54 protein-coding genes (1 of these 54 running past the window's edge) are annotated in these 56570 nt (G+C 64.5%); 19 read left to right on the top strand and 35 right to left on the bottom strand.

From position 1 onward, the window contains the following. Positions 1–774 carry the 3' portion of a TauD/TfdA dioxygenase family protein gene (locus tag IQ16_RS00275; RefSeq protein ID WP_018646662.1) on the top strand. Its footprint begins 114 nt before the window's first position, so only the last 774 of its 888 coding nucleotides appear in the window; the start codon falls outside the window, past its left edge; it ends in the stop codon at positions 772–774. A 187-nt stretch (positions 775–961) separates the two neighbouring features. Here IQ16_RS00275 and IQ16_RS00270 read toward each other — a convergent pair whose 3' ends face one another. After that, a complete protein-coding gene (locus IQ16_RS00270; RefSeq protein ID WP_018646661.1) occupies positions 962–1606 on the bottom strand; it encodes a YqgE/AlgH family protein in 645 nt (214 codons plus the stop codon). Between the two features lie 142 nt (positions 1607–1748). Between IQ16_RS00270 and IQ16_RS00265 the strand changes: the two genes are divergently transcribed. The 4 genes from IQ16_RS00265 to IQ16_RS00250 all read left to right on the top strand — a co-directional run bounded on the left by IQ16_RS00265 (position 1749) and on the right by IQ16_RS00250 (position 5909). Further along, positions 1749–2582 (top strand): protein-disulfide reductase DsbD domain-containing protein, encoded by an 834-nt coding sequence (locus tag IQ16_RS00265; RefSeq protein ID WP_018646660.1) that lies wholly within the window; start codon positions 1749–1751, stop codon positions 2580–2582. A gap of 242 nt (positions 2583–2824) precedes the next feature. Then, positions 2825–3223 carry a hypothetical protein gene (locus tag IQ16_RS00260; RefSeq protein ID WP_018646659.1) on the top strand — a complete coding sequence of 133 codons (399 nt, stop codon included), beginning with the start codon at positions 2825–2827 and terminating at the stop codon, positions 3221–3223. A 304-nt stretch (positions 3224–3527) separates the two neighbouring features. Then, positions 3528–4895, top strand: coding sequence for a flippase (locus IQ16_RS00255; protein ID WP_018646658.1), 1368 nt, complete (start codon positions 3528–3530; stop codon positions 4893–4895). Positions 4896–5084: 189 nt separating this feature from the next. Further along, positions 5085–5909, top strand: a complete 825-nt coding sequence (locus IQ16_RS00250) for a sulfite exporter TauE/SafE family protein (RefSeq protein WP_018646657.1) — start codon at positions 5085–5087, stop codon at positions 5907–5909. Positions 5910–6041: 132 nt separating this feature from the next. Here IQ16_RS00250 and IQ16_RS00245 read toward each other — a convergent pair whose 3' ends face one another. From IQ16_RS00245 to cysG, 12 genes are all read right to left on the bottom strand, one after another. Next, positions 6042–6830 carry a 3-hydroxybutyrate dehydrogenase gene (locus IQ16_RS00245; protein WP_018646656.1) on the bottom strand — a complete coding sequence of 263 codons (789 nt, stop codon included), beginning with the start codon at positions 6828–6830 and terminating at the stop codon, positions 6042–6044. 1 nt (position 6831) lies between these two features. Further along, positions 6832–8007: a DUF3734 domain-containing protein gene (locus IQ16_RS00240; protein WP_018646655.1), complete on the bottom strand. Its 1176-nt coding sequence runs from the start codon at positions 8005–8007 to the stop codon at positions 6832–6834. A gap of 94 nt (positions 8008–8101) precedes the next feature. After that, positions 8102–8605 carry a CAP domain-containing protein gene (locus tag IQ16_RS00235; protein ID WP_018646654.1) on the bottom strand — a complete coding sequence of 168 codons (504 nt, stop codon included), beginning with the start codon at positions 8603–8605 and terminating at the stop codon, positions 8102–8104. A 178-nt stretch (positions 8606–8783) separates the two neighbouring features. After that, the gene (locus IQ16_RS00230) at positions 8784–9818 is read right to left on the bottom strand and encodes a sulfate/molybdate ABC transporter ATP-binding protein (protein ID WP_018646653.1); all 1035 of its coding nucleotides are present in this window, start codon (positions 9816–9818) and stop codon (positions 8784–8786) included. Continuing rightward, on the bottom strand, positions 9808–10731 hold the full coding sequence (cysW, locus tag IQ16_RS00225; RefSeq protein ID WP_018646652.1) for a sulfate ABC transporter permease subunit CysW: 924 nt from the start codon (positions 10729–10731) through the stop codon (positions 9808–9810). Before cysW ends, IQ16_RS00230 begins: the two co-directional genes overlap by 11 nt. A gap of 10 nt (positions 10732–10741) precedes the next feature. Next, on the bottom strand, positions 10742–11578 hold the full coding sequence (cysT, locus tag IQ16_RS00220; protein WP_080648153.1) for a sulfate ABC transporter permease subunit CysT: 837 nt from the start codon (positions 11576–11578) through the stop codon (positions 10742–10744). A gap of 37 nt (positions 11579–11615) precedes the next feature. Beyond that, positions 11616–12617 (bottom strand): sulfate ABC transporter substrate-binding protein, encoded by a 1002-nt coding sequence (locus IQ16_RS00215; protein WP_018646650.1) that lies wholly within the window; start codon positions 12615–12617, stop codon positions 11616–11618. A gap of 108 nt (positions 12618–12725) precedes the next feature. Then, entirely contained in the window at positions 12726–13451 is a 726-nt protein-coding gene (locus IQ16_RS00210; protein ID WP_018646649.1) for a phosphoadenylyl-sulfate reductase, read from the bottom strand. Then, the gene (locus IQ16_RS00205; protein ID WP_018646648.1) at positions 13448–13963 is read right to left on the bottom strand and encodes a DUF934 domain-containing protein; all 516 of its coding nucleotides are present in this window, start codon (positions 13961–13963) and stop codon (positions 13448–13450) included. The genes IQ16_RS00210 and IQ16_RS00205 overlap by 4 nt, the downstream gene beginning before the upstream one ends. Further along, positions 13950–15605 (bottom strand): nitrite/sulfite reductase, encoded by a 1656-nt coding sequence (locus tag IQ16_RS00200; protein WP_018646647.1) that lies wholly within the window; start codon positions 15603–15605, stop codon positions 13950–13952. The genes IQ16_RS00205 and IQ16_RS00200 overlap by 14 nt, the downstream gene beginning before the upstream one ends. 11 nt (positions 15606–15616) lie before the next feature. Then, complete coding sequence (locus tag IQ16_RS00195) at positions 15617–15934, bottom strand: DUF2849 domain-containing protein (RefSeq protein ID WP_018646646.1); 318 nt, start codon at positions 15932–15934, stop codon at positions 15617–15619. After that, positions 15931–17355: a siroheme synthase CysG gene (gene cysG / locus IQ16_RS00190; RefSeq protein ID WP_018646645.1), complete on the bottom strand. Its 1425-nt coding sequence runs from the start codon at positions 17353–17355 to the stop codon at positions 15931–15933. Before cysG ends, IQ16_RS00195 begins: the two co-directional genes overlap by 4 nt. A 245-nt stretch (positions 17356–17600) precedes the next feature. Between cysG and cysD the strand changes: the two genes are divergently transcribed. From cysD to IQ16_RS00165, 4 genes are all read left to right on the top strand, one after another. Continuing rightward, entirely contained in the window at positions 17601–18395 is a 795-nt protein-coding gene (gene cysD, locus IQ16_RS00185) for a sulfate adenylyltransferase subunit CysD (protein WP_020608061.1), read from the top strand. A 20-nt stretch (positions 18396–18415) separates the two neighbouring features. Next, the gene (gene cysC / locus IQ16_RS00180; RefSeq protein ID WP_018646642.1) at positions 18416–20332 is read left to right on the top strand and encodes an adenylyl-sulfate kinase; all 1917 of its coding nucleotides are present in this window, start codon (positions 18416–18418) and stop codon (positions 20330–20332) included. A gap of 380 nt (positions 20333–20712) precedes the next feature. Next, positions 20713–22878, top strand: coding sequence for a malate synthase G (locus IQ16_RS00170; RefSeq protein WP_018646640.1), 2166 nt, complete (start codon positions 20713–20715; stop codon positions 22876–22878). Between the two features lie 253 nt (positions 22879–23131). After that, a complete protein-coding gene (locus tag IQ16_RS00165) occupies positions 23132–23332 on the top strand; it encodes a CsbD family protein (protein ID WP_026312563.1) in 201 nt (66 codons plus the stop codon). Positions 23333–23470: 138 nt separating this feature from the next. Here the strand turns inward: IQ16_RS00165 and IQ16_RS00160 are convergent, their stop codons facing one another. Next, positions 23471–23626, bottom strand: coding sequence for a Thivi_2564 family membrane protein (locus IQ16_RS00160; protein WP_018646636.1), 156 nt, complete (start codon positions 23624–23626; stop codon positions 23471–23473). A gap of 273 nt (positions 23627–23899) precedes the next feature. Between IQ16_RS00160 and IQ16_RS00155 the strand changes: the two genes are divergently transcribed. Together IQ16_RS00155 and IQ16_RS00150 are read left to right on the top strand one after the other, a co-directional pair. Beyond that, positions 23900–25993, top strand: a complete 2094-nt coding sequence (locus IQ16_RS00155; RefSeq protein WP_018646635.1) for a methyl-accepting chemotaxis protein — start codon at positions 23900–23902, stop codon at positions 25991–25993. Between the two features lie 414 nt (positions 25994–26407). After that, positions 26408–28501 (top strand): methyl-accepting chemotaxis protein, encoded by a 2094-nt coding sequence (locus IQ16_RS00150; protein ID WP_018646634.1) that lies wholly within the window; start codon positions 26408–26410, stop codon positions 28499–28501. 327 nt (positions 28502–28828) lie between these two features. On the opposite strand, the gene IQ16_RS00145 is transcribed toward IQ16_RS00150, so the two are convergent. After that, complete coding sequence (locus IQ16_RS00145) at positions 28829–29476, bottom strand: DUF2865 domain-containing protein (RefSeq protein WP_018646632.1); 648 nt, start codon at positions 29474–29476, stop codon at positions 28829–28831. A 19-nt stretch (positions 29477–29495) separates the two neighbouring features. Further along, the gene (locus tag IQ16_RS00140; protein ID WP_018646630.1) at positions 29496–30278 is read right to left on the bottom strand and encodes a L,D-transpeptidase; all 783 of its coding nucleotides are present in this window, start codon (positions 30276–30278) and stop codon (positions 29496–29498) included. Positions 30279–30486: 208 nt separating this feature from the next. On the opposite strand from IQ16_RS00140, the gene IQ16_RS00135 reads away from it, so the two are divergent. The 3 genes from IQ16_RS00135 (at position 30487) to IQ16_RS00125 (ending at position 32595) form a co-directional block, all read left to right on the top strand. Beyond that, complete coding sequence (locus IQ16_RS00135) at positions 30487–31599, top strand: AI-2E family transporter (protein ID WP_018646627.1); 1113 nt, start codon at positions 30487–30489, stop codon at positions 31597–31599. A 79-nt stretch (positions 31600–31678) separates the two neighbouring features. Further along, the gene (locus IQ16_RS00130) at positions 31679–32050 is read left to right on the top strand and encodes an ElaB/YgaM/YqjD family protein (protein WP_018646626.1); all 372 of its coding nucleotides are present in this window, start codon (positions 31679–31681) and stop codon (positions 32048–32050) included. 89 nt (positions 32051–32139) lie between these two features. Then, positions 32140–32595, top strand: coding sequence for a hypothetical protein (locus IQ16_RS00125; protein WP_018646625.1), 456 nt, complete (start codon positions 32140–32142; stop codon positions 32593–32595). A gap of 11 nt (positions 32596–32606) precedes the next feature. Here the strand turns inward: IQ16_RS00125 and IQ16_RS00120 are convergent, their stop codons facing one another. Genes IQ16_RS00120 through IQ16_RS00110 form a run of 3 tightly spaced genes read right to left on the bottom strand, consistent with a single transcriptional unit; the run spans position 32607 to position 36343 of the window. Beyond that, positions 32607–32789 carry a hypothetical protein gene (locus tag IQ16_RS00120; protein WP_018646624.1) on the bottom strand — a complete coding sequence of 61 codons (183 nt, stop codon included), beginning with the start codon at positions 32787–32789 and terminating at the stop codon, positions 32607–32609. Continuing rightward, a complete protein-coding gene (locus tag IQ16_RS00115) occupies positions 32786–34000 on the bottom strand; it encodes a PepSY-associated TM helix domain-containing protein (RefSeq protein ID WP_018646623.1) in 1215 nt (404 codons plus the stop codon). The genes IQ16_RS00120 and IQ16_RS00115 overlap by 4 nt, the downstream gene beginning before the upstream one ends. Before the next feature lie 9 nt (positions 34001–34009). Beyond that, entirely contained in the window at positions 34010–36343 is a 2334-nt protein-coding gene (locus IQ16_RS00110; protein WP_244635495.1) for a TonB-dependent siderophore receptor, read from the bottom strand. A gap of 376 nt (positions 36344–36719) precedes the next feature. On the opposite strand from IQ16_RS00110, the gene IQ16_RS00105 reads away from it, so the two are divergent. Then, positions 36720–37862 carry an OpgC domain-containing protein gene (locus IQ16_RS00105; RefSeq protein ID WP_018646621.1) on the top strand — a complete coding sequence of 381 codons (1143 nt, stop codon included), beginning with the start codon at positions 36720–36722 and terminating at the stop codon, positions 37860–37862. Positions 37863–37959: 97 nt separating this feature from the next. Further along, positions 37960–38568 carry a TetR/AcrR family transcriptional regulator gene (locus IQ16_RS00100; protein WP_026312561.1) on the top strand — a complete coding sequence of 203 codons (609 nt, stop codon included), beginning with the start codon at positions 37960–37962 and terminating at the stop codon, positions 38566–38568. Position 38569: 1 nt separating this feature from the next. Here the strand turns inward: IQ16_RS00100 and IQ16_RS00095 are convergent, their stop codons facing one another. The 15 genes from IQ16_RS00095 to urtA form a co-directional block, all read right to left on the bottom strand. Further along, positions 38570–40225, bottom strand: a complete 1656-nt coding sequence (locus tag IQ16_RS00095) for a CHASE domain-containing protein (RefSeq protein WP_018646619.1) — start codon at positions 40223–40225, stop codon at positions 38570–38572. 300 nt (positions 40226–40525) lie between these two features. Further along, positions 40526–41149, bottom strand: coding sequence for an urease accessory protein UreG (gene ureG, locus IQ16_RS00090; protein WP_018646618.1), 624 nt, complete (start codon positions 41147–41149; stop codon positions 40526–40528). 153 nt (positions 41150–41302) lie between these two features. Further along, positions 41303–42031, bottom strand: a complete 729-nt coding sequence (locus IQ16_RS00085) for an urease accessory protein UreF (RefSeq protein WP_018646617.1) — start codon at positions 42029–42031, stop codon at positions 41303–41305. Then, the gene (locus tag IQ16_RS00080) at positions 42012–42671 is read right to left on the bottom strand and encodes an urease accessory protein UreE (protein ID WP_018646616.1); all 660 of its coding nucleotides are present in this window, start codon (positions 42669–42671) and stop codon (positions 42012–42014) included. Before IQ16_RS00080 ends, IQ16_RS00085 begins: the two co-directional genes overlap by 20 nt. Before the next feature lie 13 nt (positions 42672–42684). Further along, positions 42685–42984: a putative quinol monooxygenase gene (locus IQ16_RS00075; protein WP_018646615.1), complete on the bottom strand. Its 300-nt coding sequence runs from the start codon at positions 42982–42984 to the stop codon at positions 42685–42687. Positions 42985–43125: 141 nt separating this feature from the next. Beyond that, the gene (gene ureC, locus IQ16_RS00070; RefSeq protein ID WP_026312558.1) at positions 43126–44841 is read right to left on the bottom strand and encodes an urease subunit alpha; all 1716 of its coding nucleotides are present in this window, start codon (positions 44839–44841) and stop codon (positions 43126–43128) included. Between the two features lie 34 nt (positions 44842–44875). After that, on the bottom strand, positions 44876–45415 hold the full coding sequence (locus tag IQ16_RS00065) for an HD domain-containing protein (RefSeq protein ID WP_018646613.1): 540 nt from the start codon (positions 45413–45415) through the stop codon (positions 44876–44878). 57 nt (positions 45416–45472) lie between these two features. Beyond that, on the bottom strand, positions 45473–45778 hold the full coding sequence (locus tag IQ16_RS00060; protein ID WP_018646612.1) for an urease subunit beta: 306 nt from the start codon (positions 45776–45778) through the stop codon (positions 45473–45475). Between the two features lie 10 nt (positions 45779–45788). Next, positions 45789–46091: an urease subunit gamma gene (locus tag IQ16_RS00055; protein WP_018646611.1), complete on the bottom strand. Its 303-nt coding sequence runs from the start codon at positions 46089–46091 to the stop codon at positions 45789–45791. A 40-nt stretch (positions 46092–46131) separates the two neighbouring features. After that, a complete protein-coding gene (locus IQ16_RS00050; RefSeq protein WP_018646610.1) occupies positions 46132–46962 on the bottom strand; it encodes an urease accessory protein UreD in 831 nt (276 codons plus the stop codon). Between the two features lie 36 nt (positions 46963–46998). Continuing rightward, a complete protein-coding gene (gene urtE / locus IQ16_RS00045; RefSeq protein ID WP_018646609.1) occupies positions 46999–47694 on the bottom strand; it encodes an urea ABC transporter ATP-binding subunit UrtE in 696 nt (231 codons plus the stop codon). Between the two features lie 3 nt (positions 47695–47697). Then, entirely contained in the window at positions 47698–48459 is a 762-nt protein-coding gene (gene urtD, locus IQ16_RS00040; RefSeq protein ID WP_018646608.1) for an urea ABC transporter ATP-binding protein UrtD, read from the bottom strand. A 6-nt stretch (positions 48460–48465) separates the two neighbouring features. Further along, positions 48466–49635, bottom strand: coding sequence for an urea ABC transporter permease subunit UrtC (urtC, locus tag IQ16_RS00035; protein WP_018646607.1), 1170 nt, complete (start codon positions 49633–49635; stop codon positions 48466–48468). Continuing rightward, positions 49632–51239: an urea ABC transporter permease subunit UrtB gene (gene urtB / locus IQ16_RS00030; RefSeq protein WP_018646606.1), complete on the bottom strand. Its 1608-nt coding sequence runs from the start codon at positions 51237–51239 to the stop codon at positions 49632–49634. Before urtB ends, urtC begins: the two co-directional genes overlap by 4 nt. An 82-nt stretch (positions 51240–51321) precedes the next feature. After that, positions 51322–52650, bottom strand: a complete 1329-nt coding sequence (gene urtA / locus IQ16_RS00025) for an urea ABC transporter substrate-binding protein (protein ID WP_026312557.1) — start codon at positions 52648–52650, stop codon at positions 51322–51324. Positions 52651–53132: 482 nt separating this feature from the next. Here urtA and IQ16_RS00020 point away from each other — a divergent pair, with 482 nt between their 5' ends. From IQ16_RS00020 to IQ16_RS00010, 3 genes are all read left to right on the top strand, one after another. Then, positions 53133–54722, top strand: coding sequence for a DEAD/DEAH box helicase (locus tag IQ16_RS00020; protein ID WP_018646604.1), 1590 nt, complete (start codon positions 53133–53135; stop codon positions 54720–54722). Positions 54723–54745: 23 nt separating this feature from the next. Continuing rightward, positions 54746–55033 carry a translation initiation factor IF-1 gene (infA, locus tag IQ16_RS00015; RefSeq protein ID WP_018646603.1) on the top strand — a complete coding sequence of 96 codons (288 nt, stop codon included), beginning with the start codon at positions 54746–54748 and terminating at the stop codon, positions 55031–55033. A gap of 267 nt (positions 55034–55300) precedes the next feature. After that, a complete protein-coding gene (locus IQ16_RS00010) occupies positions 55301–55513 on the top strand; it encodes a cold-shock protein (protein ID WP_008131892.1) in 213 nt (70 codons plus the stop codon). Positions 55514–55619: 106 nt separating this feature from the next. On the opposite strand, the gene IQ16_RS00005 is transcribed toward IQ16_RS00010, so the two are convergent. Beyond that, on the bottom strand, positions 55620–56198 hold the full coding sequence (locus IQ16_RS00005) for a TadE/TadG family type IV pilus assembly protein (RefSeq protein ID WP_018646602.1): 579 nt from the start codon (positions 56196–56198) through the stop codon (positions 55620–55622). Positions 56199–56570 lie beyond the last annotated feature (372 nt).

Here is a 56570-nt window from a genome sequence, read left to right as displayed (position 1 = left end):
AAATACGCGGTGCTGGTCTTCCACGACCAGGACATCAACGACGAGCAGCAGATGGCCTTCGCGCTGAATTTCGGCCAGCGCGAGGATGCGCGCGGCGGCACCGTGACCAAGGAGAAGGATTACCGGCTGCAGTCGGGCCTCAACGACGTCTCCAATCTCGGCAAGGACGGCAAGCCGCTGGCGAAGGACAGCCGCGCGCATCTGTTCAATCTCGGCAACTGCCTGTGGCATTCCGACAGCTCGTTCCGCCCCATCCCGGCAAAATTCTCGCTGCTGTCGGCGCGGGTGGTCAACCCGAAGGGCGGCAACACCGAGTTCGCCGACATGCGCGCGGCCTACGACGCGCTGGACGAGGAGACCAAGGCGGAGATCGAGGACCTCGTCTGCGAGCACTCGCTGATGTATTCGCGGGGATCGCTCGGCTTCACCGAGTACACCGACGAAGAGAAGGAGATGTTCAAGCCGGTGCTGCAGCGGCTGGTGCGGACGCATCCCGTGCATCGCCGCAAATCGCTGTATCTCTCATCGCATGCCGGCAAGGTGGTCGGCATGAGCATGCCGGAGGGACGCCTCCTGCTGCGCGATCTGAATGAACACGCGACGCAAGCAGATTTCGTCTACGTCCACAAATGGAAGCTGCATGATCTCGTGATGTGGGACAACCGCCAGACCATGCACCGCGTCCGCCGCTACGACCAGTCCCAGCCCCGCGACATGCGCAGGGCGACGGTCGCAGGGACCGAGCCGACGGTGCAGCAGCAGGCGGCGGAGTAGGCGCGGCAGTCGTGGTGAAGGCAGCGACGGCAGAGATGCCGACGACAGGGCGCGGGCGCTTCAACACACTCCGTCATTGCGAGCGAAGCGAAGCAATCCAGAATCCCTCCGCGTCGGGATTCTGGATTGCTTCGTCGCTTCGCTCCTCGCAATGACGTGGTGGGAGTTGAGCTACACTCAACGCCAGCTACGCGTGCCCAGCCTCGTTCGAGAGCATGCCGGGGTCGATGCCGATCTTGCGCAGGGCGCGGCCGTATTTCTCGTCGACGTCGTCGCCGAAGATCAGGTCGGCGTCCGCATCGCAATGCAGCCAGCCATTGCTCTGGATCTCGGTCTCGAGCTGGCCCGGTGCCCAGCCGGCATAGCCGAGCGCGAGGATGGCGTGCTTGGGGCCGGAGCCATTGGCGATCGCGCGCAGGATGTCGACGGTCGCGGTGAGGCAGACACCGTCGTCGATCCGCAGCGTAGCCTTCTCGATGTAGAAGTCGCTGGAATGCAGCACGAAGCCGCGGCCGGTGTCGACGGGACCGCCTTGCAGCACCTTCATGCTCTCGGCGTTCCCCGGCAGCTTGATGTGCTCGCCCTTCTTGATGATGCCGAGCTGCTGCAACAGCTCGGGGAAATCGATGCTGCCGGCCGGGTGGTTGACGATGATGCCCATGGCGCCTTCGGCCGAGTGGGCACAGAGATAGATCACCGAGCGCTCGAAACGGGGATCGCCCATCACGGGCATCGCGATCAGGAGTCGGCCGTCGAGATAACCGGCCGAATTGGGGAGCCCGGCGCCCGCGCCTCGGGTGCTTTCGCCCGTCCTCTTGCCAGTGGGAGCCATCGCTGAAGCACTCCGGTTTCAATTCCTATCCTGATGTCGGACCTAGCCGCTGTCAAATCAAGGCTTGCAGAGATTTGATTCGAGTGCATGCATCACAAGCAATTCAATGGTTTGCCTAGGTGTGACCCTGTAAAGACGTGCCATGCTGACAAGAGTTCCCCTGCGTGCGGCGATTGGCATCGCGACAACCCTGCTTGCGTCGGCGCTTGCCGCGCACGCCGACGACGCCTCGCCCTGGCAGCGCGACGGACATTCCGCAGTGCGGCTGCTGGCGGGATCGCGTAGCGGCGCCGTGCTGCTCGGCGGTATCGCCTTCCAGCTCCAGCCCGGCTGGAAGACCTACTGGCGCATGCCCGGCGATTCCGGCGTTCCGCCGCGGTTCGACTTCTCGAAATCAGAAAATGTCGAAGCGGTGACGGTGATGTGGCCGGCGCCGCTGAAATTCGACGACGGCGCGGGCGGCCATTCGATCGGCTATCACGACCAGATCGTGCTGCCGCTGCGCATCGTCGCCAAGTCCGCCGACAAGCCGGTGACGCTGCGTGCCGAGATCAACTACGCGGTGTGCGAGAAACTTTGCATTCCTGTCGAGGCCAATGCCGAGCTCGGCTTCAACAGCGTCGCCTCGACCGAGGACGCGAACTTGCGTGCCGCGCTCGACACCGTGCCCAAGCCCGCCACGATCGGTGATCCCAATCCGCTCACCATCCGCGACATCAAGCGCGACGGGGCCAAGAATGTGGTGGTCGACGTGATTGTGCCTGATGGCCGCAACGTCAATCTGTTCGTCGAAGGGCCGACGCCCGACTGGTCGTTGCCGATCCCCGCGCCGATCGCGCCCAGCCCGCCCGGCGTGAAGCGCTTCTCATTTGAGCTCGACGGGCTGCCGCCGGGCGCCAAGGCCGAGGGCGCAGCGCTGAAGTTCACGCTGGTTGGGCCGGAGAAGTCGTACGAGTTCAATACGAACCTGGAATGAAGTTTGCCGATCGTCCCCGCTCCCGTGCATAATTGCACACGAGAACGTGTACTCGAGAAGGCGCAGACGTCGGCCTCTAACGCTCAAGCGGAAATCTTACGATCAGTCAGAGCATTACTGTCCTGGACCCAGAGCAGTCCCAATTTTGGCGATGCCGAAGCAACATGGTCAGTCTCGCAAGCGTCGTATAGGCTCTGTCAAGCGTGGCATTCAGCGCCACGTCAAACCACAAGGAGCAAGCCATGATGAATCCGAGGATTCTTGGCGCGGCCGTGGTTGCGGCATCCGCCTTGTTCAGTTCTGCTGCACCAGCGCAGTGGGCCCAATCCAATCCGGACCTCTGCCAAGCTGAATTCGCCAACTGCACCGGTCTTGGAACCGGCAGTCCCCCCACCGCCCCTCGGTATCGGCAAGCAGCTCGTCGAGCGGCGTATCAACAGCCGGCGCCAGTAGGCGCTCCCGCCGCCGGCAGCTGGGGCAATCCCGGCGGCTGGGGCAATTCCTACGCCATGTATGGCGGCGGCGACGGCGGTTACGGCTGGAACGGCAGCTGGTCTCAATATGCCGCCCGCAACGGCATCGTCTGCAGGCCTGGCACCCTTTACAAGGGTGCTGACGGTCGCCAGCATCTCTGCCAATAACCCATCTGCACCCAGGCTAGGTCAGGCGGCCCAAAGGGCCGCCTGTTTCATGCCGGACCGTGGTTCTCGTTCTGAGTGGGTCAACGTGGAGGCGGCCAGACTCTTGTCTTCCAGCTGATGGTCGCTGGCCCCTTTCGGCACAGCACTGACCTCATACGCGGCCTGACCACCGCGCCAGTTCATGCGTACGCGCCTAGGCCGGGACAATATCGTTGACCCAACCGTATCTTAACGAATGGTTGCTAGGTCAAAGGCTGCCGCAGCATGCGGAACGCTTGGTGCGGGACGTTTGGGGACCCTCGAATTGGCCGTGATGGATGCAGAGCCAGCAACGACCGGACCGGCCGGACTGATCGCGCGACTGCGCGGCAAGCTGACGGGCGGATCGAGCGAGGCGTCGCTGACGCGGCGGCTGGCGGGCACGATCTTCATCATCCGCGTCATCAGCGCGGGCCTTGCCTATGTCTCGCAGGTGCTGCTCGCACGCTGGATGGGCACGTCCGACTACGGCATCTATGTCTATGTCTGGACCTGGGTGCTGCTGCTCGGCAGCATGATGGATTTCGGCATCTCGGCCTCCGCGCAAAAAATCATCCCGGAGTACCGCACGAGCGGCGAGCATGCGCTGCTGCGCGGCTTCCTCTTCGGTAGCCGCTGGCTGACCTTTGCCGTCTCCACGCTGGTGTCGCTCGGCCTTGCCGGCATCGTCAGGCTGCTGTCGCCCTGGATCGATCCGGCCGAGGTGCTGCCGCTCTATATCGGCTGCATGACGCTGCCGGCCTTCGTCGTCGCCAACACCCAGGACGGCATCGCGCGCTCGCACGACTGGATGCAGCTCGGCCTGATGCCGCAATTCATCATCCGCCAAGCGCTGATCATCGGCATCACGGGCGCCGCCTTCCTGCTCGGCTATCATCTCGGCGCGGTCGCCGCGATGGTCGCGAGCCTGGGTGCGGTGTGGATCGCGATGACCGGCCAGATGGTGGTGCTGAACCGCAAGCTCGCCGACCACATCGAGCCGGGCCCGAAGGCCTACGATGTCAGTGGCTGGCTCGCCATATCGCTACCGATCCTGCTGGTGGAGAGCTTCTACCTGCTCTTGTCCTATACCGACGTGCTCGTGCTGCAACAGTTTCGGCCATCCGACGAGGTCGGCGTCTATTTCGCCGTGGTGAAGACGCTGGCGCTGGTCTCGTTCATCCACTACGCGATGTCGGCGACAACGGCGCATCGCTTCGCGGAATACAACGCCAGCGGCGACAAGGCGCGGCTGTCGGCTTACGTCGCGCACGCCATCAACTGGACGTTCTGGCCGTCGCTGTCGGCGACCATCGTGCTGCTCGCGCTCGGCAGGCCGCTGCTCTGGCTGTTCGGGCCGCAATTCGTGGTCGGCTACGACATCATGTTCGTCTCAGCGATCGGCCTCGTGGTGCGCGCCGCGATCGGCCCGGTCGAGCGCCTGCTCAACATGCTCGGCGAGCAGAAGATCTGCGCGCTGGCCTACGCGCTGGCCTTCGTGATGAACCTGGTGCTCTGCATCGCGCTGGTGCCGCGCTACGGCGGCCATGGCGCGGCCGCGGCGACCTCGATCTCGCTGAGCTTCGAGACGGTGCTGCTGTTCTGGATCGTGCGGCAGCGGCTGGGACTGCATGTGCTGGCGTTCGGCAAGTAGACGCTGCGCGCCTTGCCGGTGCGGTGGAACGGCTGTTTCGCGGCATGGCGCGGAATGAGGCGAAACTCCTACCCATTCAGAACCAGCAGCATGATTTTTCTTATTCCTCCTAAGTAGTTGCCACTCGGGGAAAGTTTATTCTACGTCGTATTGCCCAACGGACGAGATAAACCTAACATTCCCCAGACCATGATCGATCCACTCTACGTCGCCTCCGGATTTGGCGTCGGCCTGCTTGTCGGGATGACCGGCGTGGGTGGCGGCTCGTTGATGACGCCGCTGCTGATCCTGCTGTTCGGCGTCCATCCTTCCACCGCCGTCGGCACCGACCTGCTCTATGCCGCCGCCACCAAGACCGGCGGCAGCATCGTGCATGGCTGGTCGCGCAGCGTACACTGGCCGGCGGTGCTGCGGCTCGCCTGCGGCAGCATTCCGGCGAGCGCGCTGACGCTGCTGGTGCTGTGGAAGCTCGATCTCAAAAGCGATACCGAGCGCAGCCTGGTCAATTTGGTGCTGTGCTTCGCACTGCTGCTGACCGCGACGTCGCTGATCTTCCGCAAGGCGATCATGGAGCGCTATCGCAGGAGACTGGAGCAGGTCGACGATCGCACCACGGCGGTTGCGACCGTCATCACGGGCATCGTGCTTGGCGTGCTCGTCTCGATTTCGTCGGTCGGCGCCGGCGCCGTCGGCGTGACCGTGCTGCTGCTGCTCTACCCGCGCCTGCCGATGGCAACCATCGTCGGCTCCGACATCGCCCATGCCGTGCCGCTGACGCTGGTGGCCGGCATCGGGCACTGGGCGCTTGGCGATGTCGACTGGGCGCTGATGGGCGTGCTGCTGCTGGGCTCGCTGCCCGGCATCATCGTCGGCAGCTACAGCGCGACACGCGTCCCCGAGACGGTGCTGCGCCTGACCCTTGCCAGCGTGTTGTTCGTGGTCGCCGGCAAGATCATGTTCGCGGAGCTGAACCTGTCGTCGGCCATCGTGACGGCGCTGGCCTGGACGCATTGAGCGAGAGCGGCCGCCTCGTTCTCACTCTCGTAGGGTGGGCAAAGCGAAGCGTGCCCACCGCTCTTTCTCAACCGCGGACAAATGGTGGGCACGGCGCTGGCGCGCCTTTGCCCACCCTACGGCATCGAGCGCTTACTCCGCGGTCCAGCCGCCATCGATCGACAGGTTGGTGCCGGTGATCTGCGCGGCATCGTCGCTGCACAGGAACAGCGCGAGCGCCGCGACCTGCTCGGAGGTGACGAACTCCTTGGTCGGCTGCGCGTCGAGCAGCACATCGTTGATGACCTGCTCACGCGTCAGGCCGCGCGCCTTCATCGTGTCGGGGATCTGCTTCTCCACCAGCGGGGTCCAGACATAGCCGGGGCTGATGCAATTGCAGGTGATCTTGTGGGTCGCGACCTCGAGCGCCACGGTCTTGGTCAGGCCGGCGATGCCGTGCTTGGCCGACACATAGGCCGACTTGAAGGGCGAGGCGACCAGCGAGTGCGCCGAGGCGGTGTTGATGATGCGGCCCCAGCCCTTCTTCTTCATGCCGGGCACCGCGGCGCGGATGGCATGGAAGGCGGAGGACAGGTTGATCGCGATGATCTGGTCCCACTTCTCGACCGGGAACTCCTCGATCGGCGAGACGAACTGGATGCCGGCATTGTTGACGAGGATGTCGACCGAGCCGAACGACTTCTCGCCGAGTGCGATCATGCCGGCTATCTCGGCGGGCTTGGTCATGTCGGCGGGCGAGTAGACCGCCTTGACGCCGAAATCGGATTCGATCTTGGCGCGCTCCTTCTCGATGTCCTCGGGCGAGCCGAAGCCGTTGATGACGACGTTGGCACCGGCCGCGGCAAAGGCGCGCGCATAGGCGAGCCCGATGCCGCTGGTCGATCCGGTCACGACGGCGTTTTTGCCTGACAGAGTACCCATGTTATTCGCTCCTTTTTGGCGGGGGCGCGGTGACGTCCCCCGTGAGATCGTAGGTCACCATGGTCTCGCCGGACTGCGGCTGCTCGAGCCAGTCCTTGTGGCGCATCGACAGGTGCACGTCGCGCACGCCGGCTTCCCAATGCTCGACCATGGCGACGTGCGAGAAGTCGTAATCCTTGGACGAGGATTCGTAGTTCTTGCTGCGATAGATCAAATGCACCACCGTGACGGTGCTCTCACGTGCTGCCTTGGCAAGGAATTCGACGGAAGGGTCGTTCTTGAGATAATCGGGCAATTTGGAAATCAGGTCGCGCACGGCCCGGCGGGCATTGTGGATCTGCTTGTTCTTGTCCGTATTCATGCGCGTGCGGCTAGAGAAGCGGATGTCCTTCTCGCGCTCGGTCGCCTCGAGCAGCGAATTCGGCAGATCGCCGCGCGCCGAGAACAGGTCGACCTGGAAGATCAGCATGTCGCGCGCGAGCTCGGCATCGAGCACGTAATCGAGCGGGGTGTTGGAGGCGATGCCGCCGTCCCAGTAATGCTCGTCGTCGATGATCACGGAGGGAAAGCCCGGCGGCAGCGCGCCGGAAGCCATGATGTGCTCGGGGCCGATCTTCTTGCCGAGCTTCTTGAACTCGTAATTGTCGAAATATTTGAAGTTGCCCGAGGTGACGCCGACCGCGCCGACCGAGAAGCGCGTCTTGAGGTCGTTGATGCGGTCGAAATCGACCAGCCGCTCCAGCGTCTTCTTCAGCGGCGCGGTATCGTAATAGCTCTCGGCTTCGGGATGGCCCGGCGGCCACATCGGCGCGGGCGGGACGCGCGGCACGAAGAAGCCGGGCACGCCGAAAGTGGCGATCAGCGCCGCACTCGTCGAGTTGAACAGCTCGCGGCTGTGATCGCTCCTGCCGACCGGCTTCCACGGCACCGGCGCCGAGACCATTTCCCAGAATTCCTTCAGCCGCTTGACGCGGGTGTGGCCCTCATTGCCGGCGATGATGGCGGCGTTGATCGCGCCGATGGAGATGCCGGCGACCCAATCCGGCTCGAAGCCGTAGCCGCATAGCGCCTGAAAGGCGCCGGCCTGATAGGAGCCGAGCGCGCCACCGCCCTGCAGGACCAGGACGCGTTGCGCATTGGCGGGGACGCTGGCGGATTCCGGGCTATGATCGGTCATAAGGGAACAATAGCATAAGGGAACAACAGCAAATGGCGCGCCACCGTGGCGACAGTCCGCCGCGGCGTCAATGCATCCGGGGATCAAGTCTGGCTTATCGGGGCTCGGTCGAGGCCAGGATCATGGTCCAGAACACCTTGTACTTGGTGCCCGGAGCATAGCTCGCCGCGATGCCTAATTTTGTGACACCGCTCTTGAGCATGTTGGCGCGGTGCGGAGGCGAGTCGCGCCAGCCGGAAAAAGCTTCCGCCAGCGTATGATAGCCGGCCGAGACGTTCTCGACGGCAACCGTGGCCGGATAGCCTCCGGTGGCAAGGCGCTTGGCCAGCGGCGCGCGGACGTCGTGGTCCATCTTGTTGGCCGCGGCCATGGCCTGGGACTGGGATTCGGCGAGCCGCATCAGATCAGGGTCGATCACGATGGTGCCGAGCATGTTGTTCTGGCGGTATTGCGAGATCATCACCGCGGCAGCCTGCGCGTCGAGCTGGGCGCCCGGGACCGCCATGTCCGTATACATCGACGGCTGCTGGACCGGCGCTTCGTTGCCGGCACAGCCGGCGAGCAGCAAAGTGATGAGAATCGCGGCCGCAGCGCGCATGAATCGAGGCCCCCAATGAGGGGGCCGTTGTTGCATACCAACCGTGGCTGAAAGGTGAATTTTGAGGAAAATCGTAGCCGTCATTCCGGGGCGATCCGAAGCATCGAACCCGGAATCTCGCGCCACAATCTCGAGATTCCGGGTCTGGTCCTTCGGACTATCCCGGAATGACGCGAGCCTACGCCGCAAAGATCCGGTAGCGGCGGGGATTGAGGCCGATGGTGTCGCCGGCGCGCAGTTCCTTGTCGCGGGGGGCGTCGATCTCGATGGTTTCGCCGCCTGACAGCGCGACCTCCGCCCGCTGCACCGGACCGAAATTGCGGACGTGCTGGACCGCGCCCTCGAAGGCGCCGGTGCCGGGCGGGCCGACCAGCATGTCATGTCGCCGTACGAACAGCTTTGACGCGCCAGGCACGAGGCCCTCCGCCGTGAGCTGAAGCGGCCGGTCGCCGAGCCTGATCACGCCGCCGTCGACCTGGACCGGCAGCTCGATGGACTCGCCGATGAAGCCGTGCACGAACGCCGTCGCCGGGGTCTCATAGACGTCGTCGGGCGAGCCGATCTGCTCGATCCGGCCCTTGTCCATCACCACGACGCGGTTGGCGACTTCGAGCGCCTCCTCCTGGTCGTGGGTGACGAAGATCGAGGTGACGTTGATCTCGTGATGCAGCGAGCGCAGCCATCTGCGCAGCTCTTTCCGCACCTTCGCATCGAGCGCACCGAAGGGCTCGTCGAGCAGGAGGATGCGCGGCTCGATCGCCAGCGCACGGGCGAGCGCAATGCGCTGGCGCTGGCCGCCGGAGAGCTGGCTCGGATAGCGGTCGGCGAGCCAGTCGAGCTGGACGAGATCGAGCAGCTCCTTGACGCGGGCACGGATCGTAGCCTCGTCCTTGCGGACCGCGCGCGGCTGCACGCGCAGGCCGAAGGCGACGTTCTCGAACACCGTCATGTGGCGGAACAGCGCGTAATGCTGGAACACGAAGCCGACGTGACGCTCGCGGGCTCCTTGCGCCAGCGCGTCCTCGCCGTTGAAGGAGACTTCGCCGGAATCCGGCCAGTCGAGACCGGCGATGATGCGCAGCAAGGTGGTCTTGCCGGAGCCGGAGGGCCCGAGCAGCGCCAGCAGCTCGCCATTGTCGACCTTGAGGTCGACGCCGTCGAGGGCGGCAAAGCTGCCGAACTTCTTGACGAGATTCCTGACTTCAATGGTCACTTGCGTCTTCTCCTTCGTCGAGATGACGTTCGAGGACGGTTTTTGCGATCAGCGTGATCAGCGCCAGCATCGCCAGCAGCGAGGCGATCGCGAAGGCGGCGACGAACTGGTACTCGTTGTAGAGGATCTCGACCAGCAGCGGCATGGTGTTGGTCTCGCCGCGGATGTGGCCGGAGACGACCGAGACCGCGCCGAACTCGCCCATCGCGCGGGCGTTGCAGAGCAGGACGCCATAGAGCACGCCCCATTTGATGTTGGGCAGCGTGACGCGGAAGAAGGTCTGCAGGCCCGAGGCGCCGAGCGAGATCGCGGCCTCCTCCTCCTGCGTACCTTGCTCCTGCATCAAGGGGATCAGCGCGCGCGCCACGAACGGGAACGTCACGAAGGTGGTTGCAAGCGCGATGCCGGGCACCGCGAACAGGATCTGGATATCATGGTCGCGCAGCCAGCTGCCGAAATAGCCTTGCGCGCCGAACAGCAGCACGAAGACGAGGCCCGAGATCACCGGACTGACCGAGAACGGCAGGTCGATCAACGTGATCAGGAAGGTCTTGCCCTTGAACTCGAACTTGGCGATTGCCCAGGCGGCGACGAGACCGAACACGAGATTGAGGCCGACCGAGATCGCCGCGACGATCAACGTCAGCTTGATCGCCGCCATCGCCTCCGGCTCGGCGAGCGCGGCGAGATAGGCGAGGATGCCGCGCGAAAACGCCTGCGCGAACACGACCACCAGCGGTAGCACGACGAAGACGGTGAGGAACATGATCGCCAGCGTGATGATGGCGATGCGCACCGCACGCGGCTCGGTGCGAAGATTGTCACGCGCTGCCGCCGCATGCGCGCGCGCCTTTTCACGGGCCTTGGCATCGGAAGCCGAGAGCGACACGGTATCTGCGATCTGCATCGTCATCGCATCCTCCTCAGCGCGCCGGAATCCGGCTCTGCGCCCAGCGCTGGAGCCGGTTGACGGCGAAGATGACGACGAAGGAGACGACAAGCATGACCACCGCAATGGCGGTCGCATCGGCATAGCGGAATTCGGAGAGGCGGATCACGATCAAGAGCGGTGCGATCTCCGAGACGTTGGGCAGATTGCCGGCGATGAAGATCACCGAGCCGTATTCACCGACGGCGCGGGCAAAGGCCAGCGCAAGCCCCGTCAGCAGCGCCGGTGCGAGCGAGGGCAGGATCACGCGGATGATGGTCTGCCAGCGGCTGGCCCCCAGGCTGCCCGCGGCCTCCTCGATCTCGGGGTCGAGATCCTGGAGCACCGGCTGCACGGTGCGGACCACGAAGGGGATGCCGATGAAGATCATGGCGACGAAGATGCCGACCGGCGTAAACGCCACCTTGATGCCGAGCGCGGCGAGCGGCGCTCCCAGCCAGCCCTTCTCGGCGAACAGCGCGGTCAGCGCGACGCCGGCCACCGCCGTCGGCAGCGCGAACGGCACGTCGACGATGGCGTCGAAGATGCGCCGGCCTGGAAAGCGGTAGCGCACCAGCGCCCAGACGATGATGCTGCCCATCACAAGATTGACGCAGGCGGCCGCGAAGGCGAGGCCGAAGGAGACGCGGAGCGCGTTCAGAGTGCGGCGGCTGGAGAGGATGTTCCAGAACTGCTCGGGACTGAGCTCGAACGATTTCAGGAACAGCCCGGCAAGCGGAATCAGGATGATGATCGACAGCCAGGAAAGCGTCAGTCCCATGGTGAGACCGAAGCCCGGCAATGTCCGGCGTCGTGCTGCTAGTGCGCTCACCAGGCCCCCTGCTAAAGCCTCCTACGTCGGCGCCCGATCAGTTCTTGTAAATCTGATCGAAAACGCCGCCGTCGGCAAAATGTTCCTTCTGCGCCTTGGTCCAGCCGCCAAAGACGTCGTCGATCGTGAACAGCTCGACCTTGGCGAAGGCGTTTTCGTACTTCTTGGCAATCTCGGCATCGCGCGGACGGTAGAAGTTGCGCGCGGCAATCTCCTGGCCCTCCTTGGTGTACCAGTACTGAAGGTAGGCGTCGGCCGCGTTGCGCGTGCCCTTCTTGTCGGAAACCTTGTCCACGATCGCGACCGGCGGCTCGGCGAGGATCGACTGGGGCGGCGCCACGATCTCGAACTTGTTCGCGCCGAACTCCTTCAGCGCGAGGAACGCCTCGTTCTCCCAGGCGAGCAGCACGTCGCCGACTCCGCGCTCGACGAAGGTCACGGTGGCGCCGCGCGCGCCGGTATCCAGCACCGGAACCTGCTGGTAGAGTTTTCCGATGAAGTCCTTGGCCTTGTCGGCCGAGCCGTATTTCTTCTGCGCAAAGCCCCAGGCGGCGAGATAATTCCAGCGCGCCCCGCCCGAGGTCTTCGGGTTGGGCGTGATTACGGCAACGCCCGGCTTGAGCAGATCGTCCCAGTCCTTGATGCCCTTGGGATTGCCCTTGCGCACCAGGAACACGATGGTCGAGGTGTAGGGTGATGAATTCTGCGGCAGCCGCTTCTGCCAGTCGGCCGCGGTGAGGCCCTTACCGGCGATGGCGTCGATGTCATAGGCGAGCGCCAGCGTCACCACATCGGCCTGCAAGCCGTCGATCACGCTACGCGCCTGCGAGCCGCTGCCGCCATGCGACTGCTTGATCTCGACGCTCTTGCCGGTCTCCTTCTGATAGGCGGTCGCGAACGCCTTGTTGAACTCGGCATAGAGCTCACGCGTCGGATCGTACGACACGTTCAGAAGATTGATGTCGGCGGCGAGAGCCGAGCTTGCCCAAAGCAGTCCTGCCACGAGCGGAACGATACGGCGCATCATGTCCATCTCCATTCACCTCGACGACATCGGCGTCATCGATGGCAGGCATAACTCGGGGCGAAACGCTCTTAAGTCAACGGAACCGGATTTTCTTGTTCGCAGCCGGGCAGCTCAACTGTGCTACGAAATCTTCATCGTGTGGATGCCGCATTCCGTCTTCGACCGGCCGCGCCAGCGACCGGCGCGCGCATCCTCGCCCTCGGCCGTTCTGCTGGTGCAAGGCATACACCCAACCGACAGGAAACCGGAGGCAGCCAGTGGATGACGCGGCAATTTGGCGCGGACGAAGATCGCTTCGAGTTCCTCGCGCGAGACATTGGCGAACGGGTTGAACTTCAACCGCGCACCGTCGATCTCGACGACGGGAATATCGGCGCGTGCATTGCCTTGGAAGCGCTTGCGGCCGTTGAGCCAGGCGTCGAACGGCTGCAGCGCGCGCGCCAGCGGCTCGACCTTACGAATGCGGCAGCAGGCATCGGGATCGGAGAACCAGAGGTCACGGTCGGGATCCTCGCGCGACAGCGTCTCCTCCGCCGGCTTGATCGAGCGCACGTCCTTCAAGCCCAGCGCCGCGATCAGCGTGTCGCGATAGGCCAGCGTCTCCTCGAACAGCCACCCGGTGTCGAGGAAGACCACCGGGATCGCAGGATCGACATCCGCCATCACCTTCAAGAGTGTCGCCGATTCCGTGCCGAAGGACGACACCAGCGCAAGCTTCTCGCGCCCGACCGTCTTCACGGCCGCGGCAATGACCTCCGCGGGCGAGGCATCGCGCAAGGCGCGATCGAGCTCCTCCACTGAGGCCAGCGCAGAGATGGACGAAACCTGAGGCGCGATCGCGTTCACGTGCCGACACCTTCGGAGTGACGCAGCTGCATGCGTCGGTGCAGCGCCGTGACACGGCCGTCGCCGGTCGGCTGGTAGAACACCGAATAGCGCTTGGCGGTCTGCATGAAGGCTTCTGCGTCGGCCTGCTTCTTGACCTCGAAGGAATCGAAGCCGGCACGCAGCATGAACACGAACTGGTCGCGGAGCACCTGGCCCGTCGCGCGCAGCTCGCCGCGATAGTTGTAGCGTTCGCGCAGCAGCCGCGCCTGGCTGTAGGCGCGCCCGTCCCGGAAGGTCGGGAACACCAGCGCAACCGCGGCGATCTTGCCGAGATACGGCACAAGCTCGGCGATGTCGCGATTGTTCGGCCAGATCACGCCGACCTTGCCCGAACGCTTGAGCAGCGCGTCGGCCTCGCCGAGGAAGCGCTCTGCCGGCACCAGGATGTCGCCGCCCTCGGGCAGCGGGGTGTCGACGGCCAGCTTGACGAAGCTGTCGTCGGCGATCTTTCCGCCGTTAACGAGTGGCATAGACGCGCTCCTTGAAGGGTTCGACACCGAGGCGCTTCACCGTGTCCATGAACAATTCTTCCGGGCGCTCGCGCAGCGCCAGATACGCCTCCACGACGTCCTCGATGACGTCGGCGACCTCGTCGAACTTGACGCCGGGACCGATCAGGGTGCCGAGCGCGGCGTTCTCGTCGGCGCGGCCGCCGATGGTGATCTGGTAGACCTCCTCGCCGTTCTTCTCGACGCCGAGAATGCCGATATGACCGACATGGTGATGGCCGCAGGCATTGATGCAGCCGGAGATGTTGATGTGCAGCCGCCCGATCAGGTTGGCGAGCTCATGATTGGCAAAGCGCCGCGTCAGCTCCTGCGCGATCGGGATCGAGCGCGCATTCGCCAGCGAGCAATAGTCGAGCCCGGGGCAGGCGATGATGTCGGTGATCAGATTGACGTTGGGCGTCGCAAGGCCAAGCTTGTCGAGCGCCTTCCACAACGCCGGCAAATCGCGCTTGGCGACGTGCGGCAGCGCCAGATTCTGCTCATGGCCGACCCGGATCTCGCCGAAGGAATATTTGTCGGCGAGGTCAGCGAGCGCGTCCATCTGCTCGGCCGTGGCATCGCCCGGAGGCCCGCCGGTCGGCTTCAGCGAGATCGTGACGATCGAATAGCCCTGCACCTTGTGCGGAGCCACCGAGTTCTTGCGCCACGCCTCGAACTCGGGATCGGCCGCGGCCTGGCGTAGCTCGTCCGGCATGTGCGGCAGCTTCTCGTAGGCCGGATAGGTGAAGCGCGAGCGGATGTCCTCGATCACCTCGTCGTCGATCTGGAGCGAGGAGTTGCGAATGTGCTGCCACTCCTCCTCGACCTCGCGCGAGAATTTTTCGATGCCGAGCTCGTGCACCAGGATCTTGATGCGCGCCTTGTAGATGTTGTCGCGGCGGCCGTACTGGTTGTAGACGCGAAGGATCGCCTCGATGTAGCTGAGGATGTCGCGGCCGTGCACGAAGTGCTTGATGGTCTTGGCGATGAACGGCGTGCGGCCGAGACCGCCGCCGACCAGCACCTCGAAACCGGTCTCGCCCTTCTCGTTCTTGATCAGGCGGAGGCCGATGTCGTGGATCTTGATCGCGGCGCGATCGTGGTCCGAGGCGGTGATCGCAATCTTGAACTTGCGCGGCAGGAACGAGAATTCCGGATGCAGCGTGGTGTGCTGGCGGATCAGCTCCGACCAGATGCGGGGATCCTCGATCTCGCCCGGCGCGACGCCGGCCCACTGGTCCGAGGTGACGTTGCGCATGTTGTTGCCGGAGGTCTGCATCGCGTGGATGCCGACCTCGGCGAGATCCGCCAGCGCGTCCGGCAGCTCGGCGAGCTTGATCCAGTTGAACTGGATGTTCTGGCGCGTGGTGAAATGGCCATAGCCGCGGTCATATTTGCGCGCGACATGCGCCAGCGCCCGCAACTGGTTCGTCGCCAGCGTCCCGTAGGGGATCGCGACGCGGAACATATAAGCGTGCAGTTGCAGATAGACGCCGTTCTGCAAGCGCAGGATCTTGAACTCGTCCTCGGTGAGCTCGCCGGACAAGCGCCGCTTCACCTGGTCGCGGAACTCCGAGACGCGCTCGTTGACGAGCGTGCGGTCGATTTCGTCGTAAGCGTACATAGAAGAATGCCTTAAACCTGGGCCGGCTGTCCGATGGTGACGCCGGTGCGGCGGATCTGTTCGCGCAGGTTGCCGGGCAGGATCTTGCCGTCCTCGCCGACCTGCACGGGCGCGATATAGGGACCGATGGCGCCGACGTCATCGGCCACCGACTCCGCAAGCAACGCCTTGGCCTCGTCGGAGTTGCGCACGATCGCAGCTTCCGAGAGGTCCGCGGACCAGCTCTTGGCGGCGGTGCGGTACACCACGATGCCGTCCCAGGTGCGGTTGGCGGTCACAACCGAGGGGCCGGCGATCTTGATCTTCTTCTGTTCGAGCGGAGAGGTCATTCGGCTGCATCCAATAGGTCAGAGATGATTTGCTTGGGTGTCTGGCGGCGAAGCGAGCCGGCATGCCGGACCACGTCGCCGATGATGAGGATGGCGGGACCGCCCTGGATCCGCCGCACGAGCTCGGGCAGGTCGCGCAGCGTACCGATCGCTCCTTGCGCATCGGGCCGGGTGACACGAGCGAACACGCCGACCGGCGTTTCCGGCGAACGTCCGGCCGCGAACAGGCCGGCGCGCACGGCGGGTGCCGCAGTCATGCCCATGTAGACCACGACCGTCATTTTCGTGTCGATCATCGTGGACCAGTCCACGGCTTCGGCATCGCGCGCCTTGTGCGCGGTGAGGAAGGTGAAGCGGGTTGCTTCGTGACGGTAAGTGAGCGGCACCTCGAAATCGGCAGCGCCACCCAGTCCTGCGGTGATGCCGGGAATGATCGAATAGGCGAGGCCGGCGGCACGCAGCGCTTCCACTTCCTCACCGCCGCGGCCGAACACGAGGGGATCGCCGCCCTTCAGCCGCACCACGCGCTGGCCTGATTGCGCGGCCTCGATCATGCGCTTGTTGATGGCGTCCTGGCCGATGCCGGGCTTGCCGACGCGGCGGCCGACCGGCACGCGCGTGGTGTCGCGGCGGATGCGGTCGAGAATCTCGGGCGAAACCAGCTCGTCGTGGAAGACGATGTCGGCGTCCTGAAGTGCGCGCAGCGCCTTGATGGTGAGGAGGTCAGGATCGCCGGGACCGGCACCGACCAGCGCGACCGAGCCTTCCGGCTTGTCGGCACGCGCGAAATCGGAGGGATCGGTAATCGCCTTGAGCGCCGCGTCCGCTTCGCCCTTGCGCCCCGAGAGCACGGCGGCACCGATCGGACCGTCGATGACGCGCTCCCAGAAGCGGCGGCGCAGCGGAAACTCGGCGATGCGCTCGTTGATGGATTTGCGGAAGGTGCCGATGAACTCGGCGAGCTCGCCGATGCGCGCCGGCAGCAGCGCCTCGATCTTCTCGCGCACGCGCCGCGCCACCACCGGCGATGTGCCGCCGGTGCCGACCGCGACCACGACATCGCCGCGATCGACGATGGCCGGGAAGATGAAGCTGGAATGCTCGAGATCATCCATGACGTTGACGGGCAGGCCGAGCGCCTTCGCCCGCGCCGACATGGCAACGCCGACGTCGCCCGCACCCGCACAGACGATAGCGATGACGCCGGAGAGATCAGCGGTCAGCGGATCGCCGGCCGCGATTTCGATGCGCGAAGCGTCCTCGGAGCCAAGGCCGAGGTCATGATTGCCGTCGATCGCATGCACGCGGAGGCGCGCGCCGGCAGCGGCGAGCACGCGCAGCTTGGCGCGCAAAAGCTCACCCGCGCCGATGAGGACCACCGGACCGGCCTTCAGATCGAGAAACACCGGCAAGAACCGCATGCGATACTCGCTTCCCCCACATCCGGGGTTGACTGGAATTATTTTCTATATATGTGTCGTTTCGAGCGCGCAAAGAGAAAATTTTTTCTTCTCTTCTGCACCGCAACTATAGAAAATTCGCCTCCAAACGCAAAGTGGCAGAGATGCATCTTCTCAAGGACGATTCCGCAGCTGTCGGAGTGAGCAGCCCGGCCTCCGCCAGCCGCTCAGGCTCGCAAGAATTTTCTGCTGACGTTGCGCCCAGCATGGACCATCTCGACCAGCTCGAGGCGCAGAGCATCTACATCTTTCGCGAGGCCTTCGCCCGCCTGAAGAAGATCGCCCTGCTGTGGTCGCTCGGCAAGGACTCCAACGTCATGATCTGGCTGGCGCGGAAAGCGTTCTTCGGCCGCATGCCGTTCCCGGCGCTCCATGTCGACACCGGCAAGAAGTTTCCGGAGATGTATCGCTTCCGCGATCATTACGGGAAGGAATGGGATCTCGATCTGCGCGTCGAGCCCTGCCCGCCCATCGATGCCGTCGACCCGACGCTTCCCCCCGCCGCCCGTTCCGCCGCGCGCAAGACCGAGGGCCTCAAGATGGCGCTCGCGAAGTACGGCTTCGACGGCCTGATCGCCGGCATCCGCCGCGACGAGGAAGCGACCCGCGCCAAGGAGCGCGTGTTCTCGCCGCGCGGCCTCGAAGGCAATTGGGACGTGCGCGATCAGCCGCCGGAGTTCTGGGACCACTTCAACGCCTCGCCGCCGCAGGGCGCGCATTTGCGCATCCACCCGATCCTGCATTGGACCGAGGCCGACATCTGGGCCTACACCAAGCGCGAGAACATTCCGATCATCCCGCTTTATCTGTCGCAGAACGGCAAGCGCTATCGCTCGCTGGGCGATCAGGACATCACCAACCCCGTGAATTCGACGGCATCGACCATCGACGAGATCCTGGTCGAGCTCGAGCAGACCAAGGTGCCGGAGCGTGCCGGACGCGCGCTCGACCACGAGACCGAGGACGCCTTCGAGCGCCTTCGCGTCGCCGGCTATCTCTGACCTTAGGACGCTTTGCGGCTATGAACATGATCGTCACTCCCGCTTCGCCTGCGACCCCGAACGGCACCACGCGTCCGCAAGTGCGCATCGTCATCGTCGGCCATGTCGACCACGGCAAGTCGACGCTGGTCGGCCGCCTCCTGCACGAGACCGGCAGCCTGCCCGACGGCAAGCTCGAAATGCTCAAAGCCGTCAGCGCACGGCGCGGCATGCCGTTCGAATGGTCGTTCCTGCTCGATGCACTACAGACCGAGCGCGACCAGGGCATCACCATCGACACCACGCAGATCCGCTTCCGCACCAATTCGCGCGACATCGTCTTGATCGACGCGCCCGGCCATGCCGAATTCCTGCGCAACATGATCACCGGCGCCTCGCAGGCCGACGGCGCGGTGCTGATCATCGACGCGCTCGAAGGCGTGCGCGACCAGACCAGGCGGCACGGTTATCTCCTGCATCTGCTCGGCGTGAAGCAGGTCGCCGTCGTCGTCAACAAGATGGACCGCGTCGATTTCTCGGCCGATCGTTTCAAGGACATCAGCGACGAGATTTCCGCGCATCTCAACGGTCTCGGCGTGACGCCGACCGCCGTGATCCCGATCTCCGCGCGCGATGGCGACGGCGTTGCCCAGCGCACCGACCGCATCGGCTGGTACAAGGGGCCGACCGTGGTCGAGGCGCTCGACAGGCTCGAGCCGGCGCGGCCGCTCGAAGCGCTGGCGCTGCGCCTGCCGGTGCAGGCGATCTACAAGTTCGACGACCGCCGCATCGTGGCAGGCCGCATCGAATCCGGTAGCCTCATTGCCGGCGACGAGATCGTGATCATGCCGGCCGGCAAGATCGCGAAGATCAAGACGGTCGAGAGCTGGCCGGTGACGCCGGTCGCGGGACGGCAAGGAGCCGGCCGCTCGGTCGGCATCACGCTCGACCGCGAGCTGTTCATCGAGCGCGGCGACATCGTCGCGCATGCCGGCACCGCGCCGCGCGAGACGCGGCGGCTGCGCGCACGCATCTTCTGGCTGCACGACAAGCCGCTCGCCAAGGGTGACCAGCTGCTGGTGCGCTGCGGGCCGAAGGAAAGCCGCGCCACCGTCGTCGCCATCGAGAAGGCGGTCGATCCCGGCGAGCTCTCGAGCAGCGAGAACAAGGCGATCGGCCGCAACCATGTCGGCGAGATCGACATTTCTCTTTCGAATCCGATTGCCACCGATCCCTACACCGAGAATCCGCGGACCGGGCGTCTGGTGATCGAGGTCTCCGGCCGTATCGCCGGCGGCGGCCTCGTGCTGTCGGTCGATGCCGGCCAGCGCGCCGTGCCCGTCGATATCGTGCCGGTGGAATCGGCGCTTCGTCCCGACGAGCGCTCGGCGCGCTATCGTCACAACGGCGCCGTGGTCTGGCTCACCGGTCTGCCGGCCTCCGGCAAGTCGACGCTGGCGAAGGCGCTGGAGCGGCGTCTCTTCAGCAATGGCGGCTCGCCGATCCTGCTCGACGGCGACACGCTGCGCGCCGGCCTCAACGGCGATCTCGGCTTCTCGGCCACCGATCGCAGCGAGAACATCCGCCGCCTCGCCGAGGTCGCGACGCATCTCGCCCGCAACGGCCACATCGCGATCGTCGCCGCCGTCTCGCCGGCGCGCGAGGACCGCGCTGCCGCACGCCGCATCGCCGATACCGCGTTCCGCGAGATCCATGTCGCAACGCCGGCCGGCGTCTGCGAGGAGCGCGACCCCAAGGGCCACTACAAGAAGGCGCGCGCCGGCGCGCTTGCCTCTTTCACAGGCATCGGCAACGACTACGAGGCGCCGCAGGCGGCCGAGCTCGTGATCGACACGTCGCAGCGGACGGTGGCCGAGGCGGCCGACGAGATCGAGCAGATGCTCAAGACATCGGGCGTACTGTTCGACGAGCTCGTGGACCTCGCCGCGAATATTTGAGGCACGTGCTCCGCTTAAGGGGCACACTCCGCGCCACATCAACGGTGTCGTCATGGCGAAAGCCAGGACCCATACCGCGTGATCTATCGATAGTAGCCGGGGGCCAGTCCCCGAACGACGAGTCTTCGCCAAACTCCTCCCTGGGAGAATGGGTCCTGGCTTTCGCCAGGACGACGTCGGGGAGAGACCGTCGCCTTCGCGTCCACGCGATCCGACCCAGTCCCCCACCTCACCTTGACATTTTGACAAACCCCCGGGGGTCTTCTCAGCGCCCCGATTTTGGGGCTAATAGGTCCCGAAAGCCGCCCCTCGTGGGCGCATTTTGCTGCTGTCGGGTCAAAAGCAGCCAAAAACAGCCATTTCCAACAAGAAAGCCCATCATGAAACGCGTCGACGCCCACGGATTGAAGATCGCTCCCGTCCTGTTTGACTTCATCGCCAAGGAAGCGGCCCCGAAAACGGGGATCGCGCCGGATGCGTTCTGGGCCGGGGTTGCCGCCATCATCAAGGACCTCGGACCGAAGAACCGCGCGCTGCTGGCGGTGCGTGACACGCTGCAGGTCAAGATCGACGACTGGCACCGCGCCAATAAGGGCAAGGCGTTCGACCTCGAGGCCTACACCGCCTTCCTGAAGGAGATCGGCTATCTCGTCCCGGAGCCGGCGACGCAGAAGGTCGAGACCGCCAATGTCGACGAGGAGATCGGCAAGATCTGCGGCCCGCAGCTCGTCGTGCCGCTCACCAACGCGCGCTACGCGCTGAACGCGGCGAACGCGCGCTGGGGCTCGCTCTACGACGCCTTCTACGGCACCGACGCGATCCCGCACGACCCGTCCGAGGGCGGCAAGGGCTATAACAAGGCGCGCGGCGACAAGGTGATCGCCAAGGCCAAGGCGTTCCTCGATGCGGCCGCGCCGCTCGCAACCGGCAGCCACACCGACGTCACCGCCTATAGCGTCGTCGCGGGCCAGCTCGCGGTGAAGCTGAAGAGCGGCAACGCGACCGCGCTGAAGAACGCCGCGCAGTTCGCCGGCTTCCAGGGCGATGCGGCCGCACCTTCCGCGGTGCTGCTCGTCAACAACGGCCTGCATGTCGAGGTGAAGATCGACCGCAGCAGCACGATCGGCAAGGACGATCCGGCCGGCGTCGCCGACATGATCATGGAAGCCGCGGTCTCCACCATTCTGGACATGGAAGACTCGGTCGCCGCGGTCGATGCCGAAGACAAAGTTCTCGTCTATCGCAACACGCTCGGCCTGATGAACGGCACACTGTCAGCCGATTTCGAGAAGGGCGGCAAGACGCTGACGCGTTCGCTCAACGCCGACCGCGTCTACAAGACGCCTGACGGCAAGGGCGAGCTCAAGCTGCACGGCCGCAGCCTGCTCTTGATGCGCAATTGCGGTCACCACATGTTCACCGACGCGGTGCTGGACGAGAAGGGCGAAGAGGTTCCGGAAGGCCTGCTCGACGCCGCCGTCTCCGGACTGCTCGCCATCCACGACCTCAAGGGTAACTCCAAGGTCAAGAACAGCCGCACGGGATCGGCCTATATCGTCAAGCCGAAGATGCACGGCCCCGACGAAGTCTCGCTCACCTGCGAGATCTTCGACCGCGTCGAGAAAATGCTCTCGCTGCCGGAGAACACGCTCAAGGTCGGCATCATGGACGAGGAGCGGCGCACCACCGTCAACCTCAAGGCCTGCATCCAGCGCGCCTCCAAGCGCATCATGTTCATCAACACCGGCTTCCTCGACCGCACTGGCGACGAGATCCACACCTCGATGGAAGCGGGCCCGATGATCCGCAAGAACGAGATGAAGGCGCAGGCCTGGATCAAGGCGTATGAGGACTGGAACGTCGACATGGGCCTGACCTGTGGCCTGCCCGGCCATGCCCAGATCGGCAAGGGCATGTGGGCCGCGCCCGACAAGATGGCGGACATGCTGGCGCAGAAGCTCGCCCACCCGCAGGCCGGCGCCACCACCGCCTGGGTGCCCTCGCCGACCGCGGCGACGCTGCACGCGCTGCACTACCACCAGGTCAACGTGATCGCGCGCCAGCAGGAGCTGACCAAGGGCGGGCCGCGTGCAAAGCTCTCCGACATCCTCACCATTCCGGTTTCGAAGTCGAACTGGGCGCCCGACGACGTCAAGCAGGAGATCGACAACAACTGCCAGGGCATCCTCGGCTATGTCGTGCGCTGGATCGACCAGGGCGTCGGCTGCTCCAAGGTGCCCGACATTCACGACGTCGGCCTGATGGAAGACCGCGCGACGCTGCGCATCTCCAGCCAGCATCTCGCCAACTGGCTGCACCAGGGCGTGATCACCGAGGCGCAGGTGATGGAATCGCTCAAGCGCATGGCCGTCGTCGTCGACAAGCAGAACGCCGGCGATCCCATCTACAAGCCGATGGCGCCTGCCTTCGACGGCGTTGCCTTCAAGGCCGCCTGCGACCTGATCTTCAGGGGACGCGAGCAGCCGAACGGTTATACCGAATACATCCTCACCGCGCGCCGCCGCGAGGCCAAGGCTCTTGGATAACAAGGCGCTCGGCTGAACTGATCTTTTGAACGCCAAAAGCCCCGGCAACAGCCGGGGCTTTTTTTGTTGGGCACGCGTAGCCCGGATGAGCGAAGCGACATCCGGGACCGGCGGAGCTTGGGGCAAGACCCCGGATCGCTTCGCTCATCCGGGCTGCAAGGCCATCGCTTGTGGCAGACGAAACGTCGCGACACGCCACGGAACGGCTGCGCGCGCCTCGCGTTGTCCGGCCATCAACCCATGGGAGATGGTCATGGACTGGAATCGGATCGAAGGAAACTGGAAGCAGTTCAAGGGATCGGCCAAGGAGAAATGGGGCAAGCTCACTGACGACGATCTTCAATTGATCGAGGGCCGCCGCGAGCAGCTCGAAGGCCGGATCCAGGAACGCTACGGCAAGGCCAAGGACCAGGTTCGTCAGGACGTCGACGACTGGCTGAAGTCGCTGCACTAGCACAGCATGAACGAAGCCCCGGCTCAGGCCGGGGCTTCTTGTGTGGTGATCCGTGGCCCGGATGAGCGATGCGACATCCGGGACCTTTGTTGCGGCTCCCCGGATATCGCTGCGCTCATCCGGGCTACGATACTGTCGCTAGAACACCGCGAGATATTTCAACAATGACACGATGCCGATGATGATGACGATGACGCGCGCGATCTGCTTGGCACGGCCATCCATCGGCAGCATGTTGATGAGATAGAGTACGAGGATGACGACGAGGAAAGTGACGAGGACGCCGATCAGCATTGCAGGGACCCCCCTTCTGGCAAATTGCTAACGGTATCCTAACGCCCATCTCGCGCGCCGGTTCCATCCAGGCAACCCATTGCAACTTCTAGTAAATGCGTATTTCTACCAGCCGGCTGGCTGCCTAAAACTTTACCCTTTTCCTTTCACATGCGGAAACCGTCTGGCCTTGCGGCGCCAACGGCATGTGATTGCCGATCCTAACGGGCCCCTTTGTTTTCGATGTTGCCGGGGCGCCGTCTCGAACTTCGATATGGGAATTGGGGGACCTCGATGCTGAATCGTCTGACCGTATCCGCGCTGCTCAAGGCAGTGATCGCGATCACGTCGGTCTGCGTGGTCGTCGTGCTCTCGCTCACGGCCTATGCCTCCTGGGACCGGTTGAAGACCGCCAACCGCATCTCGCAGATCGCCGACGCGTCCGCCGACCTGTTCAAGGCGATGCACAATCTGCGCACCGACCGTTCGACCACCAACCGGCTCCTCAACGCGACCGAACCGATGGATGCGGAGATCGAGAAATATCTGCGCGCGATCCGGGACGCCGAGATGCCGGCAATGGCACATGCGCTGGAGCTGCTGCCGACGATGGAGTTTCCGCAGTCCGGCACGCTGGTGCCGGAGCTGGCGCGCCTCTACAAATCGGCGAGCGAGCAGCAGAAGCAGTTCTGGGAGGAGGTCGTCAAGCCCAAGGACCAGCGCCGCGCCGGCCTGCCGAAGGACTATATGGAGACGACGCAGGGCCTGCTCGACACGCTCGACAAGCTCTCGAACGCCTTGGCCGCGACCGTCAATCACCAGGACGCGGCGATCGATCAGCTGCTGTCGATCAAGCAGAATGCCTGGCTGCTCCGCAACACCGCGGGTGAAGCGTCGCTGATCATCTCCCTCGGACTCAACAGCGGCCGCATCGCGCCGGAGGCGCGCCTCGCCTACACCCAATTCGTCGGCGGAACAGCCGCGATGTGGAAGGCGCTGGAATTGTCGGCCTCGGGCATGGAGCTGCCGCCGGCCCTGTCGTCCGCCATGACTGCTGCCAAGACCGCCTATTTCGATCCGCAATATCTGGCCCTTCGCGATCGCCTGGCCAACACGCTCGCCAATGGCGAGAAGGCCGAAATGACCGCGAACCAGTGGACGCCCGTCACGGTGGGCCGTCTGTCGAGCGCGGTTGCCGTCGCCGAGACCGCTCTCGACGCCGCCAAGAACCACACGCTGGAGCAGCGCGGTGCTGCGCTGCGTGCGCTGATCGTGCAGCTCGTGCTGCTCGCGCTCGCCGTCGCCCTCGCCGTCGGCGCGATCATGCTGGTCAGCCGCCGCGTGATCCGTCCGCTCAACACCATCCGCGACGCCATGCTCAAGGTCGCCGGCGGCGATCTTGCCGTCGACAGCGGCTATCTCGACCGAAGGGACGAGATCGGCGCGCTCGCCAGCGCGCTGGAGGCCTTCAAGCAGCAGGCCACCGACAAGCTCAAGATCGAGGCGCAGGAAAGCGAGCGCAATGCCGGCGCCACCGCGCGCCAGCGCGCGATCGAGACCTATGTCGGCGAGTTCGAGGGCGTGGTCCGCAAGACGCTCGGCGAACTCAGCGAAGCTTCCGGCGAGATGCGCAAGACCTCGGGCGATCTGTCCGCCGTGTCGCGCCAGACCAACGACCGCGTCCAGGTCGCCGGCAAGGCCTCCAACGACGCCTCGATGAGCGTCGACAGCGTCGCCGCCGCGGCCGAGGAGCTCTCGGCCTCGATCAACGACATCAGCCAGCAGGCCGCCCATGCCGCCGGCATCGCCGGCCGCGCCGTTACGCAAGCGCGCGAGACCGACGGCACCGTGCAGGGGCTGGCGAAGTCCGCCGGACGCATCGGCGAGGTCGTCGGCCTCATCAACACCATCGCAGCGCAGACCAATCTGCTCGCGCTCAACGCCACGATCGAGGCGGCGCGCGCCGGCGAGGCCGGCCGCGGCTTTGCCGTGGTCGCCTCCGAAGTGAAGTCGCTGGCGAGCCAGACCGCGAAGGCTACTGAGGAAATTTCGGAGCAGATCGCCGACATCCAGAAGGTCGCCGGAGACGCCATCAACGCGATCCAGACCATCGGCGGCATCATCGGCGAGGTGAACGAGGTTGCCACCGCGATTGCGGCCGCCGTGCAGGAGCAGGGGGCGGCGACCCAGGAAATCACGCGCAGCACGCAATTTGCGGCGCAGGGCACCAAGAACGTCTCGGACAACATCACCGGCGTCAAGGCCGACGCGGATGCCGCCGCCGCGGCCGCGGACAATGTGAAGCACGCCTCCGAGATGCTGGAGAGCCAGAGCCGCCAGCTCGGCCACGAGGTCAGCGACTTCCTCGGCAAGATCCGCGCGGCGTAGGGCGAGGTCGCGCCACACTCCCGGTGTCGTCCCGGCCTAGTGCGCAATTGCGCACGGGGGCCGGGACCCATACCGCGCGATCTATCAATCTGAAGCGGCAGAAGTACCAACAACGAGTCTTCGCCAAACCGCTCCCTGTGGTTATGGGTCCCGGCCTGCGCCGGGACGACGGCGTAGATTGAGGCGCTAGCTTCGGTCAAATGCCGGCAGCGCAACGGCTCCTCATCATCGTTGGCGCCCGTAATTTTACGGCAGAAGCACTGTCTAAGTTTTTACCCTTTTCGGGCCAAATGCTCCACAAGCGCCTGCCGCACGGCAGGCGCCTCTGTCGCGTGCAACCCTTTGGTCTTTCGAAGTTCGTCGGGGGGCTGCCGTTCGGGGCCACGAACTTCGAAATGCGTACCGGGGTGTCCGATGCTCAACCGCCTGACCGTATCCACGCTGCTGAAAACGGTGATCCTCTCCACCGCGCTCATTGTGGTCGTCGGCTTCTCGATCAGCGCATGGAGTTCATGGACCCGGCTTCAGCAGGCGAACCGGATCGTTGCGGTTTCCGGCGCCTCGGCCGAAGTGTTCAAGGCGATGGCGAACATCCGGGCCGACCGCTCGACCAGCAGCCGTCAGCTCACCTCGGATGTCCAGTTGGACCAGGACATTGAAAGATACATCCGCGGAATCCGCGACATCCTGATGCCCGCGCTGGCGCGCGCCATCGAGATTCTTCCCTCCATCGACTTGCCGCAGGGCGAGGCGATGGTGTCTGACGTCAGTCGGCTGAACAAGCTGCTGCTTGAGAAACAGGCAGAATTCTGGACCGAGGTCGCCAAGCCCAAGGCTTCGCGCCGCGCAGCACTCGCCAAGGAATATACCGACGCCGAGGACGGGCTGATGGCGATCCTCGAAAAGCTGGCGCCGATGCTCGGCGCGAGCGTCAATCATCAGGACGCGATCATCGACCAGTTCCTGATGATCAAGCAGATGGCCTGGCTCTTGCGCCTGAGTGCCGGCGAGTCCTCGCTGATCGTCGGCAACGCGCTCGGCACTGGCAAGATCACGCCCGAGCTTCAACTCGCCTATACGAAGTTCGTCGGCGGCACCGATACCGCCTGGAATGCGATCGAGCTCGCCACGGTCGGCATGCAACTACCGCCGGCGCTCGCCGCGGCCATGGCGAACGCCAAGGCGGTCTATTTCGACCCGCAATACGCCACCACGCGCGACGGCATCATTGCCGCGGTCGCCAAGGGCGAAAAACCGTCGATGACCGCGAACCAGTGGAGCCCCTACTCGGTGGGCCGCATGGCAAGCGCGATCAAGCTCGCCGACGCCGCGCTCGAGGCGGCCAAGGACCATTCCGCGACCCAGCGCGCGGCCGCGGTGCAGCTGCTGATCGTCAACATCGCCCTCCTCGTTGCCGCGATCGTCCTGACCGGCGCTGCCATGCTGGCGGTCAGCCGCCGCGTGATCACGCCGCTGCACCGGATCCGCGACGCCATGCTCAAGGTCGCCGGCGGCGACCTCACCATCGACAGCGGCTATCTCGACCGTCACGACGAGATCGGCTCGCTTGCGGGCGCGCTGGAGACGTTCAAGCAGCAGGCGATCGACAAGCTGAAGATCGAGGAGCAGGAGCGCGAGCGCAATGCCGGCGCCGCCGCGCGCCAGCGCGCGATGGAGGCCTATGTCGGCGAGTTCGAGGGCGTGGTGCGCAAGTCGCTGGGCGAATTGAGCGAGGCCTCCGGCGAGATGCGCAAGACCTCGGGCGACCTCTCCGCGGTCTCGCGCCAGACCAACGAGCGCGTCGAGACCGCCGGCAAGGCCTCCAACGACGCCTCCATGAGCGTCGACAGCGTGGCCGCTGCCGCCGAGGAACTGTCGGCTTCGATCAACGACATCAGCCAGCAGGCCGCGCATGCCGCGGGCATCGCCAGCCGCGCCGTCAACCAGGCCCGCGAGACCGACAGCACCGTTCAGGGACTGGCGCAATCCGCCGGGCGGATCGGCGAGGTCGTCGGTCTCATCAACACCATCGCGGCGCAGACCAACCTGCTGGCGCTCAACGCCACCATTGAAGCCGCACGCGCCGGCGAGGCCGGACGCGGCTTTGCCGTGGTCGCCTCCGAGGTGAAGTCGCTGGCCAGCCAGACCGCGAAAGCGACCGAGGAGATCTCCGAGCAGATCGCCGACATCCAGAAGGTCGCGGGCGATGCCATCAACGCGATCCAGGCGATCGGCGGCATCATCGGCGAGGTCAACGAGGTCGCGACCGCGATCGCCGCCGCCGTTCAGGAACAGGGCGCGGCGACGCAGGAGATCACTCGCAGCACACAATATGCGGCGCAGGGGACCAAGAACGTCTCGGACAACATCACCGGCGTCAAGGCCGACGCCGACACCGCGGCCGGCGCCGCGGAGAACGTCAAGCAGGCCTCCGAAACGCTGGAGACGCAAAGCCGCCAGCTCGGCCAGCAGGTCAGCGACTTCCTGGGCAAGATCCGCGCGGCGTAGGGTACACTGGGCCTACACTCTCGATGTCGTCCCCGCGAAGGCGGGGACCCATAGCCACAGGGAGTGATTTGGCGCGGAGCTGGTATCCACGAGTCTTCGTCAAACTCCTCCCCGGGGTTATGGGTCCCGGGCTCGCGCTACGCGCGCCCCGGGACGACAGCGGTGATTGAGGCACGCACATCGCATCACTCTCGACGTCGTCCTGGCGAAGGCCAGGACCCATAACCACCGGCCTCTGCAATGGGCAGGTGGGTGGTTATCTGGGTGCCGCCAAACTCGTATTCGGGGTAATGGGTCCTGGCTTTCGCCAGGACGACGAGCGAAACCCTATTCCTTCGCCACCACCGGCATCTGGCGGAATTTGGCCCGGACCGAATCCGGCAGCGGCGAGAAATTCATCGCGACGCCGCGGCGGTCGTTGGCATTGCGGTTCGCAACGACCAAACCGCCCGCACCCGCAACGATGTCACCCTTGCGCAAGGTGGGGTCGTCCTCGACCTTGACCTGGGAAAGCCCCACCGGATCCTTGCCGTTGCAGGTGCAGCCCGCAACGATCTCGTTGCGGTAGCGGAACGCGTTCGGCAGGTCGGAGTAGGATTTCCCGCTCTCGGTCGTGGCGTCGTCGATGTTGCTGCCATAGACCAGCGAGGTCTCCGACGTCGGGCAAAAGCTCTTGCAGGATTGCGCCTTGCTCTCGGCGTCACTTCCCTGCGCAGGGAAATAGCGACCATCACAGCCGCGCACACAGTAGGTCGTGCCGCCGCCATAGGCGGCCCGCTGCCGCGGCGCATCGTAGCGCGGCATGTCGTCATTCGGGAACGGAGTGCGGATCTGTGGAGGCCGCGCTCCGAAGGCGCCGAACAGTGCCGAGAAAAAATCTTCCGCATGCGCGGACGGCGCCAATCCCAGACCGGCTGAGATAGCGACCATAACTGCCGCTCCGCCAGCCAGCTTGCCAATCACGCGTCTCTTCATATCACCTCACTCAAACTCTTCAGTTCACGGCAGACGGCGAGATGTTCAAGGCCTGCCGGCCCGAGGGCAACGCCGTCGCCGCGGGGCGCCTGCGCCAGGAATCACTTCCCTTGTCGCCGCCCTTCGCCATCAGCGGGGCGTTCTTCGGCAGCACGACGACCTTGGCGCCGACATTGACGCGGCTGAACAGGTCGGTGACGTCTTCGTTGGTCATGCGGATGCAGCCGGAGGAGACGAACTTGCCGATGGTGGTGGGATCGTTGGTGCCGTGGATGCGATACTCACTCGATCCCAGATACATCGCGCGCGCGCCGAGCGGATTGCCGGGGCCGCCGGCGACGAAGCGCGGCAGGTAAGGCTGGCGCGCGATCATCTCGGCCGGCGGATGCCAGTCCGGCCATTCCGCCTTGCGGCTGATGTTCTGGACGCCCGACCAGGTAAAACCCTCGCGGCCGACGCCGACGCCATAGCGGATCGCCCGGCCATTGCCGAGCACGTAATAGAGGTATGTATTGCCGGTATCGATCACGATGGTGCCGGCCGGCTCGCCGCGGTCGAATGCGACGATCTGCTTGCGCAGGCGGTCGGGGAGCCGGGCATCCTCATCGGTTGCCTGCGCCTCGTCGTTCACATAGCCGTGCGAATAGGTCTGACCTTGCGGATAGGCTTGCGGCTGCATCGGGACATAGCCGAGCGTTTGCGCGCTCGCGGCTCCGAAGGGCACGACAAGCAGTGCGGCGGCGAAGGCAAAAGCAGTGGCGGCGCGCGGCGAGAAGCGGCGGGCTGGAGAGACCATTGTCATGAGCTGCCCCGTTGGATCTGCGCATCAGGGTGATGCGGCTTGCCAACAAACGCAGCCGGGCCGACTCAGGTTCCGCCTTTCGATGCAGCAACGACGTCACAGTCAAGCGAGCGCAACTTCACGAAGCCGCGATGGAACCCCGGCGCCGCCTCGGACGTTGTGACGTCATCAATGGGCGCGCGGAAGCTTTCCGTGCGGGAGAGGTATTGTGCGCGTCCTTCCCAGTGAACGTCTGATTCCCGGCAGCGGCGAAGGTGACCCGCTCCCCGGCAGTCATAGCGAACTGCCGCCGATCATCCGCCGCACCGAGTTCGTCGCCTTCGCACTCGCCGGTCTATTGCTGATCGCAGTGGTCGCGGTGCTCTATGTCGCCAAGGCGTTCTTCCTCCCCGTGGTGATGGCCTTTGTCATCGGCACCATGCTGTCTCCGGCGGCAACCTTCCTGGAAAACCGCAAAGTGCCACGCGGTCTGGGCGCCGTCCTGATCGTGATTGCCGTGACCGCCGTGGTGACCTTCGTCGTCGCGCTGATCGCCTCGCCCGTGATGGAGTGGAGCTCGCGCCTGCCCGAGCTCGGCGCGCAGTTGAAAGACAAGCTGCACGTGTTCGACCGCCCGCTGATGCTGTGGCGCGAGCTGCAAGCCATGGTCGGCGGCTCGGAGGGCCTGCCGAGCTTCCAGCTGCCGAAATTCGAATGGGTGCAGCCGACGCTGGAATTCCTCTCGCCCACCTTCACCGAATTCCTGCTGTTCTTCGTCACGCTGATCCTGTTCATCGCGAGCTGGCGCGATCTACGGCGGGCGTTGATCATGACGTTCAGCGATCGCGATGCGCGGCTGCGCACGCTGCGCATTCTCAACGAGATCGAGGTCCATCTCGGCAGTTACCTGCTGACGGTGACCGTCATCAATATCGGCGTGGGCATTGCCGCCGGACTGGTCTGCGCCCTGACCGGCATGCCCAACCCGGCCGGCCTGGGCGCACTTGCCGCAACCCTCAACTTCATCCCGATCATCGGGCCGATCGCGATGTTCGCCATATTGGTCGTGGTCGGGCTCGTCGCCTTCCCGACCATCGGCGGCGGCCTGGCTGCCGCCATCGCCTTCGGCGGCATCACGTTCCTGGAGGGACATTTCGTCACGCCGACCATCATCGGCCGCCGCCTGGCGCTGAATGCGCTGGCGGTGCTGCTGGCGCTGGCGTTCTGGACCTGGTTGTGGGGGCCGATGGGTGCCTTCCTGTCGTCGCCGCTGCTCATCGTCGGGCTGATCCTGAAGGAACATCTTTTGCCGGAGGATGCGCCGCAGCTGCCGCAGGAGTAACCGGTTTCCGCAATCGGAACTTACCCGACCACGAAACGTTTTCCGGCTATCTCAGCCGCAAACAGTTCGGAGCTTCCTGATGTCAACGACAAGTGCCGAAGCCGGGATCAGCGACTGGACCGACAAAGCCTCCAGAGAACGCCTCGAGAAGGATGTAGCAGCCGTGAAAAGCGATATCGCCGCCCTCACCGACCAGATCACCGACGCGCTCAATACCTTTGCCAATTCCACCAGCAAGCAGGCCAGGCGGGGCTATCGCCAGGCCCGCGAGAACATGGATTCCGCGATCGACGACATGTCGGAGCGCAGCAGCGCCATGATGGGCGCGGCGCAGGATGCCTATGGATCGATCGAGGAGACGCTGGAAGAGGCGATCACGCAGCGGCCGCTGGCGACCGTCGGACTCGCGCTCGGCATCGGCTTCCTGATCGGCGTCGCCTGGCGCCGCTAAGGATGCCCGGCCAACGTTGAGGCGGCGCCGCCGCGCCGCCAAGGCCGGCTTGTGACATCCAGGCTTGTGGGGATCTGAGGAGCAAGGCCATGTTCCAGCGCATCATCGACGGGATCAGTGCATCCACCGGCACGACTGTGCGGCTGACCTCCCTTGCCGCGGGCGCGGCATTCGCGCTGTTCATCACGACATGCTTCCTCTGCGCTGCAGCCTTCATTTCGGTCCTCGAAAAATATGGTCCGGTGCAGGCCTGCCTCGCGGGTGCCGGCGTTTTCTTTCTGCTGACGCTGACCGCCGCGGTGAGCTATTGGGCGTACAAGCGGCAGTTGCGCAAGGAAGCCCACATCGCCGCCGAGCGCGCCGCAAAGTCCGCGGCGCACAGCATGCTCGCCGACCCCATGCTGCTCGCCACCGGGCTGCAGATCGTCCGTGCCATCGGGGTCAAGCGGCTGTTGCCGATCCTGGCCATCGGCGGCGTCGCGCTGGGAATCATGGCGAGCCGCGCCGGCGTCCCCGACGAAGCATCGGCGGAGCCCGCCGAGTAACGGCGAGCATCTCAGCTGCGGCTGCGGACGATACAGATCGCGGCCACCGCGAGCGGAACGGTCAACGCGCCCCAGGACAGCGGCAGCCAAATCCCGGTCTGACCAATCAACGCCGCGAACAGGCCGAAAATGCTCAGGGCCGCGAGCAACGCGGGCCAGCGCCAGATCAGGTTGGGCGAGCGGCGGGCAGTCATTCTGCTGCTCCCGGCGACGACAGCGGCAGGGCCGCAGCGGGCCGCTGTTGCGTCTTCGCGGCCTGCGACCGCGCAAGCCAGAGATAGAGCCCGCTGCCGAGCACGAAGATCGTCGCGAGATCCAGCACCACCCAGATGATCTTCAGCGGCATGCCGCCATAGTCGCCGAAATGCAGCGGGCGCGAGAGCTCCAGCGCGCGCAGATACCAGGGCATGGTCACCGCCGACACCAGGGCGCCGCTTCTCGCATCGACCAGCACCGGGCTGAACAGGCGTGAGGTCAGCGGCTCCTTGCCCTTGGTCCAGACCACGTAGTGGAAGGGCGAACCGAACGGCGAGCCCGGATACACCACGCTGGTCGCGGTCATGTCGGGGAAGGCCGCCTTCACCGTGTCATAGGCCGCCTGCGGCGAGGACAGCTCCGAGGTGTGCGGCACCGGCTTGCCTTGCAGCGGCGCCAGCATCGCGCGCACGTCGGTCTGTTGCCACAGCGCGAACAGCGGCGTCGAGAGCTCGTTGATCACGCCGGTGGCGCCAACCACCAGCGCCCAGCCGACGGTGACGACGCCGAGCAGGTTATGCAGGTCGAGCCATTTCAGCCGTGGCGACCTCGCCGCGCGCACGGTGCCGAAATCCAGCTTGCGCATGAAGGGCCCGTAGATCGCGATGCCGGAGACGATCGCCGCGATGAACAGAAGCGCCATCGCGCCGAGGAACAATTCGCCCGCAAGCCCTGCGAACAGGTCGCGGTGCAGCGACAGCATCAATTGCAGGAAGGTGAGTCCGTCCTCGCCGAACGGTTTGGTCTGCTTCAGCACGTCGCCGGTGTGGGCGTCGAACCGGATCGAGTGCAGCGACCTGCGGTTGGCCTTGAAGGCCTCCCAGGAGCTCGCCATGAACACCATGATCTTGGGCTCGTCATCGTCGACGAACACCGAGAGGATGGTCTCACCGGGATACAGCTTCCGGCTGGCCTCGACCACCCGGTCGAGGCTCACATTGGGCGTGCCCTCCGCGACCTGCGCATAGGGCAAGGCGTCGTCGAGCAGGCCGTCGATCTCGTCGCGCAGCACCAAGGGCAGGCCGGTGATGCAGATCAGCAGCAGGAACAGCGTGCAGATCAGGCTCGACCATTTATGCACGAACAGCCAGCGCCGAAGCGCCGGCTTTCGCTCATAGATGTGTCCCCTGGAGAGCGCCTGTTCGGTCATGCCGTTCCTCTACCAGTGGTAGCGCAGCGTCGCAATCACGTTACGACGGAGGCCGTAATAGCAGCCGATGTCCTGGCAAAGCGTCACATAGGTCTTGTCGAAGATGTTCGTGGCGTTGACCTGCGCCGAATAACCCTTGAACATCGGCCCCAGTGCGGAGAAGTCATAGTGAATCGCCGCATCGAACAACGTGACGTCCGGGACATAGAAAGTGTTTGCTGTGTTACCTGCCGTCTCGCCGATATAGCGCACGCCGCCGGACAGGCCGAAGCCGTCGAGCGGGCCGCCATGGAAGGTGTAATCGACCCAAGCCGATGCCGAGTTCATCGGGGCGATGACCGGATGCTTGCCGAGCTGGCTCGGCGTGTTGGTCCGCGTCACGATGTTGTCGAGATAGGTGTAGGACGCCAGCACTGTCAGCTCACGGCTGATCTCGGTCTTGGCCTCCAGCTCGATGCCGCGCGAACGGATTTCGCCGGTCTGGACACGCGAGCCGGGAGGATGGGTCGGATCCGTATCCGGCGTCAGCACGTTCTGCTGGATCAGGTTGAACGCGGCGAGCGTGTAGAGCGAGTTTGCGTTTGGCTGGTACTTGATGCCTGCTTCTTCCTGCTTGCCGGTTGTCGGCGAGAACGGACGGAGAAGAGCATCCGTGCCGGCAGTCGGCTGGAACGACTCGGTGTACTGGATGTAGGGTGCGATCCCGTTGTCGAACTTGTAGAGCAGCGCACCGCGCTTGGTGACCGCCGTGTCGGACTTTGGCGCGGTCGAGGTGGTCCCGTTCGCGTAGGTCAGCGTATCGGTGCTGGACTGCGCCCGATCATGACGGATACCGAGCAGCGCGACCCAGCGGTCGAATTTGATCTGATCCTGCGCATAGACCCCGAGTTGATCGATCGTCTGCCGGACATTCGTCGTATTGGGCACCGGACCGAACGGCACGCCATAGACCGGATTGAACGCGTTGATCGTCGGCGCGACCAGGAGCTGGCCGTTGAGCCGCTTGTCGACGGCGTTGGTGTAGTCGAGGCCCGCGAGCACGGTGTGCTCGAACGGACCGGCGTTGAATCTGGTCTCGAGCTGGTTGTCGACATTGATCGAGCGGATCGATTCCAGCGTCGTGAAGGCCGCGCGCTTGAGGTTGGTCGGATCCGTCTGGCTGCCGTTGGGGGATACCACCGCGAAATCGGTGCTGAGGTCCATGTAACGCAGGTTCTGTCGCACCTTGACGTTATTGTTGAAGCTGTGTTCGAGCAAATAGCCGACTGTGCCGACTGTGCGGTCGGTCTTGTCGAAATTCGGCTCGCCGGAATAGAAGCTCGTCGGGATATAGCTGCCCTTGTAGGGCGTGATGGTGCCGATGCCGCTCGGCAGCAGCTGGTTGTAGAAGCCGGCCTTGGGATCGCGTTGATAGGTGCCGAGCACCGTCAGCGTGGTCTGGTTGTCCGGCCGCCAGGTCAGCGACGGCGCGATCGAGATGCGCTGGTAGTCGGCGTGATCGACCTGGCTGCCCACATCGAAGCCGGACGCGGTGAAGCGGTAGAGAAACTCCTTGTTCTTGTCGATTGGACCGGACAGGTCGACGCCCGCCTGGACGCGGCCGTAGCTGCCGGTCGACACGAACATCTCGTGATAGGGCTCCAGCGTCGGACGCTTGGAGACGAGATCGACGATGCCGCCCGGCGACGACTGACCGTAGAGAACGGAGGCCGGACCATGCAGGATCTCGACGCGCTCGAGATTGAAGGGCTCGACGATCGGATAGGCGAAGACGCCAAAATTCAGCAGCCGCAGCGAGTCCAGATATTGGTCGGCGAGGAAGCCGCGAATGTAGATATTGTCGAAGCGCGCGTCGGCCCCGAGATTTTCGCTCCTCACGCCCGACGTATAGCGCACCGCCTGCGCAATGCTCTGCGCGCCCTGGGCCTGGATCTGGTCCTGCGTCACGACGGAGATCGCGACCGGCGTCTCGATCAGCGGCGCGTCGGTCTTTGTGCCGGTCGCGCTCCTTGTCGCGACCACGCCGTCGACATGGCCGAACGCCGATTCCTTGTGCCCTCCCCCCGCTCCGGCGCCGGCGGCGGCTGCCGCGGCAGCGCCAGCGGGCGCATTGCCGCGCGAGACCGCGCGCGCGCGGGCCGCGCTGCGGCTACGCGAGGATGGTACGCTGGTGCGCTTGCGAGCCTCGCTTGCCTGGACGACGACCGTTCCAAGCTCGGTCCCCGCCCCCGCGGACGCACCCGAGGTCGATGATTGGGCCGCCGCCCCTCCCGTAACAACGATCAAGACAACCGAGCTGACGGCCCCCATGAGCCGCCAGCGCCCCACTTCCACAATGCCCACTGCAAACTTCCCCAACTTCCAACGACTGCGCAATGCAGCCAGCCGGAACAAGGAGTTAGCGCAGCGGTTCGACGTTGCGGGGTGAAAGGTTTCCAGCCTGGAGGTTTTCTATTTCCAGACTACAGAGACATTGCAGCCGGGAGCAGAGCGGTGCAGTACCGGAGCGACCGATGCCTGCCGCGACCGCAGGCGGATTGTCGCCTTTGCAAAAGTTGCGACTAGGGCGGGTTCAACGCAGACCTGCAAAAGCAGCGGGATGCGCTGCGCAATTTCAGACCAATCGGGACAAACCAGTCTCGCTCACGTAAACGCTACTCGGATAGGCAGGCGGTTGCCGGTAAAAGCATCACCCTGATTCTCAAAGCTATTTTACTCAATGAAACCGTCCGTCAAGGCGAACCTCGCCGCATTTCAGCACGACGCCAGACTCTATCTGACGCTCGGCATCGCCAATTGGTCCGTATTCGTCGACCATATTCCGAACAACGTCGTCAACCTGCTGACGCTGCGGAATTTCGGCTTCAGCGGCGCGGCCGATCTGTTCGTGTTCGTGGTGGGCTACGGCGTCGCCATCATCCACGGCAGGATGGCGCTGGAGCGCGGCTACATCGTCGCGGCGACGCGAATCTTCCGCCGCGTCTGGCGGCTCTATGCCGCCTATGTCGTGCTGTTCGTGATCTATATCGACACCATCGCCTACGTCGCCTCGCAATCGATGGCGCCGGAGATCATCCACGAATACAACATATCCGGGATTCTCGAGCACCCGCTGCGCATCCTGATCCGCGGGCTCGTGCTCCAGGAAGAGCCGCTGAACCTCGACCTGCTGCAACTGATGATCCCGCTGATGGCGTTCTTTCCGCTCGTGCTGTGGGGGCTGCTGAGATGGCCGAACCTGACGCTGGCGGCATCGGTCGCGCTGTACGTCGCCGCGCGCTGGTTCGACTGGAATTTCCGGGTCTACCCGGACCAGGAATGGACCTTCAATCCGCTGTGCTGGCAGATGCTGATGGTGCTGGGCGGCTGGTTCGCCGTCACAGGCGCGCCGGGGCGTGCGCTGCGCGGCATGTCCTGGCTGCGGATGCTCGCAGGCGCCTATCTGGTCTTCGCGATGGCCGTCACCCTGATGCGCCACTCGCCGACGCTGTCCACCTACCTGCCCGATCTGCTCCTCAACAGCATCGCACCGACCGACAAGGAAAACCTCGCGCCCTATCGCGTGCTCCACTTCCTCGCCCTCGCGCTCATTGCGACCCATCTCATTCCGGCGGATCATCCCGGCCTGACATGGAGGCCGCTGCAGGCGGTGATCGCATGCGGCGAGGAATGGCTCGCGGTATTCTGCGTCGCCGTGTTCCTGTCCTTCGCCGGCCACCTCATCCTGATCACCGGGCCGAACCTGGTAGTGATGCAGGTCGCAGTGAGCATCACCGGCTTCGCCGCGATGACCGGGCTCGCCTATTACATCGCATGGTCGAAACGGCAGGATCTGCCGGCAGCCCTGCGGCAGCAGGCCTAAAGCCAAATCGCTCCGACAACAAAATCGTGCGATTCTGCTAGGCCGAAAGCGGCCGCTGCGCTATGCCGGGACTCTGCGTGAGGAGACCGGCGTGGCGATGGCGAAAGGCGGGGGTGAAGAGGCGGAGAGCGCGCCCCGGCGCGGTCGGCCAAGGTCGATCGAGACCACCAACGCCATCCTCGAAAGCGCCTATGCGCTGATGGCGGCCACGGGCCTTGCTACCACCACGATCGATGCGATCGCACGCCACTCCAGCGTGTCCAAGATGACGATCTACAAATGGTGGCCCTCGCGGGAGGCGCTGCTGATCGACGCCTTCCTCCACCATGCCGCGCAGATGCTGCCGCTGCCGCCCGCAAGCAGCGGTACGCCCGCGGCGCGCGCGCGCCGCCACGCCGCCACCTATGCCGAGGCGCTGCAGGGCGAGTTCGGCAAGGTCCAGCTCGCGGTCATCTCCGAATGCATCTCCAAGACCGGCTCGGCGGAGCTGTTCTACGCCCGCTACTTACAATTCCGTCGCGACGCGCTGGTGGACATGATCGCCGCGGGCCAGCAGGACGGCAGCATTCTGGCCGGGGGGCTGCCCGAGGATCTCTACGACGCGATCTATGGCAGCCTGTTCTACCGCTACATCTTCGGCATCGCGCCGATCACACCTGGCTACGCGCGCAATCTGGTCGATCTGGTGTTGCGGCCGAAGGACTAAATCAGCGCACGGGGCGCACCGGCGCCGAGATCTTGTCCGTGCGGTCGCGCTCGGACATGTCGACCACCGTCTCCATCGGCGCGGTCAGTTCATAGACGTAGGAGACGTCGGTGAAGAACCGCTTGGCGGTGCCCCCCAGCGCCTCGGGCGCGACGCGGTCCAGCAGGATCAGGCCGAAGTCAGAATCGGGCCGGCGCGTCGCCTCGCTGGTGTTGAACTCCTCCCAGCGGAAATGGAAGACCTCTTCGGGTGCTTCGCCGGTCACCGTCCAATTGGCGGTGATGTGCGGATGCTTGCCGACCAGCGACAGACCCTCGTCGGAATGCGAGGCGAGCTCGAAGAACAGCAGCGACAGGCTCTGCGCGGCGCGCGCGCTGACCGCGATGTCGGGGCCGGTGACGGCAATGCGATCGGCATGCGGAATCGCGCGCGCCTCGAACAGGCCCTTCAGCTTGACGCCCTGCCACTGGCTCTCGCTGAGCAGCGAGACCACGTTGGACATGGCGTGGATGCGGCCGATCAGGAGCTCGCGCGCGACGTCGATGTCCGAGCCGTGGCGCAGCGTGCGCGTCACGATCGACTGGATCACGGCCAGGATGTTCTTCACGCGGTGATTCAGCTCGTCGATGACCGCGGTCAGGCGGCGCTCGAAGCCGATCCGTACCTGGATCTCCCGGCTGAGCCGCAGATTGTTGTAGGCGACATAGCCGAACAGGCCGCACACCATCGCGGTGATGGCAAAACCGATCGCCGCCACGATGATCGCGGTCTGCTCGGCGCGGCGTGCCGAATTGGTCTTCGCGTAGTAGCTGAGCTGCCAGTCGCGGCCGCCGAAGCTCACCGTGCGCGTCGCCGATGGCGCCGGACCGTCCGCGCCCATGCGCGTGGAGACAATGCCCTGGTCGTTGGCGACGAGCTCGCCGCCCTCCTTGCGCGGATCCTTGAGTGCAACCGAGAACAACGACATGTCGTCGTTGGTCAGCATCAGTGTGGCAAGCTCGTAGGAGAACGTGACGAAACCGGCCGGCTCCGTTGCCCCCTCGGGAACCACGGGAGCAGCCACAATGATGCCGATCGGGCCGTTCCCGCGCAGCAGCGGCACCGGATCGGAAGCAACCGATCGCTTCTCGATCCTGGCCCGGGCGAGCATCGCGCTGCGCACCGGATCCTGGTCATAGCTGCGGCCAGGCAGCGCCTTGGTCTCGTCACTGCGCGGCTCGAGGTCCATCAGCACGTCGATCGGATGGGTGAGGCTCGCGGGGGCGATGGGCTTGTCACTGTAGTCACGGATCTGGGGCTTCGGGAATCCGGCCGCCGCGATCGCCGCCTGCGCCGCCGCGAGCTCGTTCGGCTGAAGCCGGGCAACCCAGCCGGCCACCACGAAGTCAGTCTTGAACGCGTAGATCGCCGAGCGCAGCGGCTCCAGCATATTGGGCTTGAGCACCGACGGCGCACGGAACAGGCCTGAGGCGACACGCGCGAGCAGCTCGCGCTCGGTGAGCCGGTCCTGAACCAGGCTGGCATGGACGTCGATCGCACGCGCGAGCGCGATCCGGTCCAGCGCCAGCTCCTGGTCGTGGACGCGATAGGCCGCAAGCCCGGAAAGCAAGGCTCCGAGCAGAGCGATGAAGCCGATAATGAAACCCAGCCGGACCACGCGACTACTCAGACGGAAGCGGGAGGTCGGCAATAAACACGGAGCATATGAACGCCGCTCGAACGGCCATGTGCCGAAACAGGGTGAACCCCAATGGCGCAGATAATGGAGGAGGAGGCATCAGTACGCAACTTGGGTCGCCTGGAAAGCTTAATCCGCCCGGCCGAGGGTCCGGCCGGGGATGGAATTGCCCCGGGCACCGGAGGTATTCAATCGCCGTGTCCGAAATTTGTTCCGCAAGGCGCGGCCCTGCCCCAGGCGTTAACGACGAAAACCGCCTGCGCCAAGTCGTCGCGTCGGTCAGCCCGCCCGTTTCAGCCCGCCTTTGGCCTCGATGAAGCCGACGATGCGGTCGAGCCCCTCGCTCTTCTTCAGGTTGGTCATGACGAAGGGGCGCTCACCGCGCATGCGCCTTGCGTCCGTCTCCATCTTCTCGAGGGAGGCGCCGACATGGGGCGCAAGATCGATCTTGTTGATGACCAGCAGGTCGGACCGGGTGATGCCGGGGCCGCCCTTGGACGGGATCTTGTCGCCGGCGGCGACGTCGATGACGTAGATGGTGAGGTCGGCGAGCTCCGGGGAAAAAGTGGCAGCGAGGTTGTCGCCGCCGGACTCGATCAGCACGAGATCGAGGCCCGGGAATTTCGCGCGCATGTCCGCGACCGCCGCGAGGTTCATCGAGGCGTCCTCGCGGATCGCCGTGTGCGGGCAGCCGCCGGTCTCGACGCCGGCGATACGATCTGGCGTCAGCGAGCCCGAACGCACCAGGAATTCCGCATCCCATTTGGTGTAGATGTCGTTGGTGATCGCGGCGATGTCATAGCGCTCGCGCATGGTCTTGCAGAGCAGGTCCATCAGCGCGGTCTTGCCTGACCCGACCGGGCCGCCAACTCCGACACGCAAGGGGCCGTGAGACGTAGCCATAGATTCTTCCCTATCGTCGTCCTGGCGAAAGCCAGGACCCATTACCACCGAACTCAATTGTCGCGGCAAGCTGTGGCCCCAGCTGTCCATAATCACAGGCATTCGTGGTTATGGGTCCCGGCCTTCGCCGGGACGACGCTGAGAGCCTAGCACTCATGACCTGAACAACCGCGTATACTGCGTCTCGTGCCGCAGGCTGGCGAGATCGGCGCGGAAGGTGGCGCTGCCGAGATCGTCCAATGCTGCAGTCAGCGCACGGCTGGCGGTGGCGGCCACCGCCGCTTCCAGCCTCACCAGCACGCGCTGGCTGTCGGTCTGGCCGAGCGGAATGAGGCGGCTGGCCGCCGAGATCCAGTTCGAGACCAGCGCATGCAGGAAGGCGTGCAGCGTCGGTGCCAGCGGCACGCCGTGCATTGCGGCAACCACACCGACGGCGACGGGATAGACCAGTGGCGTGCTGCATGCCGCAACCATGGCATCCAGGCCTTCCGCATCCCACGCGGCGCGGGAGATATCGATGAAGGCGCGGCCCTGCGAGACAGTCTCCAGTTGCCGCTCGCGCGATGGCACAAAGGCGCTCGCGAGTTCCGCGATGTCGCGCAAGGAGGTCTCCTCGCCCGCCTCGGTGGCGCGATAAGCCTGGACCAGGAAGACCGCATCGCAAAAGCCCGAGCCGTCGCCGAGCATCGCATCGAGCCAGTCCGCCAGCGTCGCGACGTCGACGATGTCGCCCGCTTCGACCGCCCATTCGATGCCGCTGGAATAGGAGAAGCCGCCGACGGGGAACGCCGGCGACAGCCAGGTCAACAACCGGTACAGCGCCGCCGCCTCGCGCCCGGCGAGGTCACCGGCACCGACAGGCTCATTTGTGGTCATGAGCATGCTTGTGGCCGTGGTGATGGTCGGGATGGTCGCAATGCTCGTCGTGGTGATGGTGGCCGTGTCCATGATCATGCGCGGCATGGTCATGATGATGGTGGTCATGGCCGTGATGATCATGACCGTGATGGTCATGGTGATCGTGGCCATGATCGTGGTGGTCATGGCCGTGATCGTGGTGCGCATGGTCGTCGTGCCCATGCGCGTGACCGGCGTCCGCGTAGGCGCCGCCTTCGGGATCGAACGGTGCCTCGATCTCGATGACGCGCGCGCCGAGGCCTTTCACCATGGCCTCGATGACGTGGTCGCGGCGGATGCGCAGGCTCCTGGCCATGATCTGCGTCGGCAGGTGGCGATTGCCGAGATGCCAGCCGACGCGGATGAGGTGGTGCGGATCGCGACCGCGGATCTCGAGCAGCGGCTCCGGAGCCGCGACCACCTCGACCAGCCTTCCGTCCTCCAGCACCAGCGCATCGCCGCCGCGCAGCGCGACGGCGTTCTCCAGGTCGAGCAGGAATTCGAGGCCGCGCGTCCCCGTCATTGCCATGCGGCGACGGTGCCGATCGTCAAAATCGAGCACGACCGTGTCCGCTGGCGCTTCCGTGAAGCGGTGTTGTCCCCTGACCTGCGTCGCCCGGATCATGCGTCTTACCTCTTTACCGTGTCTCGACCTTCTCGGGCGTGATGATTTCGACCTTCGGTGGCGCCGAGAAACACTTCACCGCGATGCGGCCGAACGTCTTCATGTGCTCCATGGCGCGATGCGGCACCAGCGCCTCGGCATTCTCCCACTGCTCGACGAACACCATCTTGCTGGGATCGGTGACGCTCTCATGCATGTCGTAGGCGATGTTGCCGGGCTCTTTCCGCGTCTCCTTGATGCAGGCGGTGGCACCTGCAATGAATTCGGCGCGCGTCTCGGGCTTGATGGTCAGGGTTGCAACGACGTAGATCACGAGAAATCCTCCCGGCTTTTCTTCTAAGGGTTAGATACCGGGCGGGACATTAGACCAGGCGGGACCGAACGCAAAACCGGAAAAGCCGACCCCGGACACGCACTCAAGCCATATTCCTGGGACATGCGTTGAGGCGCTATTTCAGTACATGAAATAACGCTGCGCCATCGGCAGCACCTCCGCCGGCGCACAGGTGAGCAGCTCGCCGTCGGCGCGAACCTCGTAGGTCTCCGGATCGACCTCGATATTGGGCGTGGCGTCGTTGTGGATCATGCTCTTCTTGGAGATCTTGCTGCGGGTGTTCTGGACCGCATAGAGCTTCTTCTCGATGCCGAGCTTTCGCGCGAGACCCCCGGTGATCGCAGCCTTCGAGGTGAAGACCACCGAGGACGAGGTGCGCGCTCTCCCGAAGGCGCCGAACATCGGCTGATAGTGCACCGGCTGCGGCGTCGGAATCGAGGCATTGGGATCGCCCATGGGCGCTGCGACGATGGTGCCGCCCTTGACGATGCAATCCGGCTTGACGCCGAAGAAGGCGGGCGACCACAGCACGAGATCCGCGAGCTTGCCCTTCTCCACCGAGCCGATCAGCTTCGACACGCCATGCGCGATCGCCGGATTGATGGTGTATTTGGCAATGTAGCGCTTGACGCGAAAGTTGTCGTTGTCCTTGCCCTTGTCCTGCGGCAGCGACCCGCGCTGCTTCTTCATCTTGTCGGCGGTCTGCCAGGTGCGGATGATGACCTCGCCGAGACGGCCCATGGCCTGCGAGTCCGAGGACATCATCGAGAGCGCGCCGAGATCGTGCAGGATGTCTTCGGCCGCGATCGTCTCCTTGCGGATGCGGCTTTCGGCGAACGCCAGATCTTCCGCAATCGAGGGATCGAGGTGGTGGCACACCATCAGCATGTCGAGATGCTCGTCGATGGTGTTGCGGGTGAAGGGCCGCGTCGGATTGGTCGAGGACGGCAGCACGTTCTTCAGCCCGGCGACCTTGATGATGTCAGGGGCGTGACCGCCGCCGGCGCCTTCGGTGTGGAAGGCATGGATGGTGCGGCCCTTGAACGCCTTGATGGTGTCCTCGACGAAGCCGGATTCGTTCAGGGTGTCGGAATGCAGCATCACCTGGATATCGTAATCGTCGGCAACCGACAGGCAGTTGTCGATCGCGGCCGGCGTGGTGCCCCAGTCCTCGTGCAGCTTCAGCGCGCAGGCGCCGCCCTTGATCATCTCGACCAGCGCGGCGGGCCGCGAGGCATTGCCCTTGCCGGAAATGCCGAGATTGACCGGGAAGGCGTCGAACGACTGGATCATCCGGCCCATGTGCCACGGCCCCGGCGTGCAGGTGGTGGCGAAGGTGCCGTGCGAGGGACCGGTGCCGCCACCCAGCATCGAGGTGACGCCTGACATCAGCGCGTGCTCGATCTGCTGCGGACAGATGAAATGGATGTGGCTGTCGAAGCCGCCGGCGGTGAGGATCTTGCCTTCGCCCGCGATGACGTCGGTGCCGGGGCCGATGACGATGGTGACGCCGGGCTGGATGTCGGGATTGCCGGCCTTGCCGATCGCGGAGATCATGCCGTCCTTGATGGCGACGTCGGCCTTCACGATGCCCCAGTGATCGACGATCAGCGCATTGGTAATGACCGTGTCGGCCGCGCCCTGCTTGTTGGTCACCTGCGACTGCCCCATGCCGTCGCGGATCACCTTGCCGCCACCGAACTTCACCTCCTCGCCGTAAGTGGTGAAATCCTTCTCGACCTCGATGATGAGGTCGGTGTCGGCCAGCCGCACCTTGTCGCCGGTGGTCGGGCCGAACATGTCGGCATAGACGGAACGCTTTATTTTGACGGACATCACAAGCCCCGTTTGCGATTGAACTGTTGGCTGCTCACAGCAAAGCTCTCGCTGCTTTCACAGCATCGTCGAATTTCGTATCGAGCCACGCATTGCCGCCGCGGCAACCCGCTACGACCTGCGTGGCCCAGTCGCTGTAGTCAGCGAGGTCGTCGCGTTCTTCAGCGGTCGGATCGGTTTGAATGCGCGCGCCGATGTTGCTGATCTTGTCGGCGATCTTGATCAGCTTTGCGCCGGGGGATTTGTGCGGAGCGTCCTCGATCTGTTTCTGGCGCCGCTTTGCCTTCGGCAGGCTCATGTCATCGGTACACTCGACGACGAGGGACGCGACACGCTCGGAGAACGTCTGCGCGAGCTCCTCGCGCGTGGTATCGGTGTCCTCGATCGTATCGTGCAGCCAGCCGGCTGCGACCAGCTCGGCATCGGCGCCATCGGTCGCGGTCGCAAGCAGGTTCGCGACCTCGGCGAGGTGATTGATATAGGGCTCATTGCCGCGCCCCTTGCGCGCCATGCCGTTGTGGCGGCGCGCGGCGAGGTCGGCAGCTTCCGATACGAGGCGGATTGGGGAAAGCATGGCAAATACCTCCGTTTCCGCCTCAACCGTGCCGCGCCGCGCTCGTTCCTGTGGAGGTCACAGCTTCCCCATGACGTCGCCGCGGAAGCCGTAAATCGTCTTCTTGCCCGCCATGGCGACGAGCTGGACGTCGCGGATCTGCCCGGGTTCGAAGCGAACGGCGGTGCCGGCGGCGATGTCGAGGCGCATGCCGCGGGACTTCTTGCGATCGAACTTCAGCGCGGGGTTGGTCTCGAAGAAATGGTAGTGCGAGCCGACCTGGATCGGCCGGTCACCGGCGTTGGCCACCGTCAGCGTCACGGTCTTGCGGCCGGCATTGAGCTCGATCTCGCCGTCCTGGATGAAGAGTTCGCCGGGGATCATGCTCTCGCTCCTACCTGATCGGGTCATGCACGGTGACGAGCTTGGTGCCGTCGGGAAAGGTCGCCTCGACCTGGATGTCGTGGATCATCTCGGGGATGCCCGGCATCACCTGGTCGCGGGTCAGCACCTGCGCACCGGATTGCATCAGCTCGGCGACGGTGCGGCCGTCGCGCGCGCCTTCGAGGATGAAATCGGAGATGATCGCGATCGCCTCGGGATGGTTGAGCTTGACGCCGCGGTCCAGCCTGCGGCGCGCCACGATCGCCGCCATCGAGATCAGAAGCTTGTCCTTTTCGCGGGGAGACAGGTTCATGAAGAATCTCTTCCGTTCAACACGTCAATTCAGCCAGTCATCAGTTCAGCCAGAGCCGCGGCAGGACCGCGCCGGTGCGCGCCAGCACGGTCATCATGTCGGCGCGCAAACGCGCCGCATCTTGGGCACAGAACCGCGCCATTGCAAAGCCATTCCACGCGGAGATTCCGACCTCGCCGGAGAAAGACTCCGACGCTTCCCGGATGCGCTCGACCAGGGCCTCGTCGCCGGGCACGATCAGGGCCGTGCCGATCGCCGCACCGCCCTTGGCCACGGCCGATCGCGCGAGCTTTGCGCCGATATTGCCGTCGAGCCGGACAGTTTCTGCGAACACCAGTCTGCCGCCGCGGCGCATCCGCCAGCGGTCGACAAACTCGCCCTGCTCCATCCGCTCGCCCATGGCGGTGCGGCCGAACACGACGATCTCGCAGAGCAGGAGCGAAGCCGTCTCGTCGAGCTCGATGTCGAAGCGGCGCTGCACGCGGGCGCGGTCGAACAGAATCGTCTCTTGCGGCAGCCAGGACAAATGCGCGCTGGCGCCGGCCTTCAGTGAGATATTGAGCTGCGCCGCGGGCCCCGGCGCGCGATAGACCTTTTCGGCGGCCGCCGTGGTCAGCGTCAGCCGCGCCGCATCGGAGGCTGATATCTCGATATCGAAGCGATCGCCGCCGGCAACGCCGCCGGCCGTATTGACGAACACGCCGGAGAGGCCCTGATCTTCCGGCGATGGAAAGCGGACGCGGAGCGAGCCGGATTCATGCAACGCGCCGCGCCGCGTCACGCCGTCGCGCGCATGCACGTCGAAGCGCACCGCGCCACGGGCACGGTTGGCTTCGAAAATCGTAGACGTGGCTGACAGTTCGCTGCGCATCCGTCTCCCCAGCCGGTCGCGGCAGGATTTTGCGGCTTACAGCGCCATCTGGCGGCTGATCTCGCTCGCGTCGAGGTTGGAGCGGTCACAGGTGAATTTCACCGCGCCGCGATCCATCACCGCGAAACTGTCGCCGAGTTCGCAGGCAAAGTCGAGATATTGTTCGACCAGCACGATGGCGATGTTGCCGAGGTTGCGCAGGTACGAGATGGCGCGGCCGATGTCCTTGATGATCGAGGGCTGGATGCCCTCGGTCGGCTCGTCGAGCAGGAGCAGCTTTGGCCGCATCACCAGCGCGCGGCCGATCGCGAGCTGCTGCTGTTGGCCGCCTGAGAGGTCGCCGCCGCGCCGGCCGAGCATGGATTGCAGCACCGGAAACAGCGAGAACACGTCGTCCGGAATGTGCTTGTCCTCGCGCTTGAGCGGGCCGAAGCCGGTCTTGAGGTTCTCCTCGACCGTCAGCAGCGGAAAGATCTCGCGGCCCTGCGGCACGAAGCCGATGCCCTTGCGCGCCCGCTCGTAGGGCTTGAGGCCGGTGATGTCGCTGCCGTCGAACACGATCGCGCCCGAGGAGATCGGATATTGCCCGACCATGGCGCGCAGCAGCGAGGTCTTGCCGACGCCGTTGCGCCCGAGCACGCAAGTCACCTTGCCGGGCTCGGCCGAGATCGAGACGCCGCGCAGCGCCTGCGCCGCGCCGTAGAACAGGTTGATGTCCTTGACCTCAAGCATCGCTCAGCGTCCCAGATAGACTTCGATGACCCGCTCGTTGGACGAGACCTGGTCGATGGTACCTTCCGCGAGCACCGTGCCTTCATGCAGGCAGGTGACCTTGACGCCGAGCTCGCGCACGAACGTCATGTCGTGCTCGACCACCATGACGGTGTGGGTCTTGTTGATCTCTTTCAAGAGCTCGGCGGTGAGATGCGTCTCGACGTCGGTCATGCCCGCGACGGGCTCGTCGACCAGCAGCAGCTTCGGATCCTGCGCCAGCAGCATGCCGATCTCGAGCCATTGCTTCTGGCCATGGCTGAGGCTGCCGGCGAGGCGGTTGCGGGCCTCGGTGAGGCGGATCGTCTCCAGCACCTTGTCGATGCGCTCCGACTCCGCCTTGCTGCCGCGCCAGAACAGCGTGCCGCGGACCGAGTGGTCGACATTGAGCGCAAGCAGGAGATTGTCCTGCACGGTCTGGCTCTCGAACACCGTCGGTTTCTGGAATTTGCGGCCGATGCCGAGTTCGGCGATGCGGGTCTCGTCGAGGCGCGTCAGGTCGGTGACGCCGTCGAACAGCACGGTGCCCTCGTCGGGCTTGGTCTTGCCGGTGATGATGTCCATCATCGTGGTCTTGCCGGCGCCGTTCGGACCGATGATGGCGCGCATCTCGCCGGGCTCGAGCGTCAGCGACAAATTGTTGATGGCGTGGAAGCCGTCGAACGAGACGTGCACGCCGTCCAGGTAAAGCATCGCGGAGGTTGCGCGGGTGTCCATGACGTTCATGACCGCTTACTCCGCCATCTTGGGTTCGGTGACGCCGTCTTCGGCTGCGGCGCTCGCAGCGGACGCCGCGGTCCGTTTTTCCTTCGACTGATCCCACCAGGCATTGAAGGTGCCGACGATGCCCTTGGGCAGCAGCAGCGTCACCAGGATGAACAATGCGCCCAGCATGAACAGCCAGTACGGCGCGAGCATGCCCGAGGTGAAGAAGGTCTTGGCGTAGTTGACGACGACGGCACCGAGTGCGGCACCGACCAGGGTGCCGCGGCCGCCGACCGCGACCCAGATCACCGCCTCGATCGAATTGCCCGGCGCAAATTCGGATGGGTTGATGATGCCGACCTGCGGCACGTAGAGCGCACCGGCGACGCCGGCCATGCAAGCCGACACCGTGAACACGAACAGCTTGTAGGATTCGACGCGGTAGCCGAGGAAGCGCGTGCGCGATTCCGCGTCACGGACCGCGATCAGCACCTTGCCGAGCTTGGACGAGACGATGGCGCGGCAGATCAGGAAGCCGATGATCAGCGCCAGACAGCTCAGCGCGAACAGCGCCGCGCGCGTACCCTCCGCCTGCACGTTGAAGCCCAGAATGTCCTTGAAGTCTGTCAGGCCATTGTTGCCGCCGAAGCCGAAATCGTTGCGGAAGAAGGCGAGCAGCAGCGCGTAGGTCATCGCCTGCGTGATGATCGACAGATAGACGCCGGTGACGCGGGAGCGGAAGGCGAGCCAACCGAAGCAGAAGGCGAGCAGGCCCGGCACGAACAGCACCATCAGCGCCGCGAACCAGAACATGTCGAAGCCGTACCAGTACCAGGGCAGCTTCTGCCAGTTCAGGAACACCATGAAGTCGGGCAGGATCGGATTGCCGTAGACGCCGCGGGTGCCGATCTGTCGCATCAGGTACATGCCCATCGCGTAGCCGCCGAGCGCGAAGAAGGCGCCGTGACCGAGCGAGAGGATGCCGCAATAGCCCCAGATCAGGTCGATCGAGAGCGCCAGGATCGCGTAGCAGACATACTTGCCCCAGAGCGCGACGAGATAGGTCGGCACCTGCAGGAACGAGCCCGCGGGCAGCAGCAGGTTGAACAGCGGGATCAGCACGCCCAGCGCGGCGACCACCAGCAGGAAGATCGTCGCGCCGCGGTCCAGCGATCGCGTCAGCATGTGAGGGGTCATGCTTCCACCGCACGGCCCTTGAGCGCGAACAGGCCGCGCGGCCGCTTTTGAATGAACAGGATGATGAGAACGAGGATCGCGATCTTGCCGAGCACGGCGCCGGCGACCGGCTCCAGGAACTTGTTGGCGATGCCGAGCGTGAAGGCGCCGACCAGCGTGCCCCAGAGATTACCGACGCCGCCGAACACCACGACCATAAAGCTGTCGATGATGTAGCTCTGGCCGAGATTGGGGCTGACATTGTCGATCTGCGACAGCGCCACGCCGGCGATGCCGGCGATACCCGAGCCGAGGCCGAAGGTCAGCGCGTCAACGCGCGAGGTGGCGATGCCCATCGAGGCCGCCATGCGGCGGTTCTGCGTCACCGCGCGCATCTCAAGACCGATCGCGCTGTAGCGCAGCATCGCGAGCAGGATCGCGAACACGGCCAGCGTGAAGCAGAGGATCCAGAGCCGGTTGTAGGTGATGGTGATCTGGCCGAGCTCGAACGCGCCGCTCATCCAGGAGGGATTGCCGACCTCGCGGTTGGTCGGGCCGAACATGGTGCGCACCGCCTGCTGCAGCACCAGCGACAGGCCCCAGGTCGCCAGCAGCGTCTCCAGCGGGCGGCCGTAGAGGAAGCGGATGATGCTGCGCTCGATCAAGACGCCGATCGCGCCGGCGACGACGAAGGCGAGCGGCACTGCGATCAGCAGCGAATAGTCGAACAGGCCGGGGTAGCGGGTGCGGATCACCTCCTGCACCACGAAGGTGGTGTAGGCCCCGATCATCACCATTTCGCCATGGGCCATGTTGATGACGCCCATCACGCCGAAGGTGATGGCAAGGCCGATCGCGGCGAGCAGCAGCACCGAGCCGAGCGACAGGCCGTACCAGGCGTTCTGCACCGTGGACCAGACCGCGAGCGAAGACTGGATCGAGCTGATCGCACTGGCTGCAGCCTTGGTCACCGAAGGCGGCTGATCACCCATGCCGGTGAGCAGCGCCATCGCCTCCTGGTCGCCGCGCGCCTTGAGGGTGGCGACGGCCTCGAGCTTCTCGACCTCCGTGGCATCGGACTTGAACAGCAGGATCGCCGCGCGGGCCTCGCCGAGCGCCGTCTTGACCGACTTGTTGCTTTCCTTGGCGAGCGCGGCATCGACGGCCTCGAGCGCCGTCTCCTCGTGCGACTTGAAGACGGATTGCGCGGCCTGCAGGCGCGTTCCGACATCCGGCGACTGCAGGGTCAGGCTGCCGAGCGCGGCATCGACGCTGCGGCGCAGGCGGTTGTTGAGGCGGACCGCGCTCGCACTGTCGGGAACGCTGGCGACGGCCTCGCCAGTCGCGGCGTCGATCGACTTGCCGTCGGTGCCGGTGACGTAAACCTTCTTGCTATCAGGATCGGCCATCAACCGGCCGTCCTGGAGCGCGCTGATGATGGGAAAAGCCAGCTTGTTGCCGCTGCTGGCGATCACACCGACCGCTTCCTCGGTATCGGAAAAATCGTCGTTGGCGAACTTGGCGACCGCATCCTCGAACGGACCGGCAAAGGCCGGCAGCGCGAACGCGATCAGAAACAACGAGAGTACAAACGAGCAGAAGCGAGCGGACAATTTGGTTGGCACTTTGGATCACCCCGGCAGAAGTGGGGAGAAGGCGGCGGAATAGCCGTCTTCTCCCGTCGTGCGATAAAACGTCAGATCCGGATCAGGAGCCGGAGCCGAGGCACTTGTTGGTCTTGGTGTTGAAGTTGCCGCACTTCTTGCCGACCCAGTCGCCGATCAGGTCCTTGGAGCCGTCGAGCTCCTTCGACCAGGCGTCACCCGCGACGAGGCCCGGGGTCTTCCAAACCACGTCGAACTGGCCGTTGCCCTTGATCTCGCCGATGAACACCGGCTTGGTGATGTGGTGGTTCGGCAGCATCTTCGACACGCCACCGGTCAGGTTCGGCGCCTCGATGCCGGGAAGCGCGTCGATCACCTTGTCCGGATCGGTCGACTTCACCTTCTCGACCGCCTTCACCCACATGGCGAAGCCGATCACATGCGCTTCCATCGGGTCGTTGGTCACGCGCTTCGGATTCTTGGTGTAGGTCTGCCAGTCCTTGATGAACTTCTCGTTCGAGCCGTCCTTGGTCTTGATCGACTCGAAGTAGTTCCAGGCAGCCAGATGGCCGACCAGCGGCTTGGTGTCGATGCCGGCGAGCTCTTCCTCACCCACCGAGAACGCGACCACCGGGATGTCCTTGGCCTTGATGCCCTGGTTGCCGAGCTCCTTGTAGAAGGGAACGTTGGCGTCGCCGTTGATGGTCGAGACCACCGCGGTCTTCTTGCCGGCCGAGCCGAACTTCTTGATGTCGGCCACGATCGTCTGCCAGTCGGAGTGACCGAACGGCGTGTAGTTGATCATGATGTCTTCCTGGGCGACACCCTTCGACTTCAGGTAAGCTTCCAGGATCTTGTTGGTGGTGCGCGGATAGACGTAGTCGGTGCCCGCGAGCACCCAGCGCTTCACCTTCTCTTCCTTCATCAGATAGTCGACGGCGGGAATCGCCTGCTGGTTCGGCGCCGCACCCGTGTAGAACACGTTGCGCTCGCTCTCCTCGCCCTCGTACTGCACGGGGTAGAACAGGATGTTGTTGAGCTCCTTGAACACCGGGAGCACCGACTTGCGCGACACCGAGGTCCAGCAGCCGAACACGACCGAGACCTTGTCCTTGGTGATCAGCTCGCGCGCCTTCTCGGCGAACAGCGGCCAGTTCGAGGCGGGATCGACCACGACGGCCTCAAGCTTCTTGCCGAGCACGCCGCCCTTCTTGTTCTGCTCGTCGATCAGGAAGAGGATGGTGTCCTTCAGCGTGGTTTCGCTGATGGCCATGGTGCCGGAGAGGGAGTGAAGCACACCGACCTTGATGGTATCGTCCGCGGCCTTGGCGCCGGTCAATGAGGCCAGACCGAGCATCAGTCCGGCGGTCGCGGCGAGAACGCCGCGGCGGCTAAATGACGCCGCTCTATCGCGAGTGGATTTGGTAAGCATTTGTGTATCATCTCCCTGACGCAGACGTGAAAAGACGCTGCGAAACGGCCCCACGGCCGCCTGCGATTAATGGAATCGCAAGAACCATGCCATGGGCTGAACACGCGGTAACACGTTGGTTTTGTTTAGAAATTCCGCAGAAAACAAAGTTTCGCCGTAGTCAAATTGCTCAAATCTTGAGCGAATAAAATGTATGCTAATGCGGCAGACAGTTCATTTTCTGAGCAAAATGGCGCTTCTGTCTAAATTTCCGGCATAACTATTTCTGCACCGCAACCGCGGTTTGGCGCGGACTTGCCTTGAAAGCGCCCCGTCGATGTTCCATATGAACAGCCGAGACCTCTTGCGAATCAAGGGGTCGTAGCGAGCCGCGTGTTCTTAAGCCCCCTCCGGGCCTCTGGCTTGCCCCATATCATCCAAGCCATCCGACACCCCAAACACGCAGGTGTCTTCTCGACACCCTTTTGCGCGCGCCGCGCTGAATGCGCCGGGCGCCCGCTTTTGACATGGAAAGAACCCATCTTTTGACTTCGTTTCAGGACTTCGGCCTCGCCGAACCCATCGCGCGCGCTCTTCGTGAAGAGAATTACGTCACCCCAACCCCGATCCAGGCCCAGACCATCCCGCTGGCGCTGACCGGCCGCGACGTCGTCGGCATCGCCCAGACCGGCACCGGCAAGACCGCGTCCTTCGCGCTGCCGATCCTGCATCGCCTGCTCGAGAACCGCATCAAGCCGCAGCCCAAGACCGCCCGCGTCCTGGTGCTGTCGCCGACCCGCGAGCTTTCGGGGCAGATCCTCGACAGCTTCAACGCCTATGGGCGCCACGTCCGCCTGTCCTCGACGCTCGCCATCGGCGGCGTTCCGATGGGCCGCCAGGTCCGCGCCCTGATGCAGGGTGTCGACGTGCTGGTCGCCACCCCCGGGCGCCTGCTCGACCTCGTGCAGAGCAACGGATTGAAGCTTTCGAGCGTTGAATTCCTCGTACTCGACGAGGCCGACCGCATGCTCGACATGGGCTTCATCAACGACATCCGCAAAATCGTCGCCAAGCTGCCGATCAAGCGGCAGACGCTGTTCTTCTCGGCCACCATGCCGAAGGACATCGCCGAGCTCGCAGACTCCATGCTGCGCGATCCCGCCCGCGTCGCGGTGACCCCGGTCTCCTCGACTGCCGAGCGGATCAACCAGCGCATCCTGCAGGTCGACTTCTCGGCCAAGCCCGCCTTCCTGACCAAGCTGCTGAAGGACGAGCCGATCAACCGTGCGCTGGTCTTCACCCGCACCAAGCACGGTGCCGACAAGGTCGTGAAGACACTCGAAAAGGCCGGCATCCCCGCCAGCGCCATCCATGGCAACAAGTCGCAGAACCATCGCGAGCGCACGCTGGCACAGTTCCGCTCCGGTGAAATCCGCACGCTGGTTGCCACCGACATCGCCGCCCGCGGCATCGACGTCGACGGCATCACCCATGTGATCAATTTCGACCTGCCCAACGTGCCCGAGACCTATGTGCACCGCATCGGTCGCACCGCGCGCGCCGGGGCCGACGGCACCGCGATCTCGCTGGTCGCCGGCGGCGAGGAGCTCAGCTACCTCCGCGACATCGAGCGGCTGATCAAGGTGGCGCTGCCGCGCGAAGACCTCCGCACCGATGCCGGCCGCCGCGATGCGGGTCCTCCCGCGCCGCAGCAACGGCAGGGCCGCGGAGGCCGCCCGGGCCAGCGTCCGCAAGGCGCACGGCACGGTGACGGACGTCGGGCCGACGAAAGGCATGGTGACGGACGTCACCATAGCGCCGGCAAGCAGGGCGACGGACGTCCCGGTGAAGGCCGGCACGGCGGCGACGCGCGGCATGTCGACGGACGATTCAACGACGGCCAGAACGCCTCGAAGGGGTCTCGCCGCCGCCGCCGCTCCGGTGCTAATAAGCTGGGACATTCGCAAACCGATCGGTCGGAACAGCGTCCCGCGCATAGCGCCGGCAAGCCTGATGGGATACAAGGCGTGGCCTTTCTGCGCCGTGAGAGTCGGCCGAACGGCCAATCGACCCGCAAACCCTATTCGCACTAGCCGTCCACGACCTGGAGATATCAATGGCTAAGGAAGAGCTGATCCAGTTCGAAGGACTGGTCACCGAAATCCTCCCCGACGCCCGCTACCGCGTGCAGCTCGACGCCGGACACGAGATCGTCGCCTACACCGCCGGCAAGATGAAGAAGAACCGCATCAAGACGCTCGCGGGCGACCGCGTGACGGTGGAGATGTCGCCCTATGACCTCGAGAAGGGCCGGCTGATTTTCCGCCACAAGGACGAGCGTCCCGCAACCGCGGGCGGACCGCCGCGCCCCGGTCAACGTGGTGGCCAGTTCCGCCGTCGTTGATCCGCTTCCAGCGCATCGATACGGAAGTAAAATTCTGACCTGTATGCTGATCCGCCGCGCGCATCGCGGCGGATCAAAAAATCGTGCACGTCCGGATTGTTTTGAAGCCCCAATTCCAATAAAATGAATTAATCGATTTTCGGCCGGACGACATTGGCATCCACCGGTATAGCCGGTTCAGACACGCTGACGACCCTTCCAGAAATTCGATCTAACCTGTCCGCGCGAGCGGACTTTTACATTGTTTATCTGAGAGGGAACTACCCCATGAGCATGGGAACCGTGAAGTGGTTTAACGCGACCAAGGGCTTCGGCTTCATCCAGCCCGACGATGGCGGCCAGGACGTGTTCGTTCACATCAGCGCCGTCGAGCGCGCCGGCCTCGGCACGCTGCGCGAAGGCCAGAAGCTCTCCTACGAGATCGTCGCCGATCGCCGGTCCGGCAAGTCGGCCGCCGACAATCTTCGCTCCGCCGGCTGAACCTGCGGACCTTCGGTCCGGATCGGCTCGACCGAGCAAGTCGAAGCAACAATGGAAAAGGCCGTGCGCGACGCACGGCCTTTTTTCATGTTGGAGATCGATGCACTCAGTAGATCGTGCAGGCGGTATCCGGGCTGTAATAGACGCAGGTCGACTGGCGCGGCCTCGTATAGGCGACGTCACTCAGCGTGATCGCGCTCTTCAGCGCATAGCCGACCGACGGCGTGTAGGTGTAGCTGACCTCGCTGAAGATCAGATAGGTGCCACCGATCGCCAGCGTCGTGGGAATCGTCACCGCGGACTTCGGCGTCCGTGGCACCGATCCCTTGCTCCACTGCACATGCGCTTGCAGAGTCGAGGGATCGACATAGAGCTCGGTGATCGTCGCCGAGACCGGCGAGGTAGCATAAGGCGTCATGATGCCGGTCGAGGCAGCGAAGAAGTTGGTCATGTCGGTATCGCTGACCGACGTCGACTGCGAGGTGAGGTCCGACAGCGTCCGCGCCATCAGCGTCACCTTGCGATCGATTGCCACCGCCGACGAGAACTCCACCGTGCCGAAAAACATCACCAGCATCAGCGGCACGACCACGACGAATTCGGTGGCCGCAAGCCCCCTGCTATCGGCGAGGAATTTGTACGCGGTCAGACGCGTCGCCTGCCACAATTTCGCAATCGCCTGCATCGTTTCGCCCGATCACTTGTCCTGTTGTTTGAGCATGATCTTGCCGGAAAACCGCTACGCACCTTTCCGGATCATGCTTTAGTCGTCCGTGAAGAAGGACTAAGCCACTGATCGGGAATCTCGATTTGGGCTAAGGGGCATTTCCAGATTGCAAGGTTTTGATGCTTTGGGCGTCAGAACCTTGCGATTTGGTTTTCGTGGATTCCCTCGAAGCGGGAAGCATGATTCCTTGTCTGCATCGGAGGGAACGATGCGGCCGAAGAAGCACAAGACGACGGGATCGAACGATCTGTTCCGGGCTCGGCTCGACCAGATCATCAATATGAAGCACGAGCTGGTTCTGCTCGCCGGCAAGGTCGATTGGGACTGGAT

This window comes from Bradyrhizobium huanghuaihaiense (assembly GCF_007830635.1).
Classification (GTDB): Bacteria; Pseudomonadota; Alphaproteobacteria; order Rhizobiales; family Xanthobacteraceae; genus Bradyrhizobium; species Bradyrhizobium huanghuaihaiense.
Note: the sequence above shows the minus strand (reverse complement) of the source record. Positions and strands in the feature narration are given on the sequence as shown.

Excerpts from the sequence above, each read along its gene's own strand:
- IQ16_RS00270 (WP_018646661.1), bottom strand. The coding sequence starts at position 1,606 with ATGGCTCCCACTGGCAAGAGGACGGGCGAAAGCACCCGAGGCGCGGGC.
- IQ16_RS00265 (WP_018646660.1), top strand. The coding sequence starts at position 1,749 with ATGCTGACAAGAGTTCCCCTGCGTGCGGCGATTGGCATCGCGACAACC.
- IQ16_RS00260 (WP_018646659.1), top strand. The coding sequence starts at position 2,825 with ATGATGAATCCGAGGATTCTTGGCGCGGCCGTGGTTGCGGCATCCGCC.
- IQ16_RS00250 (WP_018646657.1), top strand. The coding sequence starts at position 5,085 with ATGATCGATCCACTCTACGTCGCCTCCGGATTTGGCGTCGGCCTGCTT.
- IQ16_RS00245 (WP_018646656.1), bottom strand. The coding sequence starts at position 6,830 with ATGGGTACTCTGTCAGGCAAAAACGCCGTCGTGACCGGATCGACCAGC.
- IQ16_RS00240 (WP_018646655.1), bottom strand. The coding sequence starts at position 8,007 with ATGACCGATCATAGCCCGGAATCCGCCAGCGTCCCCGCCAATGCGCAA.
- IQ16_RS00235 (WP_018646654.1), bottom strand. The coding sequence starts at position 8,605 with ATGCGCGCTGCGGCCGCGATTCTCATCACTTTGCTGCTCGCCGGCTGT.
- cysW (WP_018646652.1), bottom strand. The coding sequence starts at position 10,731 with ATGACGATGCAGATCGCAGATACCGTGTCGCTCTCGGCTTCCGATGCC.
- IQ16_RS00215 (WP_018646650.1), bottom strand. The coding sequence starts at position 12,617 with ATGGAGATGGACATGATGCGCCGTATCGTTCCGCTCGTGGCAGGACTG.
- IQ16_RS00205 (WP_018646648.1), bottom strand. The coding sequence starts at position 13,963 with ATGCCACTCGTTAACGGCGGAAAGATCGCCGACGACAGCTTCGTCAAG.
- IQ16_RS00200 (WP_018646647.1), bottom strand. The coding sequence starts at position 15,605 with ATGTACGCTTACGACGAAATCGACCGCACGCTCGTCAACGAGCGCGTC.
- IQ16_RS00195 (WP_018646646.1), bottom strand. The coding sequence starts at position 15,934 with ATGACCTCTCCGCTCGAACAGAAGAAGATCAAGATCGCCGGCCCCTCG.
- cysG (WP_018646645.1), bottom strand. The coding sequence starts at position 17,355 with ATGCGGTTCTTGCCGGTGTTTCTCGATCTGAAGGCCGGTCCGGTGGTC.
- cysD (WP_020608061.1), top strand. The coding sequence starts at position 17,601 with ATGGACCATCTCGACCAGCTCGAGGCGCAGAGCATCTACATCTTTCGC.
- cysC (WP_018646642.1), top strand. The coding sequence starts at position 18,416 with ATGAACATGATCGTCACTCCCGCTTCGCCTGCGACCCCGAACGGCACC.
- IQ16_RS00170 (WP_018646640.1), top strand. The coding sequence starts at position 20,713 with ATGAAACGCGTCGACGCCCACGGATTGAAGATCGCTCCCGTCCTGTTT.
- IQ16_RS00165 (WP_026312563.1), top strand. The coding sequence starts at position 23,132 with ATGGACTGGAATCGGATCGAAGGAAACTGGAAGCAGTTCAAGGGATCG.
- IQ16_RS00160 (WP_018646636.1), bottom strand. The coding sequence starts at position 23,626 with ATGCTGATCGGCGTCCTCGTCACTTTCCTCGTCGTCATCCTCGTACTC.
- IQ16_RS00155 (WP_018646635.1), top strand. The coding sequence starts at position 23,900 with ATGCTGAATCGTCTGACCGTATCCGCGCTGCTCAAGGCAGTGATCGCG.
- IQ16_RS00150 (WP_018646634.1), top strand. The coding sequence starts at position 26,408 with ATGCTCAACCGCCTGACCGTATCCACGCTGCTGAAAACGGTGATCCTC.
- IQ16_RS00145 (WP_018646632.1), bottom strand. The coding sequence starts at position 29,476 with ATGAAGAGACGCGTGATTGGCAAGCTGGCTGGCGGAGCGGCAGTTATG.
- IQ16_RS00140 (WP_018646630.1), bottom strand. The coding sequence starts at position 30,278 with ATGACAATGGTCTCTCCAGCCCGCCGCTTCTCGCCGCGCGCCGCCACT.
- IQ16_RS00130 (WP_018646626.1), top strand. The coding sequence starts at position 31,679 with ATGTCAACGACAAGTGCCGAAGCCGGGATCAGCGACTGGACCGACAAA.
- IQ16_RS00125 (WP_018646625.1), top strand. The coding sequence starts at position 32,140 with ATGTTCCAGCGCATCATCGACGGGATCAGTGCATCCACCGGCACGACT.
- IQ16_RS00120 (WP_018646624.1), bottom strand. The coding sequence starts at position 32,789 with ATGACTGCCCGCCGCTCGCCCAACCTGATCTGGCGCTGGCCCGCGTTG.
- IQ16_RS00115 (WP_018646623.1), bottom strand. The coding sequence starts at position 34,000 with ATGACCGAACAGGCGCTCTCCAGGGGACACATCTATGAGCGAAAGCCG.
- IQ16_RS00105 (WP_018646621.1), top strand. The coding sequence starts at position 36,720 with ATGAAACCGTCCGTCAAGGCGAACCTCGCCGCATTTCAGCACGACGCC.
- IQ16_RS00100 (WP_026312561.1), top strand. The coding sequence starts at position 37,960 with ATGGCGAAAGGCGGGGGTGAAGAGGCGGAGAGCGCGCCCCGGCGCGGT.
- ureG (WP_018646618.1), bottom strand. The coding sequence starts at position 41,149 with ATGGCTACGTCTCACGGCCCCTTGCGTGTCGGAGTTGGCGGCCCGGTC.
- IQ16_RS00085 (WP_018646617.1), bottom strand. The coding sequence starts at position 42,031 with ATGCTCATGACCACAAATGAGCCTGTCGGTGCCGGTGACCTCGCCGGG.
- IQ16_RS00080 (WP_018646616.1), bottom strand. The coding sequence starts at position 42,671 with ATGATCCGGGCGACGCAGGTCAGGGGACAACACCGCTTCACGGAAGCG.
- ureC (WP_026312558.1), bottom strand. The coding sequence starts at position 44,841 with ATGTCCGTCAAAATAAAGCGTTCCGTCTATGCCGACATGTTCGGCCCG.
- IQ16_RS00065 (WP_018646613.1), bottom strand. The coding sequence starts at position 45,415 with ATGCTTTCCCCAATCCGCCTCGTATCGGAAGCTGCCGACCTCGCCGCG.
- IQ16_RS00060 (WP_018646612.1), bottom strand. The coding sequence starts at position 45,778 with ATGATCCCCGGCGAACTCTTCATCCAGGACGGCGAGATCGAGCTCAAT.
- IQ16_RS00055 (WP_018646611.1), bottom strand. The coding sequence starts at position 46,091 with ATGAACCTGTCTCCCCGCGAAAAGGACAAGCTTCTGATCTCGATGGCG.
- IQ16_RS00050 (WP_018646610.1), bottom strand. The coding sequence starts at position 46,962 with ATGCGCAGCGAACTGTCAGCCACGTCTACGATTTTCGAAGCCAACCGT.
- urtE (WP_018646609.1), bottom strand. The coding sequence starts at position 47,694 with ATGCTTGAGGTCAAGGACATCAACCTGTTCTACGGCGCGGCGCAGGCG.
- urtD (WP_018646608.1), bottom strand. The coding sequence starts at position 48,459 with ATGAACGTCATGGACACCCGCGCAACCTCCGCGATGCTTTACCTGGAC.
- urtC (WP_018646607.1), bottom strand. The coding sequence starts at position 49,635 with ATGACCCCTCACATGCTGACGCGATCGCTGGACCGCGGCGCGACGATC.
- urtA (WP_026312557.1), bottom strand. The coding sequence starts at position 52,650 with ATGCTTACCAAATCCACTCGCGATAGAGCGGCGTCATTTAGCCGCCGC.
- IQ16_RS00020 (WP_018646604.1), top strand. The coding sequence starts at position 53,133 with ATGCGCCGGGCGCCCGCTTTTGACATGGAAAGAACCCATCTTTTGACT.
- infA (WP_018646603.1), top strand. The coding sequence starts at position 54,746 with ATGGCTAAGGAAGAGCTGATCCAGTTCGAAGGACTGGTCACCGAAATC.
- IQ16_RS00010 (WP_008131892.1), top strand. The coding sequence starts at position 55,301 with ATGAGCATGGGAACCGTGAAGTGGTTTAACGCGACCAAGGGCTTCGGC.
- IQ16_RS00005 (WP_018646602.1), bottom strand. The coding sequence starts at position 56,198 with ATGCAGGCGATTGCGAAATTGTGGCAGGCGACGCGTCTGACCGCGTAC.